Below are 50,089 nucleotides of genomic sequence, written 5' to 3'. Positions count from 1 at the left end.
CCGTCCCAGGCGAGCACCTTGCCGCTGTCCGCAGTATTCAAGCCGTCCAACACGCACACCAGATGGGCGGCGCATTCTTCCGGTGTGAAGACGCCCGGCGTGCCTTCAGCCGGTCGGAAGGGATGCGATAGCGCAGTCCTGACCGTTCCTGGATGAAGCCCGACGATGATCGCGTCCGGATGCGTTCGCGCGGTCTCGATGGCCAGTGTGCGGAGAATCTGGTTCAGGGCCGCCTTGGAAGCCCGATACGTGTACCAGCCGCCCAGGCGGTTGTCTTCGATAGAACCGACCCCAGCCGACAAGGCGGCGAAGAGGCTTCGACCGGATCGAGGCATCATTGGCAGGAAGTGCTTGGCCACGAGCGCGGGTCCGATCGTGTTGACCGCGAAGACAGCGGCCATCGCAGCCGGGTCCAACGCTCGTATCGCCTTCTCGGGTTTGAGATCCGGCCCATGGAGTATCCCGCTTGCGACGACGACGAGCCCTATGGGACCCGCAGCCTCGATGGCCTGGGCAGCAGCGGCGACGGATGCTTCGTCGGTAATGTCGATGGTTGCGGAGCGCATCGGTGCTGGCGCCGACACGCCCGAGCGCGACAACGCGAAGACCGTATCATAGGCGTCTGTGTCCGCGATGGCTCGGCCAACGGCGCGACCAATCCCTCCGGATGCGCCGACAACGACCGCGTTTGTCATGAGCAGCTCAGCTCTGTTCTATAGTCAGCTTCCGACCCTTGTCGGCGAGTTCGTCGCCGAACGCTTGCACCCAGGCAATCCTCAGCTCCCGACTGTCTCTCTGGCAACATCAACTGGAATTGCAGGTTCCTTGGTTCGCCAAGGCGCCGCAGCCGTCGAAAGATCGCACCTGCGATCCACGCGCTTCCAACGTATTCGCCAACTCGTCGAAGTGAGGTCCGACATCGTCTGAAACGACGGCCAAGACCGGCGTCTCTTCTTCGAGCCACGCGGAGGCATTAACGCAATCCGCAAAGCCGAGCGTATCGTAGCCGCTTTCGGTGAGCGCGCGGCAGGGCGCTGTCGCGCTCCGCAGCAGAGGCGGCGATGACCATGGCGCGCTGGCAGTGGGGCCGGGCGAGTATCATGCGGCCTTCTTCGTCTTGCGCGCGGCGGTCTTTTGGCTGGAGCTGCCACCGGAGGAGCGGGCCGTACTCTTGCCGGCCGATTTACGGCTCCCGGATTTCGGCGTCTCCGATTTTTCGGAGGCGATGCTGCGCTTCAAGGCCTCCATCAGGTTCACGACGTTGCCCGAGGCCTTCACGGCGGATGCCTTTCCGCCCTTGCCGCCCTTGGCCGGCTTCGTGGCCTTGCCCCTCACCAGCGCGATCAGGGCACCCTCGTAGCGATCCTCGAAGGTCTTGGGGTCGAACTTGCGGGTGGAGCGATCGATCAACTCCTCGGCCAGCGAGCGCATCTCGTCGGTCGGCTTTCCGTCCGGCATGTCCTCGAAAAAGGCCGTAGGCGAGCGGATCTCGTCGTGGTAACGCAGCAGGGTCGCAAGCAGGCCCTTTCCGTAGGGTTCGAGCAGAACGACCCGCTCGCGCTTGTAGATGACGACCCGGCCGAGGCCGGCCATGCCCTTCTTCTTCATCGCGTCGCGGATGACGGCAAAGGCTTCCCGCGAGACCTTATCCTCGGCGGCCAGATAGTAGGGACGGTCGAGATAACGCTCGTCGACCTCACTGCGGCGGCAGAACGCCTCGATGTTGATGGTGTGCGTGCTTTCGAGCGCGATCTCGTCGAGCTCGTCGCCCTCGATCGGCACGAGTTCGTCCTTGGCGACCTCGCAGCCCTTGATCTGGTCTTCCCGGTCGACCGGCTCATCGGTGACCGAGTCCACGATCAACTGCTTGATGCGGTTTCCGGTCTCGCGGTTGATCGTGTGACATTTGAGATGAGACGAGCTGCTCACGGCCGGATACAGTCCGACGGAACACGAAACCAGGGAGAGGCGCAGATGACCCTTCCAATTTGCGCGGGCGGCCAAGGCTTTCTCCAGTCTTTCAAAAAGTCTAGATTTCGGCCGCGGCGATCATTTTGAATCTCCGGGCGATCCCGGGACTCAACAAGAGTCTCTCTCGACTCGTTCCTTAGGACTTCATCCTGTGGATAACTTGGGTTCGACTTCGTCTCTGGGGGCGGACGCGGCCAATCGCAGGAACAGAGCGGGGCTTCCCGCGGTTCATCTAAGACGATGGACAAGCTCCTCGAACCCTACCGCGCCAAGCGCGATTTCACGCTCTCGTCCGAGCCGAGCGGCCGGGATCGGCGGCGCGCCCGTAAGGGTCGGTTCGTGGTGCAGAAGCACGATGCCCGGCGGCTCCATTACGATCTGAGGCTGGAGATCGACGGCGTCCTCAAGAGCTGGGCGGTGACGCGGGGGCCAAGCCTCGTGCCCTCCGACAAGCGTCTCGCCGTCGAGACCGAGGACCACCCGACCGACTACCTGCGCTGGGAAGGGACGATCCCCAAAGGCCAGTATGGCGGGGGCACCATGATCGTCTGGGACACCGGCACCTGGATGCCCGTCGGCGACGTCGCGACGGGGCTCGCCAAAGGACACCTGGAATTTGTGCTCGACGGCGAGCGCCTCAAGGGGCGCTGGCACCTCGTGCGCATGAAGGGCCGCAGCGGCGACAAGAAGCGACCCTGGCTGCTGATGAAGGTCGAGGACGAGCATGCCCGCGCCGAGGGCGACGGCGACATCCTCGCGGAGCAGGACTCCTCCGTGCTCTCGGGCCGCACCAATGCGGAGCTGGCCGCGAGCGGCGAGCTGAGGGCGGACCACGAGAGACGTGCCCGCGTCGCCAAGAGGGCCGAGAGCGCAAAGAGTAGCAAGGCTTCGGCGTCCAAGTCCTCTGCCGGGAAAAAGGGCGTCCTCCCGGCTTTCGTCGAGCCGGCGCTCGCGACCCTCGCCCCGGCGGCGCCGAACGGCGCGGACTGGCTGTTCGAGATCAAGCACGACGGCTACCGCATTCAGGCGCGCATCGATGACGGCAGGGTGAAGCTGCTGACCCGCTCCGGTCTCGATTGGACGGCGAAATTCAAGCCGGTCGCCCAAGCCCTCAAGGCGCTGAAGCTGCCTTCCGCCCTGATCGACGGGGAGATCGTCATCGAGAGCACGAGCGGCGTGTCGAGTTTCTCCGCTCTCCAGCAGGCCCTGACCACCGGCGAGATCGACCCGGTGATCTTCTATGTCTTCGATCTGCTCTACCTCGACGGCCGTGACCTCCGTTCCCTGCCACTCACCCGGCGTAAGGACCTGCTGCAACAGGCGCTCGACGATGCCGGCTCGGATGCCCGCATCCGCTTCAGCGAGCACCTCGTCGAGGACGGCGAGGCCATGGCGCGCCATGCCTGCCAACTCGGCCTCGAAGGCATCATCGCCAAAAGAGCGAGCGCGCCTTACCGGTCAGGCCGCAGCGATCTCTGGCGTAAGGTGAAATGCACCTCGTCGCAGGAATTCGTGATCGGCGGTTTCATGCCATCGACCTCGGCGCCGCGGGCGGTCGGCTCGCTCATCCTCGGTATCCACGAAGGCGAGAGGTTCGTCCATGTCGGCCGCGTCGGTACGGGCTTCACCAATACGATGGCGCGGGATCTTTGGAACGCGCTCAATCCGCTGCGGATCGATGCGCCGCCCTTCTCGGATCCGCTGCCGCCACTGGCCAAGCGTCACGCTAAATGGGTCGAGCCCAAGCTGGTCTGCGAGGTGACTCTGCGCGCCTGGACCAGCGACGGCCAGCTTCGCCACGCCTCCTTCAAGGCCCTGCGCCCCGACGTGACAGCGGAGGAGGTCGTCCGCATGACGGAGCCGAAACGCGCCCGGCGTCGCGCGAAGACTGCAAGCAAGGGCGCCTCGCAGAGTGACGTGCGGCTGACCCATCCCGACCGCGTCTTGTGGGACGATATCGGCCTGACCAAGCAAGGCCTGTTCGAGTTCTACGCGGAGATCGCCGACCACATCCTGCCGCACGTCGTCGATCGGCCTTTGTCGCTCGTGCGCTGCCCCGACGGCATCGGCTCCTGCTTCTACCAGAAGCACGGCTGGGCCGGCATGGATGCGGACCACCTCCATGTCGCCAAGGCCGGCGACGACAGCGTGGTCGTGGTGCGCGACCGCGACGGCCTGCTCGCGCTGGTCCAGTCGAGCGTGCTCGAGATCCATCCCTGGGGCGCCACACTGACCGATCCCGAGAGACCGGACCGGTTGGTCTTCGATCTCGATCCCGGCGAGGGCGTCGGCTGGGCCGATCTCGTTGCGGGTGCCGGGGCCGTTCGCGAGCGGCTGGACGGGGTCGGTCACGCCGCCTTCGTGAAGACCACTGGCGGCAAGGGGCTGCACGTCGTCGTGCCGCTGGCGCCGAAGGCCGGCTGGGACGAGGCCAAGACATTCTCCAAGCGCATCGCCACTGAGCTGGCGAAGGACGATCCAGACAGCTTCGTCGCGACAGTGTCGAAGCGTGCCCGAGCGGGCCGGATCTTCATCGACTATCTGCGCAACCAGCGCGGCGCGACGGCGGTCTCGGCCTTCTCGACGCGCGCCCGACCGAGAGCGCCCGTATCAGTGCCGGCAAGCTGGGACGAGTTGCCCTCCCTCGGCTCGGGCAACCGCTTCACGGTCGAGAACCTGTCGAGCCGACTGGATGCCGTCAAACGCGATCCCTGGGCGCACCTCGCGGATGCGGCGAAGCCGCTGAGGTAGCTGAGAACTTGATCGAGTCGGCTACTGGCCGATAGCGGAAGGACAGCTTTCGGGAGAGCTGATGGCGAAGGTTGCCGTTCCAGTCCCGGCGCGTTCCGACCTAACTCGGATTGGCGTCGAGGCTGCCTAAGACCACGCTGGCGCTTGCAAGAGCGTTCGGCTCAGGAGGCCTCAAACGAGCAGAGCGCGCACGCCCTTCGTGCGCAGCAGGTCGATGCCGCGTTCCTGCTGGAACCTTGAGAACCAGACATTGAACAAGTCGGGCGCCAGGGGCTCGGCGATGGTCACGGCGACGCAGCCGATGTCGTCGCTATGCTCGTGCTCATGGTCCTCGAGAAGATCGGGCTCGATCGCGAGAAGGTTCTTGAGGTCGAAGGCCCCGATATCGAGAACCGTCTCGCGCGCGACTGCCCCGCCGCGAACTCGATGAATCCGGGCGAGCGGATTCAAGCGACGGACCTCGCTTTCGGTGCGCTCGAGAGAGGCCGTGTTTTCCAGATCCGTCTTGTTGATCAGGACGACGTCGGCGAAAGCGACTTGCTCACGTGCTTCATCCCGGCCGATCTGGATGGCGAAGTGCCGGGCGTCGGCGACCGTAACGATCGCGTCGAGCTGCACGTGTGCCTTCAGGACATCGTCGAGCACGAAGGACTGGATGACTGGCGCGGGGTCCGCGAGACCAGACGTTTCGACGATGAGCCGGTCGATCGCCCGACCGCTGGTCATCAGATCGCCAATCCCCTTCACGAGATCGCCGCGGACGGTGCAACAGATGCAGCCGTTGTTGAGCTCGACGATCGTATCAGCGGTTTCCAAGACCAACTGCCCGTCGATCCCGACCTCGCCGTACTCGTTGATCACGACCGCGATCCTTTCGCCTCCTGCCTGTCCAAGAATATGATTGAGCAGAGTGGTTTTTCCGGAGCCAAGGAATCCGGTGATGATCGTCACGGGCGCTTTAATCATGCGACATTCTCCCGATGATCGCCAAGTTTTGCTTGGCGGATCATGGCCCGATGATGTGGTTACTAGCCAAAGATCGGCGATAGCCAGCTGCTTTTCATCGACGCCAAGTGCCCGACGAAGGCGCTGAGATGATTGCACTGCAATACGTGATCGTACGCAACGGACATGGTCCGACAAATTCGGCCAAAGAAGCGGACGGTTCGGACAACCTCTGCCCGAGAAACGGGCTTGACTATTTTTTGCGCAAGTTGGGCGACGTGTGTGCCGCTGCGGTCGGTTCGGTGATTGGGAAGACGCCTAAGGTGCCCGAGCCTCCTGAGGCCTGAAACCTTGTGACGATGGCCTTAGGCGTTTTTTGCCGGCCAGATGGCCGAGGCAATCGACCATCGCGAGCCCTGAGCCGTGCCTCAGAGTGCGAGGGTAAGATGCACGCGTGCACGAGAGACGCAGGGCATCATGCGATCCTGGCGCTTGGAAAGCGGAAGCGACGAGTCGCGGTGAAGGACGACGCCGTCTCGATAGCCGCACTCACAGGAGCCGCAGACCCCAATCTCGCAGGAGGACGACAGCGTAAAACCGTGCTCTCGCAGGACGTCGAGCAGCGAGCGATCGGCCGGCACATGGAGCGTCTGGCCGGTCGACTCGATCAGCGCCTCGAAAGGCTCTGGCTTGAAATTTTCGTCGAGAGTCGCCGCGAAGCGCTCGATGTGGATCTGCTCCGACGGCCAGCCGGCGAGGTCGAGCGCCGCCTGCAGGGATCCGACCAGACGCTCAGGCCCACAGGAATAGATATGCGTGCCCTCCGACGGCCCACCTAGCACTCTCGGATCGAACCGCCGGCCCTCGGACGAGAACCAGCAGTGCAGCTGCTCGCCGCAGATCTCGCGCAGGAGACCGATGAGCGGTGCGTCCTCGGCCGAGCGCGCACACAGATGGAGCGTGAAGTCCCTGTCCTCGGCAGCGAGCGCGCGCGCCATAGCGACGAAGGGCGTGATGCCGATGCCGCCGGCCACGAAGACGTGGCGCGTCGCACCCGGTGCCAACGGGAAGTTGTTCCGCGGCGCCGAGACATGCGCGATCGTTCCCAAGGCTAGGTTCTCGTGGACCCACTTCGATCCGCCGCGGCCCTGGTCCTCGCGCTTGATCGCCACCTCGTAGCGTGACCGGTCGCTCGGATCACCGCAGAGCGAGTACTGGCGGATCTTCCCGTCAGGCAGACGGAAGTCCACATGCGCGCCGGGCGTCCATTCCGGCAATTCGGGCCGCAGGGGATGGACTAGGCCGATATGGGCGACCTCGGGCGTCGAGGCGCGGATGCTCTCGACGCGCAGCTTCATGATGATGCGTGCGGTCATGGTTCAGTCCATCATCTCGATGGCGTCGCCGGGACGGATCAAGCCTCCCCGCTCTATCCCGCAGTTCAGGCCGGACCTGTTGTAGAGCGGCAGGTAGACCGGCATTCCGAGCAACTCCTCAAGGTACTTGCAGGGGAAGTTGAGCCGGCCGCCGCGCAGGATGACCTCGCCGACCCTGAAGCGCCGGCCGACAAGATGGTTCAGCGGCACACCCCTGACCGTGAGGTTGCGGCGATGGTCGCCCGGGGAGAGCTGGATCTTGCCGCCCTGGAGCGGCGGATCGTTGCGGTTTAGCGCGTCGAGCGCCTCCTGCTCGATCAGCGTCACCTCGCGGGTATCCGGCTTCGGCGAGTAGGTTCCGGTGCCGTGGAAGTAGCGGTCGCCCTCGATGCCGCGGCCGGCCACGCAGCGGGCTTCCTGCAACTCCTCCATCTCGTAGCTCGCGGCGGGCGCGACATGAATGTTCAGGAGCACGCCCTTCCATCCCGTCGCACCGCCGGGGACGTTGACGGCAATCGAGCCGGCAGCGTGCTCGAAGGCTTCGACCATGCGCGGCGGCGGCAGTTCGCTCATGACGCGACGGGCCCTGTCGCGAGTGCGATCGCCTCGATCTCGACGAGGGCGTCCTTCGGCAGGCGGGCCACCTCGATCGTCGATCGCGCCGGGGCCTCGCCGGGGAAATGCTCGGCATAGACGGCGTTCATGGCCGCGAAATCGTTGATGTCCTTGAGGAACACGGTGGTCTTCGCGACGGAGGCAAGGCTCGCGCCGCCAGCCTCGAGGACGGCAGAGAGATTGGCGAGCGATTGCCGGGTCTGCGCCGCGACGCCGTCCGGCAAGGCATTCGTCGCCGGATCGATCGGTAACTGTCCCGACGCGAAGACAAAGTCGCCGACGCGCGTCGCTTGCGCATAAGGTCCGGCAGCCGGAGCGGCGGCGCTGGTCGTGATGATCGTCCGGTTCATGCGGTCCTCGTCAACGGGTTATTCGGGTCGCGCCCGAACCATTGTTAGAATGATTTCCATTATCGTGGAATAGGCCGGGCGTCGCGATGGCGCCCGGCCTTGGGCAATCTCAGCTCCGGGTGATGTCCAGATCGCGGGTTTCGGTCGCGGCCCAGGCAGCGGTGAAGGTGATCAGCGCGAGGCCGAGCATCAGGAAGGAGATCGACAGAGTAGTTCCCGTCGCGGCGAGCAGCGCCGTGGCGATAATCGGCGCGAATCCGCCGGAGAGCGCGGCCGCGACCTGGCAGCCGAGCGAGGCGCCGCTGTAGCGGACCCGGGTCCCGAATAGCTCGGGCATGAACGCGCCCTGCGGCCCGAACATCGAGGCGTGCGTCAGGCTCATCACGACCGCGATCGTTACCGTGATGGTCGTCGGGTCCTTGCTGTCGAGGAGGCCGAAGACCACGAAGGCGCACACCGCGCTGACCAGCGCGCCGGCCAGATAGATCGGGCGCCGGCCGACCTTGTCGGACAGCCATCCGAAGAAGGGCATCGTCACGAATTCGAGCAGCGCGGCCCAGAGGATAGCGTCGAGGATCAGGCGCTTGGGGAGGCCGAGGGTGCCCGTGGCATACGCGATCGAGAACACGGTCAGGATATACACCCAGGCGACCTCCGAGACCTTCAGGCCAACGGCGATGAAGAAGGTCTTCGGCTGACCGAGCAGCACCTCGAGGAAGGGCATGCGGGCCACCCCGTTCTCCTCCTTCACCTTGGCGAAGGCCGGCGTCTCGACGAGCTTGAGGCGCACGAACAGGCCGACGGCGATGAGCAGTGCGCTGAGCAGGAACGGGACGCGCCAGCCCCAGCTCAGGAAGTCGGCCTCCGGCAGGCTGGTGAGCAGCAGGAAGGTGGCGGTCGAGGCCGCGATACCGGCCGGGAAGCCGACCTGGACGAGACTTCCGTAAAAGCCCCTCCGCTTCGGGGGCGCGTGCTCGATCACCATGAGGACGGCGCCGCCCCACTCGCCGCCGACGCCGATGCCCTGCAGCAGGCGAAGCGCGACGAGGAGCGCCGGCGCCCAGAGGCCGATCTGGGAATAGGTGGGCAGGCAGCCGATCAGGAAGGTGCCGACGCCCATGATGAGCATGGTCAGCGTCAGCATGGCCTTGCGTCCGAGGCGATCCCCGAAATGGCCGAAGATCGCGCCACCGAGGGGGCGGGCGACGAAGCCGACGGCATAGGAGCCGAAGGCCGCGAGTGTGCCGGCGAGCGGGTCCAGCGTCGGGAAGAACAGCTTGTTGAACACCAGCGCCGCGGCGGTCCCGTAGATCAGGAAGTCGTACCATTCGACCACCGTGCCGAGCACGCTGGCCCAAACGATGCGACGCATCGTGCGGTCATCGATCGCCCCCTCCTGCACGATCGTCGATGGGGGCGGAAATGCCGTTGGGTCGATTGCGTTAGCACTGGACGCCGTCATCTCCTGGCTCCTCTTCTAAAGTGGACTAAAATCCACTATCGAGGAGGCAAGCGGCATGCCAAACCGCCCGCCGACTGTCCGCAGACGGCGGTGGCTATTCAGTCTGTGCGTGACGAGGTCAGGTTGAAATCAAATCGAGCAACACGGCGCCGGGCTGCTGACAGATTGCGCAGTCAGCGCATCCGCGAGGCGTCGATCACCAGGAAGTATTGGCAGGGCTCGGTCCCGAGATTGGTGAAGGCGTGACCGGCATCGGCTTCGAAGTAGAGGCTATCGCCCTCCTCGACTACGAAGGACCGCTCTCCGACGGAGGCGCGCAGCCGGCCCTTCAGCACGTAGATGTATTCCGAGACGCCGCGGCGATGGGCAACGAACTCCCCCGTCGTCGCCCCGGGAGGAAGCGTGTTGAGCACCCAATCGATCCCGCGGCCCGGCAGGACGGGCGAGATGCAGCGGCGCAGGAAGCCCGAGGCCTCGTCGCGAAGGACCGGCTGCCGGCTGGCCGGGATCAGCAGCACTTCGCTTTCGGTGGCCGGAGCCATCAGGCGAGAGAAGGTGACGCCGAGGGCCTCCGCGAGGCGCGACAGCACCGTGGTCGACGGGACGGCCTCAGCGCGCTCGATTTTCGAGATCATGGAGCGGCTGACCCCGGACAGGGTCGCCAACTGCTCGAGGGAAAGATCGCGCTCCTTGCGCCGTCGGCGGACCTCCTCCGCGAGGACGTCGATCTGCGAGCGCGCCTCCGCCTCCACCTGCTCCCGCCTCACCGTCGTCCGAACCGTCATCTGCACCCTGTCGCGCTGGTCGAGCACCCGTTGAACTTCTGACGCAAGCCCGATGGGCACACAATGGAGAGAGTATCGCGATGGACCGCACTATTCGAAAAAGCATAGCGATCGTGATCTATGACGGCGTCGAGCCCATCGACATCGGCGGCACGGTCGGTGTGATCTCGATGGCGCGGCGCGTCCTTCCCAACCTCGCGGACGTCGTCGTGGCCCGCGAGGCCGGTCCGGTGCGGCTCGCCGGTGGCCTCGCGGTCGAGGCGCCCTACGGCTTCGCCGACGCGCCCGAGACCGACGTAACGATCGTCTGCGGCGGACCGGGCTGGAGTTCCGCTGCCGAGGACGTCGCCATGAAGGCCTTCCTCGACGGCCGCCGATCCGGGACGCTCGCCTCCGTCTGCACCGGCGCGATGATTCTCGCGGAAGCGGGACTGCTCGAAGGGCGAAGAGCGACGACCCGGCGCACGAGAGCAGGAGCCGAGCCGGTCGCGCCCCTCGATGTGATGGCATCCCGGCACGATCGCATTGCCGCCGTGCCAGCCCTGCTCGTCGACGACGGCGTCGTCACCGGGGGAGGCGTGTCGCTCGCGATTGATCTGACGCTTTATCTGCTGGGCAAGCTCTACGGCGTTGATGCGCGCGACGAGATCGCTGGAATGATCGAATACGATCGCGCCTTTGCGGCCAATCGTGCGGCCTTGCTGATTAAGAGTGGGCCTTGGTCCAACGACCTTGGCGTGTCGCCGGACTACCGCGCGAAATGATGTCCGCTTCGAAGGCTGCGGGCTTCCCAGGGCGAAGCAGTCCAATGAAGCTGACCGGCAGCTTCGAGGCCCGCGAAGCGAGGAAGCAGTCGTGCCGGGACTGGCTGCTCTCGCCCCAGCCACGTCAAGCCATTTCGGCATAACGGTATCTGATGGCGGACCTCCACCCATCGATAACCATATGTCCGCTCGCCAAGATTCCGCAGACCTCGATGGGCGGCAGACGTCGAGCGCTTATGTTGGTTCGGAAGCGCTCATCTGCGCGGCTCGTGCCAGCGCCTGCGTATCAATATACTCTTGGATGTTCGTGAGCTTGCCGTGCCGGACCGTGATGGCGAAGATCCAGTCGTCATCGAACGACCTGCCTGTGGCCTTGATCATCCCCCTGGCAAAGCCGACGACCAAAACCCGGTCCCCCTGCGCCACGAACTCTCGGGCTTCCATGATCGAGAGCTCTATGGTTTGGGATTAGGTCTTGAGCAGGTGCGCAAGCCCCGCATGTCCGCGGTAGGTCCCGGCTAGCGGCCAGTCCTCGCCCGGGATGATCCATTCGATGTCTTCGGCGACCAGCGCCCTCAGAACCTCTTTGTCGCCGCGGCCGATCGGCGAAGAAGTCCTTCACGGTCTGGACGTTCGTCTCGATGCTCATAGGATCTCTCCGTTTCACGCGCGGCCGGACCGCTTTTGATCCGAGCGCCTCCGTGTCGGTCAGCCGAACTTGACCAGATCCTTGAAGATCAGCTTGCCCCAGGTCTTCCCATGCCCGTGGACAAGCTGTCCGCCTTCGGAAAGGCCGCCGAGGTCGACCGGCGCAAAACCAAGCTTCTCCGCGAGGTCGCCGATCTCCCCTGCGGCGTCCTCGTCATCGCTCGCCAGGAACACGACCCGCCGGCCACCGTGGACGGCCGGATCCTGCCCGAGCACCCCGGCGCCCAGATGGTTGAAGCCCTTGACCACGCGGCCGCCGGTGAAAGCTTGCGCGACGACCTTGGCAGAGGGCAGCCCTCCCAGGTCCTCGGGGGGCACGCCGTAGGCGTTGGTCACGTCGACGATGGTCTTTCCCTGCCAGGTAGGGAGCGCCTTCGCGACGTCCGCATGCGCCGCGAAACGGACGGCCAAGAAGATGACGTCCGCCTTGACGGCCTCCGCCAAGGTCTTGGGAACGATCTGGGGTCCGATGGCGGCCGCATCGGATGCGAAGCTTGTCGGATCGCGCGTCGTTGCAACGGAGACTTCGATGCCGCTGCGGGCGAAAGCCCTGGCAAGGGCTTGGCCGATCTTGCCGAAGCCAATGATCGCGTAACTCATATCTTTTCCTTCCGATCGTTTCGATTGAACCCGTCCGGCGCGACGCGTCAGAGCTGCGCCAAGCCGCCATCGACGGCGACCTCGCTTCCGGTCATGAAGCTGCTGTCCGACGAGGCGAGGAAGGCCGCGGCCGCCCCCTGTTCGGCCGGATCGGCCATGCGCTGGAGCGGCATCATCGACGCGAAGACCTTCTGGCCTTCCTCGCCGAGCGCTTGCTTCGCGAGTTCGGTCGCGGTCGCTCCGGGCGACAGCACGTTGACCCTGATGCCAGTGCCCTTCAGGTCCTCCGCCCAGGTCCGTGCGAGGTTGCGCGCCGCCGCCTTGCTTGCACTGTAGGCGGTCATTCCAGGGGCACCCGTGGTGCCGGCGCTCGATCCGGTCAGGATGATCGAACCGCCCTGCCCCATCAGCGGCAGCGCCTTCTGGACCGTGAAGATCGTCCCCTTCACGTTGGTGTCGAAGGTCTCGTCGATGTGCGCGGCGGTGATCGCGCCGAGCTTGAGCATGCTGCCCGCTCCGGCATTCGCGAAGACGATGTCCAGCGCGCCCCGCTCGGCCTTTACCGCCCTGTACAGCCGGTCAAGATCGGCCTCGTCGGAGACCGAGCCGTTCACCGCGCGGGCATTGGGCCCGAGCTCGGCCACGGCGGCGTCGAGCGCGTCCTGCCGGCGGCCGAAGATGAAGACGAAAGCGCCCTCCGCGATGAAGCGCTTTGCTGCGGCGCGGCCGATGCCGGTGGCGCCGCCCGTGATGACCGCGACCTTACCCTCAAGCTTTCCCACGTCCAGGATCCTTCCTCGGCTGTTTCGGGGAGCTCCCGAGGATCCGGAGATGTGTCCGCCGGCGTCAGGCGTTCAGTAGGAAAGTGCGCACAGCGGTGGTGCGAAATCGATCCAGCCAGAAGGCTGGCGCCAATCGTCGGAATTGGCATTCGCCGTCCGAGACGGTTTGTCCTGACCGATCTCTGCTTAGGCGGCGTCCCGCGACCCCGTCGACGTGCTAAATGCGGGGCTTGGAGACAGGCACCCGGTGGTGCCGGATTGCACCATGATCGACTGGGATGATGTTCGGTACTTCCTTGCCGTCGCGCGAGGGGGCTCGGTGCGCGCCGCCGCCCTGCGCCTCGGAGTAAACCATGCGACCGTGCTGCGGCGTGTCGCCCAGCTCGAGGACCGTCTCGGGGTGCAGCTCTTCGAGAAGCTGCCTTCGGGATACCGCATCACGAGCGCGGGCGAGGAGGTCCTCGAGCTTGCGGAGCGGATGGAGGCGACGTCGCATCAACTGGAGGCACGGGTTTTCGGGCGCGACCAGGGCGTGCGCGGGCTCCTGCGGGTGACGCTGGCGCCGCCCCTCGCGACGCACCTCCTCATGCCGGACTTCGTCGAGTTCGCGCGTCTCCATCCGGAGATCGAGATGGACGTCTCTGCATCCGGCGAGCTGGCGAACCTGACCAATCGGGACGCCGACGTCGCGATCCGCGTCGTCTACGACCGCAAGACCCTGCCTCTCAATCTCCATGGCCTCAAGGGACCGGAGGTGTTCGGCGGCGTCTACATGTCCCGTGACCGCCTCGCCGCGTGGCGTGCGGACGCGTGCGATCCCCTCCGCTGGATCGTCATCAGCGTCCACGGCGTTTCAGACTGGGCGGGCGAGGGCGAGGTCCGCACCGCCGAAGTTCCGTTCAGGGTCTCGGATGCCGAAGCGCAGCTTGCAGCTATCCGACTCGGGCTCGGGATCGCGACGCTGCCGTGCTTTGTCGGCGACGCCGATCCTCTCCTGGTGAGGGTGCCGGGCACCAAACTGCATCTTTACGGAACGCTTTGGCTTCTCACACAGGGAGACGCCCGCAAAACGAAACGCGTGCGGCTCTTCACGGAGTTCGTGGCCCACACGCTCGCCGCGCACGCGTTGCTTCTCACAGGGCTGTCCGGATCGCGCGAATGATGTCGCGGGAAGACCCGCTCATTCGTGCGGGCATGGTCTTCAGGCGACGTGTCGGCCGCGGACATTGTCACCGCCCAACCGACGACCGGCATCCTCGACACGAGCGACAGCGCGCAGGGAATGGGCGCCCCCGCAGTGGTGAGAAAGGGCGAGCCGATCCCAAAGATTGCGTTCTCTGGGCGCTAGCTCCACCAGACTGAGCTCATCGACCTTCAGGGACGCGTTTCGGGGCGCTCGGATGCCCGAATTGGGGCGCGAAGCTGCCGCTACAGAAAGCCTGCGGCAGTCGTTGGCCTTCAGTCGAACACCGCATCTGCGGAACATGGTTCGACGCCGATCGCCTCATAGAAGCTTATCCAGCGTGATAGGCAGCTCACGCACCCGTTTTCCCGTTGCATTGAAGACTGCATTCGCGACGGCGGCACCAACGCCGGTGATGCCGATCTCGCCGATGCCACGCGCGCCGAGTGGGGAGCGTGGATCGGGGATACCGGTCCACATCACCTCGATCTCCGGCACGTCGAGGTGGACGGGGATGTGATAGTCCGCGAGCGACGGGTTCATGATGCGCCCGCTGCGCTCGTCGAACAGCGTCTCTTCCGTGAGCGCCAGGCCGAGGCCCATGATCATCCCGCCCTTGAACTGGCTGGTGGCGGTCTGCGGGTTGAGAATCGTACCGCAATCGAACGAGCCGAGCAGCCGGTCGACCCGGATCTCTCCGGTGACGTCGCTGACGCGCAGCTCGCAGAAGACCACCGAGGTGCTGTGCATGGCGTATTTCAGCATCTCCAGTGGCGGGCTCCCGGTCGCCGTGACTGTGACCTCCTCGCGCCCGGCCCGGGCAAGGATCGAGCTGTAGGCTTCGTGCCGCTTCGCGTCTTCGATCGAGCCAACGCCTCCATCGACGAGGCGGACCTCCCCTGCCCGCAGGCCGGCAAGCGGGCTGTCGTTTCCTGCGAGCCGCACCAGCTCGCCGATGAGCTTCTCGGCCGCCGCGATGATCGCGCCTGCGACCGATGCAGTCTGCGACGAACCACCGGCCATCGGCGCGGCGGGCAGAGCGGAATCGCCGAGCTCGAAGATGACGTCCGAGAGCGGCAGGCCGAGGCGGTCGGCAGCGTGCTGGGTCTGGACCGTCGACGTGCCCATGCCCATCTCCTGCGCCGAGCAGGCCACCACCGCCGAACCGTCGCGGCGCAGGGTGATCCGGGCCGCTGCGCCCGGCATGCGCGCATAGGGGAAGCTTCCCGTGGCGCAGCCCATGCCGATCCGCCATTCTCCGTCACAGCGCGCGCCCGGCTCCGATTGCCGGCGGCCCCAGCCGAAGCGTTCGGCGCCGTCCGTGAACGCCTGGCGCCGAGCGTGCTGCGAGAACGGCGCGCCCGAGATCGGATGCCGCTCCGGCTCGTTACGGAGTCTCAGCTCGATCGGGTCGATCCCCATGCGGTGGGCCAGTTCGTCGACCGCGCTCTCCATCGCGAAACTGCCGATCGCCTCGCCGGGCGCGCGCATGAAGGTGTTCGGCACGACGTCGAGCTCGACATGGTGCTGCAGGATCTCGAAGCTCTTCGCGCGGTAGAGCGAGCGTGATCCGAGCGTATAGGCCTCCGGGCAGGCGCCGTAGGTCGGCATCACCGAGTGTCCGCCATGGATCAGCGCCGTAAAGCGGCCCTCCGCATCGGCGCCGATGGCGACGCGCTGCTCCGTCGGGGAGCGGCCGCCGATGATGCGGTAGACGCTCTCCCGGCTGAGTACGAGCCGCAGGGGGCGCCCAATGAGACGGGCGGCCGCGATCGCCAGGATCTGATGATCCCACAGGCCCTTCCCGCCGAACCCGCCGCCGACGAACGGCGAGAGCACGCGGATCCGGTCCTTCTTGAGCCCGAAGATCTTGGCGAGAACCGCGGCGCTCGGCGCGATCATCTGCGTCGCATCGTGCACCGTCAGCGCATCCTCGCCCTCCCAGAACACGGTCAGGGCGTGCAGCTCGATCGCGTTGTGGTTCTGCCAGGGCGTCCGATAGAGGTTGTCGACGCGATGCGCCGCCTGGGCCAGCTCGCGCTCGGCCTTCCCCACCGACACATGGTTTCGTTCGATCAGGAGCGAGTCGGGGGTCCGCGACTTGGCTTTCGCATCGTCGAACCGCGTCGCTGGCTCTTCGCGCGCATAGGCGATCGTGAGAAGCGACGCGGCGTGGTCGGCCTGTTCCTGAGTGTCGGCGACGACCACCGCCACGACCTGCCCATTGTAGCGGATCTCGGCATCCTGGAGGATCGGCAGGTCGCTGTTCCCGACGGCCGAGAAGTCGCTCATCGAGATGAGCGCCGGGCTCTCGATCCGCGGCATGGTGCGGTGGGTCAGCACCAGGATCACGCCGGGCGCGCTCTCCGCCGCGCTGGTGTCCAGCTGCGTGATCCTCCCGCGAGCGATCGGGCTATGGACCAGCGTGGCGTAGGACAGCCGGTCCGCGATGACCTCCGCCGCGAAGCGTGCCTTGCCAGCGACCTTCAGGGGACCGTCGAGGCGTGAGGCCTGCCGCCCGATGGCGGCCCGGCGCTCGATCAGGGGATCGGGCGTCCCGCCGGGCAGCCATTGGGACGGCATCCATCCGAGCACCGTCCGGACCGAGCCGACGATGGCGTTCTGAACCTTGCTCATCGATCGTCTCCCGTGAGGTCCGTGAGAACGGCACCGAGGGTGCGCTTGGCGAGTTCGATCTTGAAGGCGTTGCCGGCGAGCGGGGCGGCGTCCGCGAGTTCCAGGGCCGCGGCGGCCAGGAAAGCCTCACCGCTCGGACCAGAGCCGCGCAGGGCGGCTTCGGCCCGATAAGCGCGCCAGGGCTTGGGAGCGATGCCGCCGAAGGCGATGCGGATCTCGTCGATCCGGCCCTCGCGGAGCGTGAGCTCGGCGGCGACCGAGACGAGAGCGAAGGCGTAGCTCGCGCGGTCCCGTACCTTGCGGTAGCCGGACCGTGCCGCAAAGGGCGAGGCCGGGATCTCGACGGCCTCGATGACCTCGCCCGGTTCGAGAACGGTCTCGAGTTCGGGCCGGTCGCTGGGCAGGCGATGGAAATCGACCAGCGGCACCGTCCGCTCGCCAGCCGGTCCCACGATGCGGACGCTTGCGTCGAGGGCCGCCAGGGCCACGCACATGTCGGAGGGATGCGTCGCGGTGCAGGCCGAGGAGGCGCCTACGATGGCGTGGTAGCGGTTGAAGCCGCCCGCGGCGTCGCATCCGCTGCCGGGTTCTCGCTTGTTGCATCGGGAACCGGCGACGTCGGCGAAGTACAAGCACCGTGTCCGCTGCATGAGATTGCCGCCTACGGTCGCCATGTTACGGACCTGGGCCGAGGCGCCCGCCAGGATCGCGCGTGACAACATCGGATAGCGGGTCCGGACGAGCGGATGAGCCGCCACGGAACTGTTTCGCGCGGCCGCCCCGATCAGGAGGCCGCCCGCCTCAGTCTCTTCGATTGCCGCCGACAAGGCGGTGACGTCGGTCAGCAGGGAGGGCCGCTCGACGCCCTTGCGCATGAGGTCGACGAGGTTGGTGCCACCGCCGAGCAGACGGCTGGTTCCGGCCATCCGGACCGCCTCCGTGAGGGACGAGGCGCGCTGATACGAGACGGGGTTCATGCGGCCTTCTCCGTCGCAACCTGGAAAATCGCGTCGACGATGCCGTTATGCGCGCCGCATCGGCAGAGGTTGCCGCTCATCCGCTCGCGGATCTCCTCGCGCGAGAGAAGGATGCGCTCCTGGGCGAGGTCGGCCGTGACGTAGCTCGGAACACCTTCTGCCAGTTCGCGCAGCATCGCCGAGGCCGCGCAGATCTGGCCGGGCGTACAGTATCCGCACTGGAAGCCGTCGTGCTCGATGAAGGCGCCCTGGAGCGGATGCAGCCCGTCTCCCTCGGCCAGTCCCTCGATCGTGGTGACCTCGCGCCCGTCAGCCTGCACCGCGAGGGTCAGGCAGGACAGCACCCGCTGGCCGTCGAGAAGCACCGTGCAGGCGCCGCAGGCCCCCTGGTTGCAGCCGACCTTGGTGCCGGTCAGATGGAGGCCCTCCCTTAGATGATCGAGCAGGGAAACGCGTGCATCGTCGGGCGAGGCGACCTCGGTCCCGTTGACCCTGATGGCCATCGAACGTCCTCCGCATGATCAGCCCGACGGTGCGGGCGCGATCGGCAGATATGACGAAGTTCGGATTATTCAATCTTCGTGGTATGCGATTTTCGTCACCATGCGGATGAACGTTTCCCGTTCTGCCGGCTCGAGACGTTCGAGCATCGTGACGTTGAGAGCGTTATAGGCTTCCAACTGGGCAGTCGCGCGAGCGCTGCCCTCCTCGGACAGTCGAAGGGCGACCGCACGGCGATCTCCTTCGATCCGATGTCTTTCCAGGAGCCCCCGTTTTGCCAGGCGGTCCGTTGCCGATGAGATGGTCGTGGCGGCAAGACCCAGGTAGCGTGCGATGTCGGTCGGCCCACAATCCGAGTGCCGCGCGATATACAGCAACGTCTGAACGTCGAGCTCATTGAGGGGCTTATCGAAGTTGCCGGCATCGGCGAGCTTGAAGCGTCGGACGAACGCCTGGAACGCGGCACCGAGCGTGGCAATCTGATCGGCGGTAGGCTTCGTCATTCCGGTCGCATATCGCGCCGCCGGCAGGGGCACAATTCTACCTTGGCAAGTGGTCTCTCGGGTGCAGCAGCATCTGCCAACTCGCGCTTGCCGGCCGCACCTCAATGACGGCTTTCAGAATCTACTTCAGATCGAGAACGACCGAGTCGAGCGCAGGTTTGCCGGCTCAATCTGGCCGAAAGCAGAGAGGCGGCTTCGATTGACTGCGACCGAGCCAACAGACGTCTATTTCAAGCCCAGTCAGCAGATCCAGACCCGTTGACCGGGCGGGATACGATGCTGCGCCGCCTTCGAGCTGGGCAGTAACGGGATCTCATTGCTGATTGCCCGGAGAATGTCATCGAAGCCGCTTTCGGCGGAGCGATGAAGCTCTTCCGTTGTCTTGTTCTGCAACGGATGCTCGACATAGACCGACCCAGCGTCGAGGCCGATCGACGACTTCTGGGATTTGCGTTTCCGAGATCCGTGCCCTGACGCGCTGGTCCATGGAAGACTGGCTGACCGCCGAAGCGATCGAGAAGACGATGCGCACGGAACTGGAAAGTCGTCGCGGCCGATGCCGCCGGTTTATCGAGCCCGCCGGTACAACCCCGAAAAGCTGACATTGGCGCCGCCGCAGCCATTGTTATCGCGGGCGACGAGGTAGGGCCCGCGCCGGATCATGCGGATCCGGCAGGCATATTCGCCGCCGGCTTCGTGTGGCAGCGTGCGGCCGTCATCGCCCATCGTGAAGGCCAGGACGCCGTCCTTCGGGGCCATGGAGCCCTCGATCTCGCCGGTATGGACGCTGCCCGTATTCCGCCGCTCCGGGGTGTCGCCCCAGGTGGCTTTGCCCGTCACGATGAGCAGGTTGGAACGGGCCGCCTTGATCGTGATCTCCTGCGCCGGGGTGACCCAGCGCCCGGTCCAATCCTTGGGCGCTTGCTCGGGCTCGGGCGCGGCCGTCAGAGCGGGCCTGGGCAGCCAGCCGATCGTCGTCTGTCCCTTTGGGCCGACATAGCCCACGCAGGCGAACTCGCCCTTGGTCAGCTTGGTCACGACGAGGTCGCCCGGCACGAGAAAGGCGCGATCCTGGCATTCCGGCCTGTTGCCCGGGCAGCCTTTGACGAACACCGCATCCTTGATGAAATGTGTCTTGCCGGCCTCGGGGCTCACGACGGAGACCCATGTCTCGTCACCGGCCAGATCCGACCAGACGCAGCCGGCGCGCGCCGACGACGGCAACGACACCAGCGCGAGGGCTAAGGCCGCCGCAAACAGCCGGCGGATCGCGCTGTTCATCACCATGACATCCTCCTCCGCGACCCATGCGTCGGTTCGGCAGGACCGCCGTCCGGCGGCCCACCGATGACCGACTTCACACGGCCGCGATCGACTGGGCCACGATCGGCTCGGAACGCGCCGGCGACTGTGTTCGGCCACACTCCGGTGCAAACGATCCGCTGTGAACGCTCCGAGCGGGTTCGGATCTGGCTTTTGTCGTGCGAAGTCAGCATCCTGCCCAGATTCGCAAAGCTTTCAAACGGAAAGGTCGGCTTTGGTACGATGGTCGACCCTCGAAAACCTCCGAAGCCCGCACGCGTCGATTTGCAATGATCCAAAGTGCCGACCGGGGGATGAACCCGAAACTGGAAAGCAGAGTGCAAACGGCGGGCGCATGTCGGCCGACAGGAGATGTTCGCGCCGATCGTTCTGGTCCCAACTGCCGGACGATTGATCTGATGTGCGGGACAATTGTGCCGCGGGCTTCTGTCGGCGCTATTCGATGGTCGTTTGACCCAATGCGCGCCCGTGACGGTCTGAACACCGTGCGCGTCGGATACGTTCATTGAGTTCGAACAGCCCGCAGGGGGCTCTCGTCCGCTTCCTCACGGAAAGCCGGTCCCTCCGCGGCCTGCTCGCGGTCGGGGTCGTCGCCACCGCCGCGAAGGCTGTTGGTGCCGCGGTCGAGTCACGGCGCAACACGCAGTTGGCGCGCATTCATCTGGGCCGGCGCCTGCCGGTGATCCGCGCGGAGCTCGCCGCGGCGCAGCCCGGCTTCCTCTTCCTCGCGGGAAATTCGCACGCGGAATGCGGCGGTCTCGCGCTTGCGCAATCGATGCCGCTGGTCAATGGCGGGATCGGGGGGGCCTCAGCGCGCGGCTACGCCCGTCAGCTCGGCGAGATGCCCGTGATGGCCCGCGCCGGCGTCGCGGTGCTGTTCGTCGGCAGCAACGACATCATGCGCCGGGCCAGCCCGCTCTCCGAGAAGACGCGGGCAGGCTTCGTGGTGGCGGTCGGGCACATCCTCGAATGGCTGCGCGCCAACGCGGATGTCGTGCTAGTCGCGGCGGTGCCTCCGCTGGGACCGGAAGCCGTCGCCATGCGCGATCCGGCAGCCGTCACGGCCTACGGCGATGTCCTTCGCCGGCTCAGTGTCGACTATGGCTGCCGCTTCATCGACCCCTTCGCGACATTGCGGGATGGCGCGGACGGCACGACCACCCACGCCTGCGCGGATGGTGTGCATCTGCGCGACTACGAGGCCTGGGCGGCCGAATTCGTCTCGATGCTGCGCGGGATCGGCGAAGCCGATCGACCGCCTTTTCGTGAGCAGGCTTAGAACTTCGGCCTACCAACCGGGCCGCGCCCCCGGTGCTGGCGAGGGCGCCTCACCGATCGGCGAGGGCGTTCTCGATCTCGGCATAGGTTGCGCCGTAATCGGCCGGCTCGACGCCGTTCAGCCGCTCCTTGAGGCCGAGGCCTTCCTTCCAGCGGAGGCGCGCCACGATGGCCCGCGCCATGATCGGATCGATGCCGGCCTCTGCCACGGCCTCGGCGGACATCTCCAGCTCCTCCGCGCGGCGCTTGGCGTGGATCGTTCCCGACGGGATCAGCGACTCAACGATCTCGATCCAGGGGCGCCCCAGCGTCTTGCAGGACGAGGCCATGACGGCCTCGTCGATGCCGTAGTGACGCGCGGCGAGCAGCATCTCGTCGGTCAGCGCCTCGATGCCCTTGATCAGCACGGAACGCAGGATCTTGATGCCCGATGCCGTGCCGAGCTTTGCACCGACGAAACTGATCTGCATGCCGTAGGGCGTCAGCCCATCGCGCACGCGCCCGCCGGACGGCCCGCTGACGATGATCGGCAGGGTGTGTCCGCTCCTCGGCGTGCCCTCGATCGCACCGTCGCCGAGGAGCGCACCGGTCCCCGCCAGATGCTCGGCGACGTCGATCTTGATCTTCGGCGTCGCGGAGGCGAAGTCGATGAAACTGTGCCGGCTATCGAGGCAGTCGGCGAAGGCCGCGGCGCTCTCCAGCGAGGCGGAGCCCGGCGTGACGCTGACGATCATGTCGGCGGCTTCCGCCAACTCCCGGTTTGAGCGGACCAGGGTCACGCCGGCCTCCCGCGCACGCCGTTGGATCAACTCGGCATAGGGGCCGTCGAAGGCGTATTTGTCGTAGGCCGTGAGTTGTTCGAGGCCGGCGCCCCGCAGGCCCCGCCCGAGGGTGCTGCCGATCTCGCCATAGCCCACGAGACCGAGACGAAGCTGCTGTGCCGGCATGGTGGTCTCAGCCCTTCGGGAAGTCGTAGAGTTCGGCTGGGTTGTCGACGAGGAGGCGCTGGCGGGCGCCCTCGTCCGGCAGGTAGGCCGGAAGCAGGTCGAGCATCAGCGCGTCGTCGGGCTTGTTGTCCTGGCTCTCCGTCGGATGGGGCCAGTCGCTGCCCCAGACCACGCGGTTCGGCGCCGCCTGCGCGAAGGCGCGGGCCACGGTGACCGAATCCGAATAGCTCGGTGGTCCGATCTTGGTGTCGTTGTAGAGGCCGGTGAGCTTCACCCAGGTATTACCCTGGTCGAGTAGCCGGCGGATCAGTTTGAAGGTCTCGCTCTCGATGCCTGCCGGCTGTGGGCAATGGGCGAGATGATCGAAGACCAGCTTGCCGCGGATCTTGAGGAAGGTGTCCGCGGCGGCCACGATCTTCTCACCGGGCATGTTGACCTGGCAGTGCCAGCCGAGCGCGTCGACCCGCTTTGAGAGCGGCTCCAACATGTCGAGCGTCGTCGCTCCGGCCTGGGCGAGGTTGAAGCGGATGCCGCGCACGCCGAGACCGTGCATGCGCTGGAGCTCCGCATCGCTGATCGACGGGTTCACGACGGCGACGGCGCGGAAGTTCGGGCCGAGCACCGCCAGGCCCTCCAGGGTCGGGCGGTTGTCCACGCCGTAGAGCGAGGGCTGGACGATGACGCCGCGCGTGGTGCCGAGGCGCTTTTGCAGGGCGCAGTAATCGTCGGGTGTCGCATCTGGCGCCACGAGGCCGCCCGATGCCGGCGGGAAGCGGCCGTCGTAGATGTGGAAATGGCAATCGGTGGCGTTGGCGGGCGGGCGGAACGCTGCCGCCGCGTGCCCGGTCGAATAGCGGACGTCGTGCTGGGCGCGGGCCGGCCGAGGACCGAGGCCGATCGAGGACCCGGCTGCCGCCGCCATGGCGCTGCCGAGCACAGCGCGCCTCGTGTGCCGGATGCTGATCATCGTTTCCTCCCTGTTTTGCCAGTTGATCTGGCTTCCAGACGATGCGGGCAGTCCCCTCCCCCTTGTTGGGAGGGGTTCGGGGTGGGGGTGGTTCAGGATCGAGCGGTGTGGTGCCTGCTGCACCCACCCCCACCTCCAACTCCTCCCCACAAGGGGGAGGAGAGAACCCTCTCCGGTGACGTGTTCGACCGAAAGCCCCTCAGGCGGCTCCCCTGATCCAGCCGAGCCCCTCCTCCGTCGTGGTCGCCGGGTGATATTCGCAGCCGATGGTGCCCGCGTAGCCGACCGCTTCCAGCGCCGCGAAGATCGGATCGAAGGCGATGGTGCCGGTGCCGGGCTCGTGGCGGCCGGGATCGTCGGCGATCTGGACATGGGCGATCAGGGCTGCGTGCTCGCGGATCAGCGCCGCCGGATCATGGCCGAGGCAATGGGCGTGGTAGGCGTCGAACAACAGCTTCACGTTCGGCCGACCGACCTCGCCGATCAGCCGGACCGCGAGCAGCGGATCGTCGACGATGTAGTCGGCGATCGAGCCGGGGCCGATCGGCTCGATCAGGATCTCCATGCCGCGCCGGGCCGCCAGGTCTGCGGCGAAGGCCAGGCTCTCGCGATAGGTGTCGAGGAGCCTGTCCTGCGCCACACCGGCCGGGCGCACGCCAGCCATGGCATGGACGAGACGGCAGCCGCCGATCTCCTCGACATAGTCGAGGGTCGGCGCGACGCTATCACGAAACGCCCCGGCACGGTCGGGGAGCCCCGCAAAACCCTTCTCGCCGCGTGAGGCGTCGCCTGCCGGAAAACTCGTCTGGACGAGGGATAGGCCGGCCGCATTCAGCCAGCCGGCGACCTCCCTGGCCGGGGTCGAGAACAGGTTCGGATGCTCCATCACGCGAAACCCGTTCCGCGCGGCGGCAGCGAAGCGTTCGGGGAGCGGGCGCTCCGTATAGAGGAAGCCGAGATGGGCGCTGAGGCGGTCGGCGAAGGGGCCGAGATGGATCGGCATCGGATGTTCCTCGAAACGGGTGGTCTTGCGATGGTTCAGCCGAAGGTCGCCTTCAGCTCGGCGACCTGGGCCGCATCGAGCATCCGCACGGGTTGGCCGCGCAGGATGACGAGAAGCTTCGCGGTCTCCTCCAACTCCTCGGCGGCGTAGACGGCGCTCGTCAGATCCTTCCCGCTCACGACCGGGCCGTGATTGGCGAGCAGCACCGCGGCGTGGCGGCCGTCGAGCGCGCGGATCAGGTCTCCGCCCCTGGCATCGCCCGGCCGGAAATACCGCACCAGCGGCACACGACCGACCCGCATGACGACGTAGGGCGTCAGCGGCGGGACGCAGTCTTCGGGATCGGTGTCGGCGAGGCAGGACAGGGCAGTGGCGTAGGTCGAGTGCAGATGCACGACTGCGCCCGCCTCCGCCCTGGTCTCGTAAAAGGCGCGGTGCAGAAACACCTCCTTGGAGGGCTTGTCTCCGCCAACGTGGTTGCCGTCGCGGTCGAGCCGGCTGATCCGTTCCGGATCGAGGAAGCCGAGGCAGGAATTGGTCGGCGTGATCAGGTAGCCGTCGTCGAGCCGCACGCTGATGTTGGCCGCCGAGCCGACCGAATAGCCGCGGTCGAACAGCGATTTCGCCAGCCGCGCGATCTCGTCGCGAAGAGCGGCCTCGCTCATGCCGAGCCTCCGATATGGGCGAGCGCCTTGTCGAAGAAATCGACGGCGCCGAAATTGCCGGACTTGAGCGCGAGGCCGAGGCGCGGCGCGGTCTCCGAGACGAGGACCGGGACGCCGGGATCGATCTCGCGCCCGACGGTCAACGCAGAAAGGTCAAGGGCGCCCACCACCGCTCCGGAGGTCTCGCCACCGGCGACGACGAGGCGGCGCAGGCCGCGCGTGACCAGGTCTTTCGCGAGGTTTCCGAAGACGCCGTCGAGGGCCTCGGCCACGGCCTCGCGGCCATAGCGCGCCTGGGCGGCGGCGATGTCCTCCGGGTCGGCGGAGGAATAGACCAGAGGGGCGTGGCCGGCATTGTCGAGGACGAAGCGCAGCACCGCCTCGCGATCGAAGTGGCCATCCATCACTGCATCCACGGCGATCATCTCGACCGGATGCCGCTCGCGGTGATGGGCGATCTGGGCGCGCGTCGCCCGCGAGCAGCTTCCGGCGAGGATCGCCTCCGGGCCATTGACGGCAGGCGCCCCGGCGCCGCTACCGGAGGCCTCGCCCCGCGCGATGAAGTTGTGCGGCAGGCCGCGTGCGATGCCCGAGCCGCCGGTGACGAGGGGCGCGTCAGCGACAGCCGCGCCGATTGCCGTGAGATCGTCGTTGCCGATCGCGTCGACCACGACGAGGGTTTCGCTGGCTGCGGCGAGCGCCTTAGCGATGGCGTCGGAGCCGGCCGCCACGATCGGCTGCGCGACGTGCCCGACTTTGCCCCGCGACTGCACCGCAAGAACCCGGCGGATGTCGGGATCTTTCATCGGCGTGAGCGGATGGTTCTCCATCCCAGACTCGCTGAGCAGCCGGTCGTTCACGAAGAGATGGCCGAGATAGATCGTGCGGCCGGCGCCCGGAAACGCCGGGCAGACCACGACGCCCTTGGCTCCGAGCCGCTCGGCCAGGGCCTCGGCCACCGGGCCGATATTTCCCGCGGGCGTCGAATCGAACGTCGAGCAGTATTTGAAGACGATCTGCCTGGCGCCCTGGGCCCGGAGCCAGTCGAGCGCGGCGAGCGACTGCGCCGCGGCGTCGGCGGCGGGGATCGAGCGGCTCTTGAGCGAGACGATGCCGGCTTCGACGCCGGCCGCGGCGGGTGCGGTCGGCACGCCCAGGAACTGCGTCGTGCGCAGGCCACCCTCGCCATCCAGGCCCTTGGCGATGGTGGCGGCGATGTCGCTCGCGCCGGTGAAGTCGTCGGCGATGACTCCGAGCAGCATGATCAGCCCCGCCCGCCTGCCCTGCCCTCGACCAGGGCGCGCATCCGGTCGACCGCCGCATGTGGTGCCGTGAGCACCGGCACGGAGACCACGTTGCGCACGGCCTGCGCCGCCCGCGAGGTCGAGAAATGCGCGAGCATGATCGCGTCGCACTCGGCGAATTCGGGCGCCTGCTCGGCGACGAGGCGGTTGTGGGTCTCGGCATCGCCCTTGCGGAGGCGGTCGATCGCGTCCGCCACGACGATGGTGCGAAGGCTCGCCGTCTTGCCGGAGGCCGCGACGAAGGCGTCGAACTCGTCGGTCATGGTGCCGACGGAGGGGCCGAAGGTGGCGAGCATGCCGACCTTGCCGCCCTTGGCGATGGCCGCCTCGAACATTGCCTCGTTCGGCTTCACTACCGGGATCGGCAGGGCCTCGGCCAGCCGCTCGATGGCCGGGCCGAAGGCGGAGCAGGTGATCAGGATGCCGTCGGCGCCGGTGGCGTGGCCGTAACGGCCAAAGGCGACGAAGCGCTCGATCATGGCCTCCGAGATCGGGCCGTCGCCCTCTCGCGCCCGGTCGATCGACAGGCCCTCGTCGAGCAGGTGGATCGGCTCCGCCTCGGGCCAGTTCTCGGCCATCGCCGTCTGGATCGGCTGCATCGCGACGGGGGTCGCGTGGAGGAGGACGATACGAGGGGGCATGACTGCACCGGCTGGAAGACCTGCCGTCTTGTAAGCGATTTCAAGACATAAGCAAGATATCGCAGGATACTGCTTGGGCGAGGCCTCAGCCGCGCGCTCGCGGGGGGGCCGTACTGCCGCGCACGATCAGTTCGGCGTCGATCTCGGTGAGCCGGACGGTCGGACGGCCGGCCATGCGGGAGACCAGATGGTCGCCGGCCGCGCGGCCGATCGCGGCGGAATGGACGTTGATGGTGGTCAGGGGCGGGCTCAGGAAGGCCGCGAAATCCGAGTCGTTGTGGCCGATCACCGAGAGGTCGCCGGGGATGTCGAGGCCGCGCGAGCGCGCCTCGATCATCGCGCCGAAGGCGATCTGGTCGGTCCCGCAGATGATCGCCGTGGGCGGTTCCGCGCCCGAGGCCAGCATCTGCCGGAAGCCGTCGCGGCCGCCGCCGATGCCGTAGGAGATCTCGACGTCGTGCTCGGGCAGCATACGAAGCCCGCGCGCCGCGAGCGCCGCGTGGATGCCCTCGACGCGGGCGCCGCCACGGTCGTTGTCCTTGCGCAGGCCCGAGATCACGCCGATCCGGGTATGGCCGAGATCGAGCAGGTAACTGGCCGCGCGACCCGCCGAGGCGGCGTTGTCGAAGCCGATGCAGGCGCGCTCGGTCGAGAGCGTAAACACTTGGACCATCGGGATTTTCTGGCGCGCGATCCGCGCATGCAGCAGCGGATGGTGGATGTCGCCAACGAGCATCAGCCCATCGATCCCGCGCTCGATCAGGAAGGTCGCCTCGCGCAGCACGTTGTCGATGTCGTAGCCGGAATTGGCTGCGATCAGCGTGTAGCCCTCCTGTCGCAAGCGGTCCTGGAAGCTCGACAGGACGCGGATGAACGCCTCGTTCTCGATGTTCGGGACGACGGCCCCCACGGCCATGAAGCGCCGCATCGAGAGGGCGCGGGCCGCGCCGTTGGCGACGAAGCCGAGCTCCTCCGCGGCCTTCATCACGGCCTCGTGCTTGTCGGCGCGCACGCGGGCGGTACCGTTGAGGACCCGCGACACGGTCGCGGTGGACACACCGGCACGCTCGGCGACGTCTTTCGTGACCGGAAACCGCAACGGGTCCTGGCTGATCTCTTGGCTGATCTGCGGTTTCGTCACACCCACTCGCCTCACCGGACCAACCTGCGCGCTAGATCACATCGCACCCCTGCCGGGCGCAAGCCATCCACCGGTTTTGGAGGAGGAAGGAGAAATATATTGACATCGTACACCTCGCGCTGTCTTTTGTAATCGCTTTCAAGAAAGGCGTCACGGATAGGCTGCGGCAGCAGCGGCCATCCACCTGAGAGGACGCCGCAGAGCCGAACGGCCGGGAGGAATGGAATGCCAGCGCTGGCGCGCGAAGAGCCGGATCGCGATGCGCTTTCTCCGGATGGCGACGTCGCCGAGGCGGCGGCGGTCGACGTGGGGACGGGCCTCGCCGTGAAGGCCGATGGGCAGGCCGCTCCGGCGGCACAGCCGCTCGTGACGAGCTTGGCGCGCACCGCCAACACCACGCCGCGCGCGTTCCGCGACCTGCTGGCGCTCGACGATTTCGAGCGGCATGCCCGCAGGCGGTTGCCGCACATGATCTTCCAGTACGTGGCGGCGGGCGTCGAGACCGGCACGGCGATGCGCCGCAGCCGCGACGCCTATTCCGACTACGCCTTCCTGCCGCGGGCGATGGTCGACACCTCGGCCCGGTCCTGCGCGACCGAGCTGTTCGGCAAGACCTATTCCGCGCCCTTCGGCATCGGCCCGCTCGGCGGCTCGGCCTTCATCGCCTATCGCGGCGATCTCGTCCTGGCGGAAGCCGCGGGCGCGCAGAACATCCCGATGATCCTGAGCGCCTCCTCGCTGATCCGGCTCGAGGACGTCCACGCGCAGAACAGGGACGCCTGGTACCAGGCTTACCTGCCTGGCGACCAGAACCGCATCGACCGCCTCGTCGATCGCGTGGCGCGCACAGGCTACGGCACCTTCGTCGTCACTGCCGACACGCCGACGCTGGGCAACCGCGAGCACAACACCCGCAGCGGCTTCTCGATGCCGATCAAGGTGACCCCGAAGGTGCTCTGGCAGAGCGTCACGCATCCGCGCTGGGCGCTCGGCGTCGTCGCGCAGACCTTCATCAAGCACGGCGTTCCGCATTTCGAGAACATGGAGGCCGAGCGCGGCCCGCCGATGATGTCGCAGAACGCCGTGCGAAACACGATCGCGCGGGACAAGCTCTGCTGGGCCAATCTCGAGGCGATCCGCCGTCGCTGGAAGGGCAACCTGCTGGTCAAGGGCCTGCTCAACCCGGCCGATGTCGAGATCGCCCGGAGCTGCGGTGCCGACGGCGTGATCCTCTCGACCCATGGCGGCCGCCAGCTCGACTACGCCGTCGCGCCCCTCGACGTGCTGCCGGAGATCGCGGCCAACAAGGGCTCGATGAAGGTGATCGTCGACAGCGGCATCCGGCGCGGCACCGACGTGCTCAAGGCCGTGGCGCTCGGAGCCGACTTCGTGCTGCTCGGCCGGCCCTTCATGTTCGCGGCGGCGCTCGGCGGCGCGCCGGGCGTCTCGCACGCCATCAGCATCCTGAAGGACGAGATCCTTCGCGACATGGCCTTCCTCGGCGCCAACCGCCTCGACGAACTCGGCCCCGAGATCCTCCGCAAGGTCGAGCGCCGTGGCTGAGCGGCCCACTGAAAACCAGGGAACGGAACGCGGCATGGCCGACGGCAGGACGGTGCGGGGCGAGGCTGTCCAGGCCATGTGCGCCCTGGTGGTCAAGGGCGCCTTCGACGCGAGCCTGATCCCGACCTTCGCAGCGCAGGGCGACACGCTCGACATCATGTGGGCACCGACCACCGTCATCCAGGACAGGCTCGCCGAGGGGGGGCGGCCGGACATGGTGCTGGTGCTCTCCGGCGCCATGGACACGCTCGAAGCCGAGGGGCTGATCCATCCGGAGAGCCGCGTCGACGTCTGCCGCTCGCGCTACGGCGTCGCGGTCAAGGCGGGCGCCCCGCATCCGCGCATCGACACGCTGGAGGCCTTCAAGAGCACCCTGACGGGGGCGCGCTCGGTCGCTTATTCGCGGGCCGGTGCCAGCGGCATCTACTTCGCCGGCCTGCTGCCGCGGCTCGGCATCGCTGACGCGGTCAACGCCCGGGCGACGATCATCCCGGCCGGGTTCACTGCGACGAAGCTCGTCTCGGGCGAGGCCGACATAGCCGTCCAGCAGATCTCCGAACTGATGGTGGTGCCGGGCATCGAGGTGGTCGGCCCCTACCCTGAGGGCGCCCAGGAAGAGACCACCTTCTGCGCCGCGATCCTGCGCGAGGCGACCGCGCCCGACGCGGCGCAGCGCTTCCTCTCCATCCTCACCGATCCGAGCGCGGCCGAAGCCTATCGGTCGAGCGGGCTCGAACCGGCCTCCTGACGGCCGCCCTCCCCTCGCCCATCGGCCGTCCCCGCCATCGGCGATCACAGTTCATCGAAGACGCGACGCGAACCATGTCGATGCCCGAGACCACGCACGAGAAAGTCGCCCTGCCCGCGATCCGCTGGGTGATGATCCTGCTGTGCTTCCTGATCCTCGGGATCAGCTATGTCGACCGCATCAACCTCGCCATCGCGGCTCCGCACATCAAGAAGGAGCTCGGCTTCAACGACGGCGAGATGGGGCTGATCCTCGGCGCGTTCTTCTGGACCTACGCCTTCGGACAGCTCCCCGCCGGCTGGTTCACCGATAGGATCGGCGCGAAGATCGGCCTCGCCCTCTCCGCCGCCTGGTGGTCGATCTTCACCGTCGTGACGGGCTTCGCCAATTCGGTCGCGACGATGTTCGGCTCCCGCATGATGCTCGGCATCGGTGAGGCCGGGTCGAACCCCGCCTGCGTGAAGGTGGTCTATGGCTGGTTCCCGAAACGCGAGCGCGGTCTCGCCAGCGGCCTGTTCGATGCCGGCCCGCAGGCCGGGACGGCCATCGCCCTGCCGTTGGTCGCCTGGCTGATCCACACCTGGGATTGGCGGGTGTCGTTCTATGTCACCGGCGCCCTCGGCCTGGTCTGGGTGCTGTTCTGGCTGCTGATCTACCGCGAGCCCGAGAACGACAGGAGCATCACCCCGCAACAGCTCGCCGCGCTCCGCGAAGGCGTCGAGACCGATCAGGCCCCCGCCGCGCATGTGCCGTGGTCGTCCCTGTTCAAGTACCGGACGATGTGGGGGATGATGATCGGCTTCTTCTGCATGAACTTCGTGAAGTACTTCTTCATCACGTGGTTCCCGACCTACCTGGTCAGCGCGAAGGGCTTCTCGCTGGGCCAGCTCGGCACGCTCGGCGCGATCCCGGCCCTGATGAGCCTGCCCGGCAGCGTGCTCGGCGGCTGGATGACCGACCACCTGTTCCATCGCGGCTTCTCGCTCACCGCATCTCGGAAAATCTGCCTGGCGGGCGGCATGCTGACCTCCTCGGTGATCGCGTTTGCGGCCTTCACCGACAGCATCGCGCTGATGCTGATCCTGTTCTCGATCACCTATGCCGCGCTCGCCTTCACCGCGGCGGTGATCTGGTGCGTACCGGCCGACGTGGCGCCCTCGAAGGCCCACGTCGCCTCGATCGGCGGCATCCAGAACTTCGCCTCGAACCTCGCGGGCGTCGGCATCACCAGCGTCACGGGCCTGATGCTCTGGCTCTCCGGCGGCTCCTTCCTCGGGCCGCTGCTGCTCGCCGGCGGCGTCTGCATCCTCGGCGCGCTCAACTACATCTTCGTGGTCGGAACCATCGAGCCCTTCGGCGGCGCCCCAAAAGCGGCGCCTCAGGCTGATCGGGCTCTTCCGGCCGCCAGCCCGACCACCGCCTGATTGTCACCGGCACGGGAGGCAGACCGAGCATGACCCAGGGCACGATCAGCCGCAGGACGATGCTCGAAGGCGCGGCGGCGCTTGCCGCGCTCATGCCGGGAAGGGCGGCCTTCGCGGAGGGTGCGACAGGCAAGCCGCGCTTCGCCTATGTCGGCTGCTTCACCACCGAGCAGCGCAAGGCGCGCGGTGACGGCATCAACGTCTTCGCCATCGATGCGAAGACCGGGGCCTGGACCCATGCCCAGCGCGTGCCCGACAGCGTCAACCCGTCCTTCCTGATCCTCAGCCGGGACGGCCGTTTCCTCTACGTCGTCCACGGCGACCTCGACTACGCCGACGCCTTCACAGTCGACCCATCGACCGGCACGCTCACCGCCCTCAACCGGGCGGCGACCGGCGGCAAGAACGGCGTCCACCTCGCCATCGACCCGTCGAACCGCTTCCTCGTCGTTGCGAATTATTCGAGCGGCAGCGTCGCGGTGCTCGGCATCCGGCCCGATGGTGGATTGAGCGACCAGCATCAACTGATCCCCCTGGAGGGGACGCCCGGACCGCACCGCGTCGAGCAGACGGCCTCCCATCCGCATCACGTGGTGTTCGACCCGTCCGGCCGCTTCGTGATCGTGCCAGACAAGGGCCTCGACCGCGTCTTCGTCTTCGGCTGGGACGCTGCCGCTGGCCGCCTGACTCCAGCCGAATCGGTCGACAGCCGTCCGGGCGCCGGCCCGCGCCATCTCGCCTTCCACCCCAAGCTGCCCGTCGCCTGGGTCGTGAATGAACTCGACAGCACCGCCACGACCTACGGCTGGGATGCCGCGACCGGAAAACTGACACCCCGGCAGGTGATCACGACGCTGCCGAGCACCTTCTTCGGCGCCAGCACCGCCGCCGAGATCGCCGTCTCGCGGGATGGCCGCTCCGTCTACTGCTCGAACCGGGGCAGCGACGACGTGGCGATCTTTTCCGCCGATCCGGCCACCGGCCTCCTCACCCCGAAAGGCTGGGAGCCGACGCAGGGGCGCGACCCGCGCTTCATCGCCTTCGACCCCGAGCAAGCGTTCTTCTACGCGGCGAACGAGCAGGGCGACACGCTCGTCCAGCTTCGCGCGGACCCGTCCAGCGGCGCGCTGAGTGCCACGGGCCAGACCGTGAAGACGCTGAGCCCGGTCACCATCGCCTTCTCCGCAACGACGGGGTGAGGCGCACGACCTTTGGACTTGGGCGGGACGCCATCCCGCCGGACCGAACAGAAACAACGACAAGATCTTGGAGGAACCCATGAGCGACGCCGACAGCGAGAAAGCGACCCGCGACCGCATCTTCAAACAGGCCTTCGTCAGGCTGATGCCGCTGCTCTTCATCGGCTACGTCATGGCCTATATCGACCGCATCAACGTCGGCTTCGCCGCGTTGAAGATGAACGCCGAGCTCGGCATCGGCCCTGCGGTGTTCGGCTTCGGGGCCGGCGTGTTCTTCATCGGCTACTTCTTCGCGGAAGTGCCGAGCAACCTGATCATGGAAAAGGTCGGCGCGCGTCGCTGGATCGCGCGCATCATGATCACCTGGGGCCTGATCTCGGCCGCGATGATCTTCGTGCAGGGCGAGAAGAGCTTCCTCGCCATGCGCCTGCTGCTCGGCGCGGCCGAGGCCGGCTTCTATCCCGGCGTCATCCTCTACATGACCTACTGGTTCCCGAAGGAGTACCGCGCCCGGATGTTCGGCGCCTTCTCCGTCGCGATCCCGGTCTCGCTGGCGATCGGCGCACCGCTCTCCACCGCGATCCTGCACCTGGACGGCCTGCTGGGTCTGAAGGGCTGGCAGTGGCTGTTCATCCTCGAGGGCCTGCCCACCAGCCTGTTCGGCATCATGTTCCTGTTCATGATCCCGGACCGTCCGAAGGACGCGAAATGGCTCGCCCCGGCCGACCGGGACAAGCTACAATCGATCCTCGACGAGGAGCAGCGCGGCGTGGCGGCGACCCATGGCAGCAGCCTCAAGACCGCCTTCACCGATCCGCGCATGGCGGCCCTGTCGTTCATCTACTTCGCCAATACGGGCGCCAATCTGGGCCTGGCCTTCTTCCTCCCGCAGATCCTCAAGAGCACCGGCCTCTCGGACATGCAGTCCGGCCTGATGACGGCGGTGCCCTACGTGTTCGGCACGATCGGCGGCCTAGTCTTCGGCTACGTCTCCGATACCTACAACGACCGGCGTCTGACCCTCGTTACGGCGCTCGTCTTCACCGCGCTCGGCATGGTCGGGGCCGGCTACCTGACGGGATCGCTCTGGGCGGTTGCCTTCATGTCGCTCGCAGCCGTCGGGCTCTACGGCGCCAAGGCGCCGTTCTGGGCGCTGCCCTCGCTATTCCTGACCGGCAGCGCGGCGGCCGCCGGCATCGCGGTCATCAACTGCATCGGCAATCTCGGCGGCTTCGTCGCGCCCTCGATCGTCGGCTGGGTTCGCGAGGCGACCGGAAGCTTCCAGGCCGGCCTCTACTTCCTCGGAGGCCTGGCGCTGAGCGGGGCCATCGTGACGATCCTCGTGGTCAACCAGCGCTTCGCCGAGGCTCGCGAGCCGCGAGTCGCCCTGAGCAAGCAGAGCGCCTGAGCCCGCCTCGCGAGGGCGCGTCCGAGCGCCCTCGCTTTCCTTCACGCGCAACGAGACCCACCTCATGAGTACGGGACTTCGTAAGGGCCTGACGAGCTACGGGGATGCGGGCTTCTCGCTGTTCCTGCGCAAGGCCTTCATCAAGGCTGCCGGCTATTCGGACGATGCCCTCGACCGGCCGATCGTCGGCATCACCGACACCTCCAGCGACTACAATCCGTGCCACGGCAACGTGCCGACGCTGATCGAGGCGGCCATGCGCGGCGTCATGCTCGCCGGCGGCCTGCCGATGGTGTTTCCGACCATCTCGATCCACGAGAGCTTCGCCCACCCGACCTCGATGTTCCTGCGCAACCTCATGGCCATGGACACCGAGGAGATGATCCGCGCCCAGCCGATGGATGCGGTCATCGTCATCGGTGGCTGCGACAAGAACCTGCCGGCCCAGATCATGGCGGCTGCGAGTGCCGATCGCCCGACCATCGTGATACCCACCGGTCCGATGGTGGTCGGCCATCACCGCGGCGAGGTTTTGGGCGCATGCACGGATTGCCGCCGGCTCTGGAGCTCGCACCGCGCCGGGGAGATCGACGAAGCCGAGATCGAGGTGGTCAACGGCCGGCTCGCCCCCTCCGTCGGCACCTGCATGGTGATGGGCACCGCCAGCACCATGGCCTGCATCACCGAGGCGATGGGCCTGGCCCTGCCGATGAGTGGCACCATTCCCGCGCCCCATGCCGAGCGCGTTCGCCTCGCCGAGGCCAGCGGCCGGCGCGCCGCCGAGATGGCCGTGTCCGGCGGCCCGCGCCCGAGCGAACTGCTGACGCCGGGCGCCTTCCGCAACGCGCTCACCGTGCTCCAGGCCATCGGCGGCTCGACCAACGGGCTGATCCATCTCACCGCCATCGCCAACCGCACGCCGCACCGGATCGACCTCGACGCCTTCGACAGGCTCGGCCGCCAGGTTCCGGTGCTGATCGACTTGAAGCCGTCGGGCCAGCACTACATGGAGCATTTCCATCACGCCGGCGGCATGCCGCAGTTGATGAAGCGCCTCGGCGACCTAATCGATCTCGACCAGCCCACCGTGGCGGGTGGGACGCTGCGGGACGTCGTGGGACAGGCCGAAGATGTCCCAGGCCAGACGGTGATCCGCTCGGCCGAGGATCCGATCAAGCCGGTGGGCGCCATGGCGATCCTGCGCGGCAACCTCGCTCCGCGCGGGGCGGTGATCAAGCACAGTGCGGCGAGCCCCGCCCTGCTGCAGCACGAGGGCCGCGCGGTGGTCTTCACTTCGATCCCCGACATGGCCGCGCGCGTCGACGACCCGGATCTCGACGTGACGCCCGACGACATCCTTGTCCTGCAGAATGCAGGCCCGAAGGGTGCCCCCGGCATGCCGGAGGCGGGCTACCTGCCGATCCCGAAGAAGATTTTGGCCACCGGCGTCAAGGACATGGTGCGGATCTCGGATGCCCGCATGTCGGGGACCGCCTTCGGCACCATCGTGCTGCACGTCACGCCCGAATCCGCCGATGGCGGCCCGCTCGGGCTCGTGCGCACCGGCGACCGCATCCGCCTCGACACGCCGGGGCGCCGGATCGACCTGCTCGTCGACGAGGCCGAACTCGAACGCCGCCGCGCCGAACAGGGCTCCGGCGCGACTCCTGCGACACCGGACTGGGCCGCGCGCGGATATGCCCGGCTCTATCACGACACCGTGCTGCAGGCGGATGAGGGCTGCGACTTCGCCTTCATGCGCCGCCCCGACCAGGCCTGACGGCTCAGATCAGGAGACCTCCATGGACGATGCCGATCTCATCCAGCGCCTGCGCGGCGTCACCACCGCCTCGCTGACGACGATCCTCCTCAAGAAGGGCCTGCGCCGGGTCTGGATGGCGGGAACGCGCCCCCTGACGCCCGGCACGCCGCGCGTCGTCGGCCGCGCCTTCACCATGCGCTTCGTGCCCGGACGCGAGGACGTCGCGACGCCGGCCTCCTGGTCCTCGCCGCGCTCCACGCGCGCCGCCATCGAGGCGATGCCGGAGGGCTGCGTCGCCGTGATCGATGCTCGCGGCATCCGCGAGGCGGGCGTCTACGGCGACATCCTCTGCGCGCGCATGCACAAGCGCGGCGTCGCGGCCCTCGTCACCGACGGCGTCGTGCGCGACGCGCAGGGCGTGGTCGACAGCAAGCTGCCGGTCTGGTGCGACGGCATCGCCGCGCCGCCCTCCGTCGCCTCGCTCCACTTCGTCGGCTGGCAGGAGCCGATCGGCTGCGGTGGCGTGGCGGTCTTCCCCGACGACATCATCGTCGCCGATGGCGACGGCGCAGTGGTGATCCCAGCGGCGCTTGCTGCGGAAGTCGCCGACCTCGCCGTCGAGCAGGAGCGCTTGGAGGCCTGGATCATGCGCGAGGTCGAGAAGGGCGTAGCGCTGCCAGGCCTCTATCCGCCCAACGACGAGACCCGCGCGCGCTACGAGCGCGAGAAGGGCTGAGGCGGAGCTCCCGCCGCAAGACGCACGAACTGCAGACAACGAGGATGTGAGATGGATCTCGGATTACGCGGCAAGACCGCCCTGGTTCTCGGTGCGGGCGGTGGCCTCGGCCGCGCCATCGCCGTCGCGCTGGCGGCGGAGGGGGCGCGGCTCGCACTCGGCGACATCGATCAGGCCTCCCTCGACGCGACCCTGAAGGACGTCGAGACAGCCGGCGCCGAGGGCGTCACCCTGCCATGGGACCTCGCCGACCTTTCGCAGATCGAAACCCACGTCTCCGCCATCGAGAAGCGCTTCGGCACCGTGGACGTGCTCGTGAACAATACCGGCGGGCCGCCGCCGACCCCCGCCTCCGGCCAGCCCACCGAGCTCTGGAGCAAGCATTTCCAGGCGATGGTGCTTTCGGTGATCGCGCTGACCGACCGCGTTCTGCCGGGCATGCGCGAGAAGAAGTGGGGCCGGATCATCACCAGCACGTCCTCGGGCGTGGTCGCTCCAATCCCGAACCTCGCCGTCTCGAACGCGCTGCGCCTGTCGCTCGTCGGCTGGTCCAAGACGCTCGCGCGCGAGGTCGGCCGCGACGGCATCACCGCGAACATCGTTCTGCCCGGGCGCATCGCGACGAAGCGTATCGTCGCCCTCGACGAAGCCAAGGCCAAGCGCGAGGGCCGCAGCGTCGAGGAGGTGCAGACCGAGAGCACCGGCTCGATCCCGCTCGGCCGCTACGGCGATCCGGAGGAATACGGGAGCACCGTCGCCTTCCTGGCGAGCGCCCGCGCCTCCTACCTCACCGGCTCGGTGATCCGCGTCGATGGCGGCCTCATCCCCAGCATCTGAGCGGAGGACATCACCCATGCCAGCCCTGACCAGCGACATCCGAGGCGTCGTGCCGATCGCGCCGACGCCTTTCCTCGACGACGGCCGCGTCGACGAGGCCTCCCTCGACCGCATGACCGACTTCTTCGTCGGCGCAGAAGTCGACGGCATCACCATTCTCGGGCAGCTCGGCGAGGCGCCGAAGCTCGACCATGCCGAGGGCGTCGCCATCGCGCGCCGCGTCATCGGCCGCACTAGTCTGCCGGTCGTGGTCGGAGTGTCGGCGCCGGGCTTCGCCGCCATGCGCTCGCTTGCCCGGGAGGTGATGGAGATCGGCGCGGCCGGCGTCATGATCGCGCCGCCGAACACGCTGCGCACCGACGACCAGATCGTCGGCTATTACCGCAACGCGGTGGAGGCGATCGGCCCGGACGTGCCGTTCATCCTCCAGGATTACCCGCTGACCTTCTCGGTGCAGATGACACCGGCCGTGATCCGCCGGATCGTCAGCGAGAACGAGTCGTGCGTGATGCTCAAGCACGAGGATTGGCCGGGGCTCGAAAAGATCACGGCCCTGCGCGGCTTCGAGCGCGACGGCTCGATGCGCCACATCGCGATCCTCGTCGGCAATGGCGGCCTCTTCCTCGATTTCGAGGTCGAGCGCGGTGCCGACGGCGCCAATACCGGCTACGCCTTTCCGGAGATGCTGGTGGATGTGGTCAAGCTCAACGCGGCCGGCCGCCGCGACGAAGCGCACGATCTGTTCGACGCGCATCTGCCCTATCTGCGCTACGAGCAGCAGCAGGGTCCGCTGGGCTTGGCGGTCCGCAAATACGTCTTCAAGCGGCGCGGCATCTTCACATCGGACGCCCAGCGAAAGCCGTCGATGGGGCTCACCGCGCAGGCGAAAGCGGAGGTCGATTACCTGCTGTCGCGCATCGCGCGAGTGGACCCGCGGGCACGTTTGCCAGCCTGAGCCGCCATGCCGACGATCCGATCCGCTTTACCGAAGCGGATCGGGCCCTCGAGGTCGACCTGAGCCTTAGTGGCGGAAGCCGCCGGCCTCGAAGACACGACGGTGATGGGCGAGCCATGCGGCGATCATCTCGGCGAAGAAGCCGTTGCCGGCCTTGCGCGAAGTCGGGACGGAGGCAGCCTGGAGTGCAGCAGCAACGTTCATGGCAATGCGATTCACGTGAGGCGGCGAGGCCGCCGGTTGCGACGCAACATAAAATGAGCTCGATCTTGCGCTGCAGCAATCGGGTTGTCGGCGTCGCTCGTATGCGTGGCGAACATGGCTTTGTGATCGATCGTTTAACGATTGCCTTCGGCTGGCATGGCTCGATCGTTGCCGGGTGCCGCCAGCCGGGCGATGCGGCCGCCAAACCGCTCAACCCGGGTCGGCACCGAGCCGTCGGGAGATCGCGTCGGCCGATTGCCGCAGTTCGGTTCCGAGCCGGCCGAGCACGTCGGGCAGCGCCTCGCTCTCCATCAAGCTGATGGCGACGCCGCCGATCGGCTTACCTGAATGGTCCCGGATCGCCGCGCCGAGGCAGATCATCCCCTCGCGGATCTGACCGTTGTCGATGGAGTAGCCGCGCTCCCGGATCTCCGCGAATTCGGTCCGAAGCTCAGTGAGGCTGCGGACGCTCGCCCGCGTCATGGGTTTTGGCCAACCCTGTTCGAGGAGCCGTTCGAGCTGTGGGTCAGGCCATGCCTCGAGCTGAGCCTTGCCCGTCGCGGTGAAGACGGCCGGCAGGCGCATCCCGATCCGGAAGGTGAAGCCGAGCGGCTTATCGCTGTTGTGGCAGCCGAGATAGACGACCTCGCGGCCGTCCAGCACCGTGAGGGTGACCGTATGCTCGGCGCGGTCCGCCTTTTCCATGAAGTGACGCTGGAATTCCGCGACGATGTCCTGTCGCGCGAGGAATCCGTTCGCCCAGCGCATTGGGTGAGGTCCGAGGCGGAATGCTCCCTCGTTCGATCGCGCGAGAAGCCCGAGATCGACCATCGCCGAGAGCAGGCCGTGAGCTGTGCTCTTCGGGATGCCGATCGCCCGGGCGAGGTCCGCCGCACTCGGCTCGGTCTCGGTCGTACAGACCAAGTCGAGGATCCGAACGGCCCGACGGAGCGCGGGCACGCTCTCGCCACCGGATCGGTGTGCGTCGTCGTCCATGGATCGCGTTGACCTCTCAATGAGCGAAGGATAAGTTCAATTAGCAAAATATAGTTCAGCTAATTGAACAAGACAAGCGAGTTCAGGAGATGGCGTTGGACCTGACTGCACCCGGCCTGCTGCGTGAAGCCTGTCTCGTCGACGGGCAATGGTACGCCCCGGAAGGCCGCGACACGATCGTCGTGACCAGTCCCGCTGACGGCTCGGTCGTCGCGCGTGTCCCTTCGCTGGCGAGCGAGGATATCGAGATGGCCGTCGATGCGGCCGAGCGGGCCTTCAGGATCTGGTCGAAGACCGCCGCGAGCGAGCGATCCGCGAAGCTTCGCTCCTGGCGCGATCTGATCGTCGCGAACGCCGACGACCTCGCAGCGATCATGACCGCCGAGCAGGGCAAGCCCCTGGCCGAGGCCCGTGGGGAGGTCATCTACGCGGCCTCTTTCATCGAATGGTTCGCCGAGGAGGCCAAGCGGGTCTACGGGGACATCATCCCCGCGCCGCAGGCCGACAAGCGCATCCTGGTTCTGAAGCAGCCCGTCGGCGTCTGCGCCGCCATCACGCCCTGGAATTTCCCCGCAGCGATGATCACCCGAAAGGGGGGGGCCGCTCTCGCTGCCGGCTGCACCATCATCGTCAAACCGGCCGACCAGACGCCGCTGACGGCATTGGCGATCGCGGATCTCGCGGTGCAGGCGGGGATCCCCGCCGGCGTTCTCCAGGTGGTCACGGGGCCGGCCGAGGTCGTCGGTGGCGTCCTGACCGCGAGCGATCGGGTTCGCAAGCTATCCTTCACCGGCTCGACGAAGGTCGGGCGGCTGCTGATGGCGCAATGTGCGCCCACCATCAAACGCCTGTCGCTCGAACTCGGCGGCAACGCGCCCTTCATCGTCTTCGACGACGCCGATCTCGACGCGGCGGTCGAGGGGGCCATCGCGTCCAAATTTCGGAATGCCGGCCAGACCTGCGTCTGCGCGAACCGGCTCTACGTCCAGTCGGGGGTCTACGACGCTTTTGCCCGCAAGCTCGCGGACCGCGTCGCCGGCCTGACGGTCGGACCGGGCACCCGGGAAGGTGTGCTGATCGGGCCGCTGATCGACGAGGCCGCGATCCGCAAGGTCGAGGACCATGTCGCCGATGCGCTTGCCGAAGGGGCCGAATCTCTCGTCGGAGGCCGTCGCAGCGGCGCGGGCAGCCTGTTCTTCGAGCCGACCGTCCTCGTCGGCGTCACGCAATCCATGCGGATCGCGCGCGAAGAAACCTTCGGCCCGGTCGCTCCGCTCTTCCGGTTCGAGACCGAAGAGGAGGTCGTGCGGCTAGCGAACGACACCGAATTCGGCCTCGCCTCGTATTTCTACACCGAGAACGGCCGCCGGGCCTGGCGCGTCGCGGAAGCGCTCGAATACGGGATCGTTGGCCACAACACCGGGGTCATCTCCAACGAAGTCGCGCCCTTCGGCGGCATGAAGCAGTCGGGAATGGGACGCGAAGGCTCCAAATACGGCATCGAAGAATATATCGAGACGAAATACTGGTGCTCGGCCGTCGGCTGATCACCGCTCGTCTTCGGATCGCTCTTGGCATCGGCCGGACGCTCGATCCTTCGGATATCCGCCAGCATCGCTCATCGCCACGGCACGGAGTGGACCGGCCGGCGGCTTGCGTAGTGGGTGCATGTATCGCGAGTCGACGTCAGCAAAGCCGCCGGAGACGAATCGAACTTACACACCGTCATGTCAGGCGGCGCGCACAGTGTACCGGAGTTCGCACTTCTGTGTGGAAATGGCGCGCCCGAAAGGATTCGGCGCGCATATGTTCAAAAGATTGAATTTGCAGAGCTTTTTCGTCGACCGCGTAGCACGATTGTAGCACTTTTTCGTAGCGCGAAGCTAGCTACGAACTTAATCTCGAGCAAGCAAAGCGGCGAATATTTTGGCGACAGCGAGGATCAGGTTGAGTTGAGGCGGATGCAAGTTCTGGCGTCGCGAAAGCCGGAATGCCCACGGAGGACGGCGTTCACTTAAAGCATGACGGAACACTTCACTGTAGTCGTGCCCGGCATCGGCCAGCACCCACCCAAAGCGCGCGCCGGCAGCCGAGACTCGGTTGATCTCCTGAATTGCAATCTCCGGCTTTGTCGATGCGCCTTGCCGGTTTGTGGGAATTTCTGCTGGGATCATCTCCTCGGCATCAGAGGTCCAGTCTCGGGAAGAAAGTAAGCAGGCCAACAGTAATGGGTACCTCACGGCACACCTACAATATCTAGACCAACGACTAACAATTGGATGACTTTCTGAGCGCGAACGTGTATTGCGCCGCCGACCCCAGTTTATGTCTGGAGCCAGAGGGCTGCCGCCGCGAGCAATTTGGTCTTTGATGCATCGCGAGGCGCTAGTGAATGCAACGTGACGTATCTTGCGGACGCAAGCGCCAAGAAACCGCATGGACGGCGGCTTTGCGTTGAAAAAGGAGCGCGCTTCACAAGTAGAACTTCGCCTATAAAAAATTTATTGATTATTTTTTTAATCAGATTTGTTGAATGCGTGACGGGTGTTTTTCACCCGCCACGATCTATCTTTACTGGCCGATACCTTTTGCCAATCCTGCCAAAGTGAATAGATCCACAGAAAGCTTTGTTCCGATGACAAAGGCATTAGGAATTGATTTTGCACGGAATGGGTATCGGGTCTGGTCGGGATTTACTATGTACTGGAGGTTAGGCGTAATTCTTATGGCTGGAGTAAGCTGAATACCATAATTGACTTCGAGCATGTACTGCGTCGTTGCAACATCCGCGCTGTCCAGGCCGAGCGACGTACGGGCAGCGCGAACATCGGCCAAGCCGAGCGAGGAAAACTTTTGCAGTGAGAACATTGCCGCGACAGTATCGTAGGGTCTGGCGTCGAACGTGCCGGTCTGGACCAAGCCGGCGGCGAGATAGTAGTCCTCAATTTGTCGCCCGCCCGTACCCTTCATAGCCAAGCCGAAAACCGTGAGACCTTGAGGTGCGGTAAGATCGGGCCGCCAGATCATCTGATCGAAGCGTGCAAATATGAAAGAGCGTCCAAATCGGGTCAGCGGATCCAATCCGCTGAACAGCGTGCGGCTGCCGGCCGTGTCCAGAATCGGGTCGGAATAATGCGACTGGTCGATCACAGCGCCGATCCCGTAGTTCCGAGGATAAGCATCATTCGCAAAGGTTGTGCTGTAGCCAAGTTCGATCGGCACATGGAATCCGGTCGCGCCCTTCGTCGACCAATCAATACCGTTGTCGGTTGGCAGCTGCGTGCGAGGATTGACCTCATATGCGCCCACGTGAAGGAAGTACTTGAAGTCGTCATCCAGCCAAAATTTAGCGTGTGCTCCCCAAGTAGAAACCGGAAAATAGGTGAAATTGCTATCCTTGAACACAAAAGTGGGCGATCCACAGATACCGTTATTTTGGAAATTACAGTATACGGGCGATGAAAAGAATGATCCTTGGGCGGGCAAGCGTCCAACTTCAACATCGAAATGATTATCGAACAGCTTTTGCTCGTAGCTGAGCAGGGACAGTCGAGCGGTCTGGCCGCCGCCGAAGACTTCCTGAACAGAAGTGTTGCTGCCGATATAATCGCTTGTTAGATCCCGGCCATGACGCTGGGTCACCACGACATGAGCCGAGCCGCCTTCGATGCCAGCGAGTTGCTCAAGATTGCCGTCTATTCCGAAGAAGATTTGGCCGGCATAGGCCGACCCCTGCCTGATACCACCCACAGGATTGCCGGCAACTTCGCCGGTATAATTCAGAAACATCGTGATGCCGTTTCCGAATTCCAATGTTCCCGGCCGCAAAGCTGATGCAGCGGCCGTCTGACCTTGGTTGCGAGCAATGCCAACGGCGGTAGTCGCCCCGGGAATTCCTTGAGAGGTCGGCGGCGCCTTCTTGAGTTTCGTGTAACGTCTCGGAGAAGGCTTACCGGCCGATGTGCCGCGTGACCGCGTTTGTGTTTCTTTTTCTCCGGTCGACCCGGTCGTTTCGTTGCCCTGAGCTGCGGCGCTCGCAATGGCGAAGCTCAGGAAAACACTCGTAATCAATGTCACGCGTAACGGCATAGCTCGCCCCTTTCTGATTTGAAATCCTGTTTTCATCGCATCCACGATGCATCTTCTTTGGACGCGATGTTGTATACAAACACGGATGCAATGAGCGTGCCAGTGGTAGGAATGTAACAGTGACTGTATATCTAAGCTTGTCCGAAGTGCTTGAATGAAGAAGCGAGACGCTTGAGGCCGCTCGCTGCCGGTGGTTCGCGAGAATTCGGCTTCGGCTGGAGGCGAATGACGGACCTGCGTCTATAGGGATGTCACCCAAATCAGGTCGGCGGCAGAACCGGCCGCTTCTCTACGACGCTTGCGAAGGGCCGGTCATAACTTCATCGGTCGCCGTGGCACTTCGACGGCCCAAAGAACAAGCACGCGGCGGAAAGCTTGGGCTTTGCTGCTTAGGATCGGCGCAGTCCAATCTGCCGGCGGTCCGCTATTTCAGACCTGTTATTTTAACAGTCGTTCCACGAAAGCTTCCGGGCTATCGCAAGGGCGCGCTGGTGCTGAAAAGGTTCAGTCTCCGGAACGTCGGCCGCTCAGCCACGTCAAGGCGCTCTCAATCTGAACGTCCGGCCTCAGGTCGTCGAGCTTCAGATCTCTTTCGATGTGATCGAGGTGGTGCAGCATCAGGTGCTCGGCACGGGCTCCGTCACCAGCTCGTATCGCGTCGACGATCCGGCGATGTTCGTCCTCGGGGCACGCATCCTCCCCCGACGCGTACAGAAGTATCGCCAGGCAGATCAGGGCCTGCAGCTCGGTCATGAGGCGAACCAGGATCGCGTTTTGCGTGTGCTGAACCAGAAGAAGGTGAAACTCGCCGGTAAGGCGAACCAGGCCGCCGCGGTCGTTCTGTTTCCGTGCCTTGTCTTCCGCCTCCAGGTGAGCCTGCAAATCGGCGAAGGACAAATCGGCCGCCCTGTCGGCGAGCGTCCGGACAACTTTCGGCTCGATCATGCGTCGCACATCGAGGATCTGCTTTGCTTCCTGCCGCGAGGGAGAGGCAATATGCGTCGCTCCGCTGGAATCCTTGATCAGGATTCCGTCTTGAGCGAGCCGTGCGATCACCTGCCGAATGATCGTCCTGCTTACTTCAAAGGTATCCGCGAGGGCGTCCTCGGTCAGCCGTGCGCCCGGCGGCATGCGCTGTTCGAAGATCGCCTGCAGAATGGATCGCCGGATGAGCTTTTCGGTCTGGCCTCTTATCCGTCCGACGCTCCCCATGACCCATTCGACTCCCGTATCCGCGCTAGGATCCGTCGAAGCCCTGCGTCGCGCAGTATCGTCGACGGAAATAGACGAGCGACTCCCCGGTCCGGTTGGTTGCAACGTCCAGGACGGAGCACACAAAAACGCTGTGCGTCCCAACCTCAATGACACGTTCGATCTCGCAATCGAACGAGGCGAGGGAGCCATGAAGCACTGGAGCACCCGTGGCAAGAGTGCTCCAACTCGCTCCGAGAAAGCGTTCCTCGCTTCTTGCCTGTGTCATCCCGGCGAAGACGGCTCCAAGGTCCTGTTGCTCGTGAGAGAGCGTGTTCACGCAAAGAACGCCGTTGGATTTGACACCCTCGTTTTGCGCACTGCTGCGGTTCATGCACACGATCAGCGTGGGAGGCTGGTCACTTACGCTGCAAACAGCCGTCGCGGTAAAGCCGAGCCGCCCTGCCGACCCGGCCGAGGTCACGACGTTCACCGCCGCCCCAAGGCACGACATCGCCTCGCGGAAAGAGAGGTCGGAGCCGGTCGTCGTCATGCTGCCTCCCTCACAGGATAGCCATGACGCGCAGCAAAGGCCTTCGCCACGTTCCAGTCGGTCAGCGCCGGAACAAGCGTTTCCGGATGCGGAAACGCGTAGTAGAAGGCGTCTCCAGCGTCATCGTTCGAACAGCATGTATCGAAGACCAGCTGCGCTGCAGGGCTAAGCTTTTGAAGGAACGTATTATTGAAGGCGCACTGGTTCTTGCCGTAAGTTGACCAGAGCATGTAGTTTACTTTCGTCATCCAAATTTCGTCGAACTTGGCATCTCCATGAGAGGTTATCTGATCGGCAATGAACTTGGCACTGCGATTGGCAAAATTTCCACCTTGGCCGCAGATCGGATCGAACGCGATCGCGGTGTCCCCGATGGGCATCACGAGTCCTCCCGATGGCAACCGACCGAAGGCCTGCCTGACAGTCGGCGGAAACCGGCCCGTCAGCCAGCCGTGGCGATCCTCTGAGACGTATTCCACGTCGTCGGCGAAATGACGCTCCCAAGGCGTATGCTCACGCATGATGTCCTTGGCGGCTTCGGTCACCGCTTCGCCGGAGGTCAGGCCGTTGAAGCGATCGAACTCGCCGCCGGGCTTCGCTTCGAACAGTAGGGCGTAGGTGTGCCCGGCCGTCTTGTGCATGTAGGGAACCCAGAAGAATTCGCCGGCATCGGCAAAGAAGTCGAATTTCGTGGGCACGTAGTCCCAGCGATCGGAAAACCATTCGCGAACGTGCCGACCGGACTTGCTGCGGACGATCGCCATGGCGAGGTTGCGTTGCGGCTTGTCGAATTCGCTTCGCGCCGGGTCCCTCGGGATGACTCTGGCGAGGTCAGCCTTGCCGGCCGCGAGAACGGTCACGTCGCCATCAAGCGCGATCTCGTCGAGCCGCTCGGGAGTAACGCTCTCAATGACCAGCTTCCCGGCTCGGCCTTCGAGGTCCTCAAGCCAACGATGAACGCGCATGCGCTGATCGATGCCGCAGCCCTCGCGGCCGTACTCGAAACGTCCTTTCATCACTTTCGAGCTGTGGCCGCCGACATGCTCGGCACGATCGAAGAGGACGCCATGCCCCCGGAACATGTCATGAGACCAGTAGTCCATTCCGAGCTCACGCTCGATGTCGATGACTTCGCCCCAAAGGTAGGCCGTTCCCGTCGGCGCCGAATGATTGAGCCACTGATCCGGGGAGCGGTCTGAATACAGCGTCACCTGATGGCCGTCGCGCAGCAACGCATAGGCCATTACGCAGCCGGCAGGCCCCGCGCCGATGATGTTGACTTTTGCCATGTATCTACCTCCTCAGAGTGTCAAAAGTTACTAAGATCCTCGACCTTTGTACTCGCCGAAAGCGGTGCAAATGATGATAGCCCCAAGAATCATTTGCTGGATGTAGCCATCAATCCGCGACAAGTTCATCCCATTCGACAGAATGGTTATGAAGACCGCTCCGAAGACTGGAGTGAAGGCGCTGCCGCTTCCCCCGCGGAGCGATGCCCCACCGACGACGGCGGCAGCGATGCTCTCGAGCATGAGGTTGCCGCCCAGATTGGGCTCGCCCGAGCCTGTCCGAGCGGTCAGCAGGATTGCGCCGCATGCAGCCAGGGCCGAGCACAGCGCATAGGCCAGCAGAAGGTAGGACGTCACCGGAATGCCGGCGACGAAGGCGGCCTGCGGATTCGCGCCGAGGATATAGCTCGAGCGGCCGATCTTCATTTGGGTCAACACCACATGGATCAGACCGACCAGAACGAAGGCCGCCACTACAGGAACCGGAATGCCCAATATCGAACCCTGATAGAAAGTCGCGTTCAGGCCGTCCGGCAGGTTGAAGATCTGAAATCCGTTCGAGATCGAGGACGCGAGACCAAGGCAGATATTCATCGTCGCCAAGGTCACGATGAACGGATTGAGCCGGAATACGGCGACGAAGACGCCATTGATCAGCCCGACGACGAGGCCGATGGCAATTCCGGTAATCACGCCGCTCGAGATCGCCATGGCCGGCGAGAAACCCAGGCCGAGCGCGTGACTCATCGCCATGCTGCTGGCGACGCTGATCAGGGAAACGGTCGATCCGATGGAGAGATCGAAGCCTCGAACGATCATTACGTAGGTTTGCGCCAAGGCAAAAATGATCAGATAGCTGGATTGGATCGCTACATTGCTGATGTTGCCGGTCGACAGAAAATTCGACTGGGTGACGGAAAACAACGCGACGAGCATCAAGACAAGCAGTGCGGGCGTCTTGCCTTGGCCTGGTTTGAAAATGTTGCGACTGCGCGCGGCAAGCTCAAGCATTCCCGCCTCCCGACTGCTTGGAGCGGTCCATCATGGCGGCGCCGAGAAGGACGATGCCGAAGACGATGGTCTGCAATTTGCTGTCTATGCGAACGAGGTTCATGGCGTTGGCAAAGATCGTCAGCAGGATGGCCGAGAGAAATACGCGTTCGACGCGACCGACGCCGCCTCTGAGGGAGACGCCGGCGATCACGCAGACCGCAATGCTGTGCAGCATGTATTCGGAGCCGAGATTGGCTTGTCCCGCACCGATCCGTGCGGTGATGAGGAGCCCCGCCAACCCTGCAAGGAACGAGCAGGCTACGTAAGCCGAAATGATCGTGCGATTGACCGGAATGCCGGAAAGGTTCGCGGCATGCGCATTTCCGCCGACGGCGTACAGGTATCGCCCGATCCGCGTCCGTTGCTGAACGATCAGGATCGCCGCGACCAGGAACAGCGCGAAATGGACGCTGCAGGGCAAGCCGAACAGCATGCCCCGTCCGAGGGTGTTGGTGAATGAAGCGGGTAGACCGTAGATCGGGATGCCGGCCGTCACGTAATAGGCCACGCCTCCGACGACGGAGAACATGCCCAGGGTGACGATGAAGGCCGATGCGCGGCCCTTGACGATGAAGAGGCCGTTGAGAAGCCCGATCATCGCGGCAACGCCCATCGCGGACAGGCAGGCGACGGCGATGGCGAAGGCATCGTTGCCCGGCCACCATATGACGGCGTGGTTCATCATGCTGGCGGCCGTGACGCTGCTGATGGCCACGACGACCCCGACCGACAGGTCCAGACCGCCAAGGAGCATGACGAGCATCTGCCCGAGGCCGACGATCGTCAGAAAGGAAATGTTGCGCGACAGGTTGAGGAGATTGAGTTGGTTCAGGAAGCGCGGCTCAAGCAGCGCAAGGGCCAACAGGGTCGCGACGAGTATGGCCGGTAGCGCGATCGCACGATAGCTGATGCGAAATGCTCCCGGCCGGACGGTCGGCGGCGAGCCTTGAATGATGTTTGTGTTCACGGTCATCGTCTCCTTATTCCGCCGCCGCCTTGAGAACCGGTCCGTCGGCGAAAAAGAGGGAGAGCGCCTCGTTTTCGTTCAGCCTCGCGCCTTCGAGCTCCCCTACGATGCGACCTCCCTTGAAGACGATCATGCGATGGGAGAGATGCAGCAGTTCGGTCAGATCGGACGACACGAGAAGGACAGCATGTCCCGCTTCGACCAGATTTCCGATCGTCTTGTAGACATCGAGTTTCGCGCCGACATCGATGCCGACGGTCGGCTCGTCGAACAGAAAGATTTCGGTGGGACGCACCAGTCCCCGCGCCAGCATGACCTTCTGCCGGTTGCCGCCGGACAGGCTCGAAACGCGTTCGCCTCCCTGCCGTGGTTTGATGGTCAGTTGCTCGATGATGCGGTCGACCATACGACGCTCGCTGGCCTTCCTCAGGAAAGGGCCTCGTGACAGCGTTTCGGTCGAAATTGCCGTAACCGAAGAGTTCTCGATGATGTTGCGCGGGAGGGCCAATCCTTCGGCATTTCGATCGGCCGGAAAATAGCAGACCTTTCGCGCCAGCATGTCGGCCGGCGTCGGGTTGTCGATCGTTTGTCCGTCTATGATGATGTCGCCCGCCAATAGGGGTTCCAGGCCGAACAGAGCCCGGACGAATTCGGATTTGCCGCAGCCGACCAGGCCGCCGACGCCGACGATCTCGCCTGCACGCAGCGTTATGCTTGCATCGCGCACATCGCCTTGGGCGATGCTCAGGTTGTGGGCCGACAGGCGAACGCGGCCTGGTCTGCAAGGCACGTTCGGGAACAACTGGTCCATCTGCCTGCCGACCATGAGGGCGACAAGTTCGTCGTCGGACACGCGGGACGCATCGACGGTGGCGATCTTCCGGCCGTCGCGCAGAACGGTGATGCGATCGGCAAGGGCCCGGATCTCCGGCATCC

At 65.6% G+C, this 50,089-nt stretch carries 46 protein-coding genes and 1 pseudogene (1 of these 47 cut by a window edge); 14 read left to right on the top strand and 33 right to left on the bottom strand.

The features are described from left to right. On the bottom strand, nt 1–695 hold a 695-nt coding region (locus GGR33_RS15970; protein WP_183506897.1), incomplete at its 3' end, for an SDR family NAD(P)-dependent oxidoreductase. Between the two features lie 403 nt (nt 696–1,098). Next, nucleotides 1,099–2,004 carry a non-homologous end joining protein Ku gene (gene ku / locus GGR33_RS15965; RefSeq protein WP_183506896.1) on the bottom strand — a complete coding sequence of 302 codons (906 nt, stop codon included), beginning with the start codon at nt 2,002–2,004 and terminating at the stop codon, nt 1,099–1,101. A 207-nt stretch (nt 2,005–2,211) separates the two neighbouring features. On the opposite strand from ku, the gene ligD reads away from it, so the two are divergent. Then, complete coding sequence (gene ligD, locus GGR33_RS15960; protein ID WP_183506894.1) at nt 2,212–4,722, top strand: DNA ligase D; 2,511 nt, start codon at nt 2,212–2,214, stop codon at nt 4,720–4,722. A 171-nt stretch (nt 4,723–4,893) separates the two neighbouring features. Here the strand turns inward: ligD and GGR33_RS15955 are convergent, their stop codons facing one another. From GGR33_RS15955 to GGR33_RS15930, 6 genes are all read right to left on the bottom strand, one after another. Then, nucleotides 4,894–5,673 carry a CobW family GTP-binding protein gene (locus tag GGR33_RS15955; protein ID WP_484502665.1) on the bottom strand — a complete coding sequence of 260 codons (780 nt, stop codon included), beginning with the start codon at nt 5,671–5,673 and terminating at the stop codon, nt 4,894–4,896. 422 nt (nt 5,674–6,095) lie between these two features. Then, complete coding sequence (locus tag GGR33_RS15950; RefSeq protein ID WP_183506892.1) at nt 6,096–7,043, bottom strand: PDR/VanB family oxidoreductase; 948 nt, start codon at nt 7,041–7,043, stop codon at nt 6,096–6,098. A 3-nt stretch (nt 7,044–7,046) separates the two neighbouring features. After that, a complete protein-coding gene (locus GGR33_RS15945; RefSeq protein ID WP_183506890.1) occupies nt 7,047–7,616 on the bottom strand; it encodes an MOSC domain-containing protein in 570 nt (189 codons plus the stop codon). Continuing rightward, nucleotides 7,613–8,008, bottom strand: a complete 396-nt coding sequence (locus tag GGR33_RS15940) for a RidA family protein (protein WP_183506888.1) — start codon at nt 8,006–8,008, stop codon at nt 7,613–7,615. The genes GGR33_RS15945 and GGR33_RS15940 overlap by 4 nt, the downstream gene beginning before the upstream one ends. Nucleotides 8,009–8,117: 109 nt before the next feature. After that, nucleotides 8,118–9,380: an MFS transporter gene (locus GGR33_RS15935; protein ID WP_246413180.1), complete on the bottom strand. Its 1,263-nt coding sequence runs from the start codon at nt 9,378–9,380 to the stop codon at nt 8,118–8,120. Between the two features lie 263 nt (nt 9,381–9,643). Further along, complete coding sequence (locus GGR33_RS15930; RefSeq protein WP_183506884.1) at nt 9,644–10,255, bottom strand: helix-turn-helix domain-containing protein; 612 nt, start codon at nt 10,253–10,255, stop codon at nt 9,644–9,646. An 80-nt stretch (nt 10,256–10,335) separates the two neighbouring features. On the opposite strand from GGR33_RS15930, the gene GGR33_RS15925 reads away from it, so the two are divergent. Continuing rightward, on the top strand, nt 10,336–11,019 hold the full coding sequence (locus GGR33_RS15925; protein ID WP_183506882.1) for a DJ-1/PfpI family protein: 684 nt from the start codon (nt 10,336–10,338) through the stop codon (nt 11,017–11,019). A gap of 234 nt (nt 11,020–11,253) precedes the next feature. Here GGR33_RS15925 and GGR33_RS15920 read toward each other — a convergent pair. From GGR33_RS15920 to GGR33_RS15910, 3 genes and pseudogenes are all read right to left on the bottom strand, one after another. Continuing rightward, nucleotides 11,254–11,668 (bottom strand): annotated as a pseudogene (locus GGR33_RS15920) (nuclear transport factor 2 family protein). A 59-nt stretch (nt 11,669–11,727) separates the two neighbouring features. Beyond that, entirely contained in the window at nt 11,728–12,327 is a 600-nt protein-coding gene (locus tag GGR33_RS15915) for an NADPH-dependent F420 reductase (protein WP_183506880.1), read from the bottom strand. A 47-nt stretch (nt 12,328–12,374) separates the two neighbouring features. Continuing rightward, nucleotides 12,375–13,109: an SDR family NAD(P)-dependent oxidoreductase gene (locus GGR33_RS15910; protein ID WP_183506878.1), complete on the bottom strand. Its 735-nt coding sequence runs from the start codon at nt 13,107–13,109 to the stop codon at nt 12,375–12,377. 265 nt (nt 13,110–13,374) lie between these two features. Between GGR33_RS15910 and GGR33_RS15905 the strand changes: the two genes are divergently transcribed. Continuing rightward, nucleotides 13,375–14,271, top strand: coding sequence for a LysR family transcriptional regulator (locus GGR33_RS15905; protein ID WP_183506876.1), 897 nt, complete (start codon nt 13,375–13,377; stop codon nt 14,269–14,271). Nucleotides 14,272–14,613: 342 nt separating this feature from the next. On the opposite strand, the gene GGR33_RS15900 is transcribed toward GGR33_RS15905, so the two are convergent. The 5 genes from GGR33_RS15900 to GGR33_RS15880 all read right to left on the bottom strand — a co-directional run bounded on the left by GGR33_RS15900 (nt 14,614) and on the right by GGR33_RS15880 (nt 20,197). Continuing rightward, nucleotides 14,614–16,875, bottom strand: a complete 2,262-nt coding sequence (locus GGR33_RS15900; protein WP_210302049.1) for a xanthine dehydrogenase family protein molybdopterin-binding subunit — start codon at nt 16,873–16,875, stop codon at nt 14,614–14,616. A 50-nt stretch (nt 16,876–16,925) separates the two neighbouring features. Then, complete coding sequence (locus GGR33_RS15895) at nt 16,926–17,906, bottom strand: FAD binding domain-containing protein (protein ID WP_183506872.1); 981 nt, start codon at nt 17,904–17,906, stop codon at nt 16,926–16,928. Then, nucleotides 17,903–18,409, bottom strand: a complete 507-nt coding sequence (locus tag GGR33_RS15890) for a (2Fe-2S)-binding protein (RefSeq protein ID WP_183506870.1) — start codon at nt 18,407–18,409, stop codon at nt 17,903–17,905. The genes GGR33_RS15895 and GGR33_RS15890 overlap by 4 nt, the downstream gene beginning before the upstream one ends. Before the next feature lie 69 nt (nt 18,410–18,478). Continuing rightward, nucleotides 18,479–18,910, bottom strand: coding sequence for a MarR family winged helix-turn-helix transcriptional regulator (locus GGR33_RS15885; RefSeq protein WP_183506868.1), 432 nt, complete (start codon nt 18,908–18,910; stop codon nt 18,479–18,481). A 567-nt stretch (nt 18,911–19,477) separates the two neighbouring features. After that, nucleotides 19,478–20,197, bottom strand: a complete 720-nt coding sequence (locus GGR33_RS15880) for a hypothetical protein (protein WP_183506866.1) — start codon at nt 20,195–20,197, stop codon at nt 19,478–19,480. 541 nt (nt 20,198–20,738) lie between these two features. On the opposite strand from GGR33_RS15880, the gene GGR33_RS15875 reads away from it, so the two are divergent. Continuing rightward, entirely contained in the window at nt 20,739–21,512 is a 774-nt protein-coding gene (locus GGR33_RS15875) for a GDSL-type esterase/lipase family protein (protein ID WP_183506864.1), read from the top strand. Between the two features lie 49 nt (nt 21,513–21,561). Here GGR33_RS15875 and GGR33_RS15870 read toward each other — a convergent pair whose 3' ends face one another. From GGR33_RS15870 to GGR33_RS15840, 7 genes are all read right to left on the bottom strand, one after another. Continuing rightward, nucleotides 21,562–22,458: an NAD(P)-dependent oxidoreductase gene (locus GGR33_RS15870; RefSeq protein WP_183506862.1), complete on the bottom strand. Its 897-nt coding sequence runs from the start codon at nt 22,456–22,458 to the stop codon at nt 21,562–21,564. A 7-nt stretch (nt 22,459–22,465) separates the two neighbouring features. Continuing rightward, nucleotides 22,466–23,425: an amidohydrolase family protein gene (locus GGR33_RS15865; RefSeq protein WP_183506860.1), complete on the bottom strand. Its 960-nt coding sequence runs from the start codon at nt 23,423–23,425 to the stop codon at nt 22,466–22,468. Nucleotides 23,426–23,624: 199 nt separating this feature from the next. Continuing rightward, nucleotides 23,625–24,428, bottom strand: coding sequence for a hydroxypyruvate isomerase family protein (locus GGR33_RS15860; RefSeq protein ID WP_210302027.1), 804 nt, complete (start codon nt 24,426–24,428; stop codon nt 23,625–23,627). Nucleotides 24,429–24,463: 35 nt separating this feature from the next. Then, nucleotides 24,464–25,093, bottom strand: coding sequence for a 3-oxo-tetronate 4-phosphate decarboxylase (gene otnC / locus GGR33_RS15855; protein ID WP_183506858.1), 630 nt, complete (start codon nt 25,091–25,093; stop codon nt 24,464–24,466). Further along, entirely contained in the window at nt 25,090–26,355 is a 1,266-nt protein-coding gene (otnK, locus tag GGR33_RS15850) for a 3-oxo-tetronate kinase (RefSeq protein WP_183506856.1), read from the bottom strand. Before otnK ends, otnC begins: the two co-directional genes overlap by 4 nt. Before the next feature lie 2 nt (nt 26,356–26,357). Continuing rightward, the gene (locus GGR33_RS15845) at nt 26,358–27,038 is read right to left on the bottom strand and encodes an aspartate/glutamate racemase family protein (protein WP_183506854.1); all 681 of its coding nucleotides are present in this window, start codon (nt 27,036–27,038) and stop codon (nt 26,358–26,360) included. An 85-nt stretch (nt 27,039–27,123) separates the two neighbouring features. Next, nucleotides 27,124–28,179: a LacI family DNA-binding transcriptional regulator gene (locus GGR33_RS15840; RefSeq protein ID WP_284211373.1), complete on the bottom strand. Its 1,056-nt coding sequence runs from the start codon at nt 28,177–28,179 to the stop codon at nt 27,124–27,126. A gap of 225 nt (nt 28,180–28,404) precedes the next feature. On the opposite strand from GGR33_RS15840, the gene GGR33_RS15835 reads away from it, so the two are divergent. From GGR33_RS15835 to GGR33_RS15795, 9 genes are all read left to right on the top strand, one after another. Continuing rightward, nucleotides 28,405–29,742 (top strand): alpha-hydroxy acid oxidase, encoded by a 1,338-nt coding sequence (locus GGR33_RS15835; protein WP_183506852.1) that lies wholly within the window; start codon nt 28,405–28,407, stop codon nt 29,740–29,742. A 34-nt stretch (nt 29,743–29,776) separates the two neighbouring features. Next, nucleotides 29,777–30,490, top strand: coding sequence for a molybdate ABC transporter substrate-binding protein (locus tag GGR33_RS15830; RefSeq protein ID WP_183506850.1), 714 nt, complete (start codon nt 29,777–29,779; stop codon nt 30,488–30,490). Between the two features lie 74 nt (nt 30,491–30,564). Beyond that, nucleotides 30,565–31,914, top strand: coding sequence for an MFS transporter (locus GGR33_RS15825; RefSeq protein WP_246413179.1), 1,350 nt, complete (start codon nt 30,565–30,567; stop codon nt 31,912–31,914). Nucleotides 31,915–31,943: 29 nt separating this feature from the next. After that, nucleotides 31,944–33,113 carry a lactonase family protein gene (locus GGR33_RS15820; RefSeq protein ID WP_246413178.1) on the top strand — a complete coding sequence of 390 codons (1,170 nt, stop codon included), beginning with the start codon at nt 31,944–31,946 and terminating at the stop codon, nt 33,111–33,113. Between the two features lie 79 nt (nt 33,114–33,192). Further along, the gene (locus tag GGR33_RS15815) at nt 33,193–34,521 is read left to right on the top strand and encodes an MFS transporter (RefSeq protein WP_183506848.1); all 1,329 of its coding nucleotides are present in this window, start codon (nt 33,193–33,195) and stop codon (nt 34,519–34,521) included. Between the two features lie 64 nt (nt 34,522–34,585). Further along, nucleotides 34,586–36,301: an IlvD/Edd family dehydratase gene (locus GGR33_RS15810; protein WP_183506846.1), complete on the top strand. Its 1,716-nt coding sequence runs from the start codon at nt 34,586–34,588 to the stop codon at nt 36,299–36,301. 22 nt (nt 36,302–36,323) lie between these two features. Further along, the gene (locus GGR33_RS15805; RefSeq protein WP_183506844.1) at nt 36,324–37,019 is read left to right on the top strand and encodes a ribonuclease activity regulator RraA; all 696 of its coding nucleotides are present in this window, start codon (nt 36,324–36,326) and stop codon (nt 37,017–37,019) included. A 51-nt stretch (nt 37,020–37,070) separates the two neighbouring features. Next, nucleotides 37,071–37,856, top strand: a complete 786-nt coding sequence (locus GGR33_RS15800; RefSeq protein ID WP_183506842.1) for an SDR family oxidoreductase — start codon at nt 37,071–37,073, stop codon at nt 37,854–37,856. Nucleotides 37,857–37,872: 16 nt separating this feature from the next. Next, nucleotides 37,873–38,811 carry a dihydrodipicolinate synthase family protein gene (locus tag GGR33_RS15795; RefSeq protein WP_183506840.1) on the top strand — a complete coding sequence of 313 codons (939 nt, stop codon included), beginning with the start codon at nt 37,873–37,875 and terminating at the stop codon, nt 38,809–38,811. A 66-nt stretch (nt 38,812–38,877) separates the two neighbouring features. On the opposite strand, the gene GGR33_RS15790 is transcribed toward GGR33_RS15795, so the two are convergent. Further along, entirely contained in the window at nt 38,878–39,015 is a 138-nt protein-coding gene (locus GGR33_RS15790) for a hypothetical protein (RefSeq protein WP_183506838.1), read from the bottom strand. Between the two features lie 210 nt (nt 39,016–39,225). Continuing rightward, nucleotides 39,226–40,011 carry an IclR family transcriptional regulator gene (locus GGR33_RS15785; RefSeq protein WP_183506836.1) on the bottom strand — a complete coding sequence of 262 codons (786 nt, stop codon included), beginning with the start codon at nt 40,009–40,011 and terminating at the stop codon, nt 39,226–39,228. An 89-nt stretch (nt 40,012–40,100) separates the two neighbouring features. Between GGR33_RS15785 and GGR33_RS15780 the strand changes: the two genes are divergently transcribed. Then, a complete protein-coding gene (locus GGR33_RS15780; RefSeq protein WP_183506834.1) occupies nt 40,101–41,558 on the top strand; it encodes an NAD-dependent succinate-semialdehyde dehydrogenase in 1,458 nt (485 codons plus the stop codon). 348 nt (nt 41,559–41,906) lie between these two features. Here the strand turns inward: GGR33_RS15780 and GGR33_RS26270 are convergent, their stop codons facing one another. The 8 genes from GGR33_RS26270 to GGR33_RS15740 form a co-directional block, all read right to left on the bottom strand. After that, nucleotides 41,907–42,449: a transposase gene (locus GGR33_RS26270; RefSeq protein ID WP_281381172.1), complete on the bottom strand. Its 543-nt coding sequence runs from the start codon at nt 42,447–42,449 to the stop codon at nt 41,907–41,909. A gap of 133 nt (nt 42,450–42,582) precedes the next feature. Next, nucleotides 42,583–44,136, bottom strand: a complete 1,554-nt coding sequence (locus GGR33_RS15770) for a carbohydrate porin (RefSeq protein ID WP_246413194.1) — start codon at nt 44,134–44,136, stop codon at nt 42,583–42,585. 468 nt (nt 44,137–44,604) lie between these two features. Next, complete coding sequence (locus GGR33_RS15765; RefSeq protein ID WP_183506830.1) at nt 44,605–45,312, bottom strand: GntR family transcriptional regulator; 708 nt, start codon at nt 45,310–45,312, stop codon at nt 44,605–44,607. A gap of 25 nt (nt 45,313–45,337) precedes the next feature. Further along, nucleotides 45,338–45,844, bottom strand: a complete 507-nt coding sequence (locus tag GGR33_RS15760) for a flavin reductase (RefSeq protein ID WP_183506828.1) — start codon at nt 45,842–45,844, stop codon at nt 45,338–45,340. Further along, nucleotides 45,841–47,133: a styrene monooxygenase/indole monooxygenase family protein gene (locus GGR33_RS15755; RefSeq protein ID WP_183506826.1), complete on the bottom strand. Its 1,293-nt coding sequence runs from the start codon at nt 47,131–47,133 to the stop codon at nt 45,841–45,843. The genes GGR33_RS15760 and GGR33_RS15755 overlap by 4 nt, the downstream gene beginning before the upstream one ends. A 30-nt stretch (nt 47,134–47,163) precedes the next feature. Then, entirely contained in the window at nt 47,164–48,144 is a 981-nt protein-coding gene (locus tag GGR33_RS15750) for an ABC transporter permease (protein ID WP_183506825.1), read from the bottom strand. Continuing rightward, nucleotides 48,137–49,159, bottom strand: a complete 1,023-nt coding sequence (locus tag GGR33_RS15745) for an ABC transporter permease (protein ID WP_183506823.1) — start codon at nt 49,157–49,159, stop codon at nt 48,137–48,139. The genes GGR33_RS15750 and GGR33_RS15745 overlap by 8 nt, the downstream gene beginning before the upstream one ends. A 7-nt stretch (nt 49,160–49,166) precedes the next feature. Further along, nucleotides 49,167–50,089: the 3' portion of a sugar ABC transporter ATP-binding protein gene (locus GGR33_RS15740; protein ID WP_183506821.1), read on the bottom strand. Its footprint extends 610 nt past the window's final position; 923 of the gene's 1,533 nt are visible here — the last part of the coding sequence; the start codon falls outside the window, past its right edge — the gene reads right to left on this strand; its stop codon occupies nt 49,167–49,169.

Source organism: Methylobacterium brachythecii (assembly GCF_014196345.1).
In the GTDB taxonomy this organism is placed as follows: Bacteria; Pseudomonadota; Alphaproteobacteria; order Rhizobiales; family Beijerinckiaceae; genus Methylobacterium; species Methylobacterium brachythecii.
The sequence above is the reverse complement of the archived record's forward strand: the minus strand, read 5'-3'. Positions and strand labels throughout refer to the sequence as shown.

Bases quoted from the DNA above. Each gene is read 5' to 3' on its own strand.
- ligD (WP_183506894.1), top strand. From the start codon at position 2,212: ATGGACAAGCTCCTCGAACCCTACCGCGCCAAGCGCGATTTCACGCTC.
- GGR33_RS15950 (WP_183506892.1), bottom strand. From the start codon at position 7,043: ATGACCGCACGCATCATCATGAAGCTGCGCGTCGAGAGCATCCGCGCC.
- GGR33_RS15945 (WP_183506890.1), bottom strand. From the start codon at position 7,616: ATGAGCGAACTGCCGCCGCCGCGCATGGTCGAAGCCTTCGAGCACGCT.
- GGR33_RS15940 (WP_183506888.1), bottom strand. From the start codon at position 8,008: ATGAACCGGACGATCATCACGACCAGCGCCGCCGCTCCGGCTGCCGGA.
- GGR33_RS15935 (WP_246413180.1), bottom strand. From the start codon at position 9,380: ATGCGTCGCATCGTTTGGGCCAGCGTGCTCGGCACGGTGGTCGAATGG.
- GGR33_RS15930 (WP_183506884.1), bottom strand. From the start codon at position 10,255: ATGACGGTTCGGACGACGGTGAGGCGGGAGCAGGTGGAGGCGGAGGCG.
- GGR33_RS15925 (WP_183506882.1), top strand. From the start codon at position 10,336: ATGGACCGCACTATTCGAAAAAGCATAGCGATCGTGATCTATGACGGC.
- GGR33_RS15915 (WP_183506880.1), bottom strand. From the start codon at position 12,327: ATGAGTTACGCGATCATTGGCTTCGGCAAGATCGGCCAAGCCCTTGCC.
- GGR33_RS15905 (WP_183506876.1), top strand. From the start codon at position 13,375: ATGATCGACTGGGATGATGTTCGGTACTTCCTTGCCGTCGCGCGAGGG.
- GGR33_RS15900 (WP_210302049.1), bottom strand. From the start codon at position 16,875: ATGCCGTCCCAATGGCTGCCCGGCGGGACGCCCGATCCCCTGATCGAG.
- GGR33_RS15895 (WP_183506872.1), bottom strand. From the start codon at position 17,906: ATGAACCCCGTCTCGTATCAGCGCGCCTCGTCCCTCACGGAGGCGGTC.
- GGR33_RS15890 (WP_183506870.1), bottom strand. From the start codon at position 18,409: ATGGCCATCAGGGTCAACGGGACCGAGGTCGCCTCGCCCGACGATGCA.
- GGR33_RS15885 (WP_183506868.1), bottom strand. From the start codon at position 18,910: ATGACGAAGCCTACCGCCGATCAGATTGCCACGCTCGGTGCCGCGTTC.
- GGR33_RS15880 (WP_183506866.1), bottom strand. From the start codon at position 20,197: ATGGTGATGAACAGCGCGATCCGCCGGCTGTTTGCGGCGGCCTTAGCC.
- GGR33_RS15870 (WP_183506862.1), bottom strand. From the start codon at position 22,458: ATGCCGGCACAGCAGCTTCGTCTCGGTCTCGTGGGCTATGGCGAGATC.
- GGR33_RS15865 (WP_183506860.1), bottom strand. From the start codon at position 23,425: ATGATCAGCATCCGGCACACGAGGCGCGCTGTGCTCGGCAGCGCCATG.
- GGR33_RS15860 (WP_210302027.1), bottom strand. From the start codon at position 24,428: ATGCCGATCCATCTCGGCCCCTTCGCCGACCGCCTCAGCGCCCATCTC.
- otnC (WP_183506858.1), bottom strand. From the start codon at position 25,093: ATGAGCGAGGCCGCTCTTCGCGACGAGATCGCGCGGCTGGCGAAATCG.
- otnK (WP_183506856.1), bottom strand. From the start codon at position 26,355: ATGCTGCTCGGAGTCATCGCCGACGACTTCACCGGCGCGAGCGACATC.
- GGR33_RS15845 (WP_183506854.1), bottom strand. From the start codon at position 27,038: ATGCCCCCTCGTATCGTCCTCCTCCACGCGACCCCCGTCGCGATGCAG.
- GGR33_RS15835 (WP_183506852.1), top strand. From the start codon at position 28,405: ATGCCAGCGCTGGCGCGCGAAGAGCCGGATCGCGATGCGCTTTCTCCG.
- GGR33_RS15830 (WP_183506850.1), top strand. From the start codon at position 29,777: ATGGCCGACGGCAGGACGGTGCGGGGCGAGGCTGTCCAGGCCATGTGC.
- GGR33_RS15825 (WP_246413179.1), top strand. From the start codon at position 30,565: ATGTCGATGCCCGAGACCACGCACGAGAAAGTCGCCCTGCCCGCGATC.
- GGR33_RS15820 (WP_246413178.1), top strand. From the start codon at position 31,944: ATGACCCAGGGCACGATCAGCCGCAGGACGATGCTCGAAGGCGCGGCG.
- GGR33_RS15815 (WP_183506848.1), top strand. From the start codon at position 33,193: ATGAGCGACGCCGACAGCGAGAAAGCGACCCGCGACCGCATCTTCAAA.
- GGR33_RS15810 (WP_183506846.1), top strand. From the start codon at position 34,586: ATGAGTACGGGACTTCGTAAGGGCCTGACGAGCTACGGGGATGCGGGC.
- GGR33_RS15805 (WP_183506844.1), top strand. From the start codon at position 36,324: ATGGACGATGCCGATCTCATCCAGCGCCTGCGCGGCGTCACCACCGCC.
- GGR33_RS15800 (WP_183506842.1), top strand. From the start codon at position 37,071: ATGGATCTCGGATTACGCGGCAAGACCGCCCTGGTTCTCGGTGCGGGC.
- GGR33_RS15795 (WP_183506840.1), top strand. From the start codon at position 37,873: ATGCCAGCCCTGACCAGCGACATCCGAGGCGTCGTGCCGATCGCGCCG.
- GGR33_RS15790 (WP_183506838.1), bottom strand. From the start codon at position 39,015: ATGAACGTTGCTGCTGCACTCCAGGCTGCCTCCGTCCCGACTTCGCGC.
- GGR33_RS15785 (WP_183506836.1), bottom strand. From the start codon at position 40,011: ATGGACGACGACGCACACCGATCCGGTGGCGAGAGCGTGCCCGCGCTC.
- GGR33_RS15780 (WP_183506834.1), top strand. From the start codon at position 40,101: ATGGCGTTGGACCTGACTGCACCCGGCCTGCTGCGTGAAGCCTGTCTC.
- GGR33_RS26270 (WP_281381172.1), bottom strand. From the start codon at position 42,449: ATGCGGTTTCTTGGCGCTTGCGTCCGCAAGATACGTCACGTTGCATTC.
- GGR33_RS15770 (WP_246413194.1), bottom strand. From the start codon at position 44,136: ATGAAAACAGGATTTCAAATCAGAAAGGGGCGAGCTATGCCGTTACGC.
- GGR33_RS15765 (WP_183506830.1), bottom strand. From the start codon at position 45,312: ATGGGGAGCGTCGGACGGATAAGAGGCCAGACCGAAAAGCTCATCCGG.
- GGR33_RS15760 (WP_183506828.1), bottom strand. From the start codon at position 45,844: ATGACGACGACCGGCTCCGACCTCTCTTTCCGCGAGGCGATGTCGTGC.
- GGR33_RS15755 (WP_183506826.1), bottom strand. From the start codon at position 47,133: ATGGCAAAAGTCAACATCATCGGCGCGGGGCCTGCCGGCTGCGTAATG.
- GGR33_RS15750 (WP_183506825.1), bottom strand. From the start codon at position 48,144: ATGCTTGAGCTTGCCGCGCGCAGTCGCAACATTTTCAAACCAGGCCAA.
- GGR33_RS15745 (WP_183506823.1), bottom strand. From the start codon at position 49,159: ATGACCGTGAACACAAACATCATTCAAGGCTCGCCGCCGACCGTCCGG.